Annotated in this window: 40 protein-coding genes (1 of these 40 cut by a window edge); 35 read left to right on the top strand and 5 right to left on the bottom strand. The window is 67.7% G+C overall.

Annotated features, from left to right (window positions below):
* Positions 1-617, bottom strand: a 617-nt coding sequence (locus tag ACZ7OI_RS16165; protein ID WP_470264974.1) for an Lsr2 dimerization domain-containing protein, incomplete at its 3' end; no start/stop codon positions are given.
* Positions 618-815: 198 nt separating this feature from the next.
* Between ACZ7OI_RS16165 and ACZ7OI_RS16160 the strand changes: the two genes are divergently transcribed.
* From ACZ7OI_RS16160 to ACZ7OI_RS16115, 10 genes are all read left to right on the top strand, one after another.
* Positions 816-2,660: a DHH family phosphoesterase gene (locus ACZ7OI_RS16160; protein ID WP_470264973.1), complete on the top strand. Its 1,845-nt coding sequence runs from the start codon at positions 816-818 to the stop codon at positions 2,658-2,660.
* An 18-nt stretch (positions 2,661-2,678) separates the two neighbouring features.
* Positions 2,679-3,554 carry a lysostaphin resistance A-like protein gene (locus ACZ7OI_RS16155; RefSeq protein ID WP_470264972.1) on the top strand — a complete coding sequence of 292 codons (876 nt, stop codon included), beginning with the start codon at positions 2,679-2,681 and terminating at the stop codon, positions 3,552-3,554.
* A gap of 46 nt (positions 3,555-3,600) precedes the next feature.
* Positions 3,601-4,008: a hypothetical protein gene (locus ACZ7OI_RS16150; protein WP_470264971.1), complete on the top strand. Its 408-nt coding sequence runs from the start codon at positions 3,601-3,603 to the stop codon at positions 4,006-4,008.
* Between the two features lie 1,226 nt (positions 4,009-5,234).
* A complete protein-coding gene (locus ACZ7OI_RS16145) occupies positions 5,235-7,079 on the top strand; it encodes a DNA primase family protein (RefSeq protein ID WP_470264970.1) in 1,845 nt (614 codons plus the stop codon).
* A 17-nt stretch (positions 7,080-7,096) separates the two neighbouring features.
* The gene (locus ACZ7OI_RS16140; RefSeq protein WP_470264969.1) at positions 7,097-7,738 is read left to right on the top strand and encodes a hypothetical protein; all 642 of its coding nucleotides are present in this window, start codon (positions 7,097-7,099) and stop codon (positions 7,736-7,738) included.
* Positions 7,735-10,950: a hypothetical protein gene (locus ACZ7OI_RS16135; protein WP_470264968.1), complete on the top strand. Its 3,216-nt coding sequence runs from the start codon at positions 7,735-7,737 to the stop codon at positions 10,948-10,950. The genes ACZ7OI_RS16140 and ACZ7OI_RS16135 overlap by 4 nt, the downstream gene beginning before the upstream one ends.
* 49 nt (positions 10,951-10,999) lie before the next feature.
* Complete coding sequence (locus ACZ7OI_RS16130; RefSeq protein ID WP_470264967.1) at positions 11,000-11,467, top strand: hypothetical protein; 468 nt, start codon at positions 11,000-11,002, stop codon at positions 11,465-11,467.
* A gap of 557 nt (positions 11,468-12,024) precedes the next feature.
* Positions 12,025-12,339, top strand: a complete 315-nt coding sequence (locus ACZ7OI_RS16125) for a VRR-NUC domain-containing protein (RefSeq protein WP_470264966.1) — start codon at positions 12,025-12,027, stop codon at positions 12,337-12,339.
* Between the two features lie 275 nt (positions 12,340-12,614).
* Positions 12,615-14,483: a helicase-related protein gene (locus tag ACZ7OI_RS16120; protein ID WP_470264965.1), complete on the top strand. Its 1,869-nt coding sequence runs from the start codon at positions 12,615-12,617 to the stop codon at positions 14,481-14,483.
* A gap of 55 nt (positions 14,484-14,538) precedes the next feature.
* A complete protein-coding gene (locus tag ACZ7OI_RS16115) occupies positions 14,539-14,820 on the top strand; it encodes a hypothetical protein (protein WP_470264964.1) in 282 nt (93 codons plus the stop codon).
* A gap of 670 nt (positions 14,821-15,490) precedes the next feature.
* On the opposite strand, the gene ACZ7OI_RS16110 is transcribed toward ACZ7OI_RS16115, so the two are convergent.
* A complete protein-coding gene (locus tag ACZ7OI_RS16110) occupies positions 15,491-15,790 on the bottom strand; it encodes a hypothetical protein (protein ID WP_470264963.1) in 300 nt (99 codons plus the stop codon).
* Between the two features lie 574 nt (positions 15,791-16,364).
* Between ACZ7OI_RS16110 and ACZ7OI_RS16105 the strand changes: the two genes are divergently transcribed.
* The 22 genes from ACZ7OI_RS16105 to ACZ7OI_RS16000 all read left to right on the top strand — a co-directional run bounded on the left by ACZ7OI_RS16105 (position 16,365) and on the right by ACZ7OI_RS16000 (position 40,337).
* The gene (locus ACZ7OI_RS16105; protein WP_470264962.1) at positions 16,365-17,045 is read left to right on the top strand and encodes a hypothetical protein; all 681 of its coding nucleotides are present in this window, start codon (positions 16,365-16,367) and stop codon (positions 17,043-17,045) included.
* A 591-nt stretch (positions 17,046-17,636) separates the two neighbouring features.
* A complete protein-coding gene (locus ACZ7OI_RS16100) occupies positions 17,637-18,344 on the top strand; it encodes an N-6 DNA methylase (protein WP_470264961.1) in 708 nt (235 codons plus the stop codon).
* A gap of 151 nt (positions 18,345-18,495) precedes the next feature.
* Positions 18,496-19,455, top strand: coding sequence for a hypothetical protein (locus ACZ7OI_RS16095; RefSeq protein ID WP_470264960.1), 960 nt, complete (start codon positions 18,496-18,498; stop codon positions 19,453-19,455).
* A 651-nt stretch (positions 19,456-20,106) separates the two neighbouring features.
* A complete protein-coding gene (locus tag ACZ7OI_RS16090) occupies positions 20,107-20,700 on the top strand; it encodes a hypothetical protein (RefSeq protein WP_470264959.1) in 594 nt (197 codons plus the stop codon).
* The gene (locus ACZ7OI_RS16085) at positions 20,693-20,923 is read left to right on the top strand and encodes a hypothetical protein (RefSeq protein ID WP_470264958.1); all 231 of its coding nucleotides are present in this window, start codon (positions 20,693-20,695) and stop codon (positions 20,921-20,923) included. Before ACZ7OI_RS16090 ends, ACZ7OI_RS16085 begins: the two co-directional genes overlap by 8 nt.
* Entirely contained in the window at positions 20,920-21,189 is a 270-nt protein-coding gene (locus ACZ7OI_RS16080) for a hypothetical protein (RefSeq protein WP_470264957.1), read from the top strand. Before ACZ7OI_RS16085 ends, ACZ7OI_RS16080 begins: the two co-directional genes overlap by 4 nt.
* Positions 21,190-21,235: 46 nt before the next feature.
* On the top strand, positions 21,236-22,087 hold the full coding sequence (locus tag ACZ7OI_RS16075; protein ID WP_470264956.1) for a hypothetical protein: 852 nt from the start codon (positions 21,236-21,238) through the stop codon (positions 22,085-22,087).
* A gap of 210 nt (positions 22,088-22,297) precedes the next feature.
* Positions 22,298-22,990, top strand: coding sequence for a hypothetical protein (locus tag ACZ7OI_RS16070; protein ID WP_470264955.1), 693 nt, complete (start codon positions 22,298-22,300; stop codon positions 22,988-22,990).
* A gap of 607 nt (positions 22,991-23,597) precedes the next feature.
* Entirely contained in the window at positions 23,598-23,852 is a 255-nt protein-coding gene (locus ACZ7OI_RS16065; protein WP_470264954.1) for a WhiB family transcriptional regulator, read from the top strand.
* A 71-nt stretch (positions 23,853-23,923) separates the two neighbouring features.
* Positions 23,924-24,214: a hypothetical protein gene (locus ACZ7OI_RS16060; protein ID WP_470264953.1), complete on the top strand. Its 291-nt coding sequence runs from the start codon at positions 23,924-23,926 to the stop codon at positions 24,212-24,214.
* 883 nt (positions 24,215-25,097) lie between these two features.
* Positions 25,098-25,640 carry a hypothetical protein gene (locus ACZ7OI_RS16055; protein WP_470264952.1) on the top strand — a complete coding sequence of 181 codons (543 nt, stop codon included), beginning with the start codon at positions 25,098-25,100 and terminating at the stop codon, positions 25,638-25,640.
* Between the two features lie 245 nt (positions 25,641-25,885).
* On the top strand, positions 25,886-26,314 hold the full coding sequence (locus tag ACZ7OI_RS16050; protein ID WP_470264951.1) for a hypothetical protein: 429 nt from the start codon (positions 25,886-25,888) through the stop codon (positions 26,312-26,314).
* Between the two features lie 156 nt (positions 26,315-26,470).
* Complete coding sequence (locus tag ACZ7OI_RS16045) at positions 26,471-27,355, top strand: hypothetical protein (RefSeq protein WP_470264950.1); 885 nt, start codon at positions 26,471-26,473, stop codon at positions 27,353-27,355.
* Positions 27,356-27,687: 332 nt separating this feature from the next.
* Positions 27,688-28,515, top strand: a complete 828-nt coding sequence (locus ACZ7OI_RS16040) for a hypothetical protein (RefSeq protein WP_470264949.1) — start codon at positions 27,688-27,690, stop codon at positions 28,513-28,515.
* 260 nt (positions 28,516-28,775) lie between these two features.
* A complete protein-coding gene (locus ACZ7OI_RS16035) occupies positions 28,776-30,023 on the top strand; it encodes an AAA family ATPase (RefSeq protein WP_470264948.1) in 1,248 nt (415 codons plus the stop codon).
* A gap of 109 nt (positions 30,024-30,132) precedes the next feature.
* Entirely contained in the window at positions 30,133-31,824 is a 1,692-nt protein-coding gene (locus ACZ7OI_RS16030) for a hypothetical protein (RefSeq protein ID WP_470264947.1), read from the top strand.
* A gap of 171 nt (positions 31,825-31,995) precedes the next feature.
* On the top strand, positions 31,996-33,921 hold the full coding sequence (locus tag ACZ7OI_RS16025) for an AAA family ATPase (protein ID WP_470264946.1): 1,926 nt from the start codon (positions 31,996-31,998) through the stop codon (positions 33,919-33,921).
* 606 nt (positions 33,922-34,527) lie between these two features.
* Positions 34,528-37,341 carry a UvrD-helicase domain-containing protein gene (locus ACZ7OI_RS16020; protein WP_470264945.1) on the top strand — a complete coding sequence of 938 codons (2,814 nt, stop codon included), beginning with the start codon at positions 34,528-34,530 and terminating at the stop codon, positions 37,339-37,341.
* 284 nt (positions 37,342-37,625) lie between these two features.
* The gene (locus tag ACZ7OI_RS16015; RefSeq protein ID WP_470264944.1) at positions 37,626-38,099 is read left to right on the top strand and encodes a hypothetical protein; all 474 of its coding nucleotides are present in this window, start codon (positions 37,626-37,628) and stop codon (positions 38,097-38,099) included.
* 229 nt (positions 38,100-38,328) lie between these two features.
* A complete protein-coding gene (locus ACZ7OI_RS16010; RefSeq protein ID WP_470264943.1) occupies positions 38,329-39,213 on the top strand; it encodes a DNA-processing protein DprA in 885 nt (294 codons plus the stop codon).
* 289 nt (positions 39,214-39,502) lie between these two features.
* Positions 39,503-40,030 carry a hypothetical protein gene (locus ACZ7OI_RS16005; protein ID WP_470264942.1) on the top strand — a complete coding sequence of 176 codons (528 nt, stop codon included), beginning with the start codon at positions 39,503-39,505 and terminating at the stop codon, positions 40,028-40,030.
* Between the two features lie 40 nt (positions 40,031-40,070).
* The gene (locus ACZ7OI_RS16000) at positions 40,071-40,337 is read left to right on the top strand and encodes a hypothetical protein (protein WP_470264941.1); all 267 of its coding nucleotides are present in this window, start codon (positions 40,071-40,073) and stop codon (positions 40,335-40,337) included.
* Positions 40,338-40,366: 29 nt separating this feature from the next.
* Here the strand turns inward: ACZ7OI_RS16000 and ACZ7OI_RS15995 are convergent, their stop codons facing one another.
* A complete protein-coding gene (locus tag ACZ7OI_RS15995) occupies positions 40,367-40,558 on the bottom strand; it encodes a hypothetical protein (protein WP_470264940.1) in 192 nt (63 codons plus the stop codon).
* On the opposite strand from ACZ7OI_RS15995, the gene ACZ7OI_RS15990 reads away from it, so the two are divergent.
* On the top strand, positions 40,557-41,843 hold the full coding sequence (locus ACZ7OI_RS15990) for a DUF4192 domain-containing protein (RefSeq protein WP_470264939.1): 1,287 nt from the start codon (positions 40,557-40,559) through the stop codon (positions 41,841-41,843). The genes ACZ7OI_RS15995 and ACZ7OI_RS15990 overlap by 2 nt on opposite strands.
* Here ACZ7OI_RS15990 and istB read toward each other — a convergent pair.
* Complete coding sequence (istB, locus tag ACZ7OI_RS15985) at positions 41,776-42,564, bottom strand: IS21-like element helper ATPase IstB (RefSeq protein WP_037347384.1); 789 nt, start codon at positions 42,562-42,564, stop codon at positions 41,776-41,778. The two genes, ACZ7OI_RS15990 and istB, sit on opposite strands and share 68 nt — an antisense overlap.
* A complete protein-coding gene (gene istA / locus ACZ7OI_RS15980; RefSeq protein WP_470264938.1) occupies positions 42,564-44,096 on the bottom strand; it encodes an IS21 family transposase in 1,533 nt (510 codons plus the stop codon). The genes istB and istA overlap by 1 nt, the downstream gene beginning before the upstream one ends.
* 104 nt (positions 44,097-44,200) lie before the next feature.
* On the opposite strand from istA, the gene ACZ7OI_RS15975 reads away from it, so the two are divergent.
* Complete coding sequence (locus ACZ7OI_RS15975; RefSeq protein ID WP_470264937.1) at positions 44,201-44,494, top strand: DUF4192 family protein; 294 nt, start codon at positions 44,201-44,203, stop codon at positions 44,492-44,494.
* Positions 44,495-44,730: 236 nt separating this feature from the next.
* Positions 44,731-45,456, top strand: the 5' portion of a protein-coding gene (locus ACZ7OI_RS15970; RefSeq protein ID WP_470264936.1) for a helix-turn-helix domain-containing protein. Its footprint extends 201 nt past the window's final position; the window shows 726 of its 927 coding nt (coding positions 1-726); it begins with the start codon at positions 44,731-44,733; its stop codon lies off the right edge, out of view.

The following is a 45,456-nucleotide window of genomic DNA, read 5'->3' as shown; positions in this document are numbered from 1 at the left end:
ACGTCGTAGTGATTGCGCCAGGCCCACTCGCGGATTTCGGCGCGTTCCTCGGGTGTCATGACGGGCACGATCCGGTTCTCCGCGGCTTTTTTTGCCGGGGTGTCAGCGTCCTCGAGGGCAACTCTGTCGACGTTGTGTGCCTCCTCGTAGGCTTCCACGACGTGGTTCGGGATCTGACCCTTGGGCGAGACGTCGTAGTGATTGCGCCAGGCCCACTCGCGGATTTCGGCGCGTTCCTCGGGTGTCATGACGGGCACGATCCGGTTCTCCGCGGCTTTTTTTGCCGCGGTGTCAGCGTCCACGATGTAGGCTCTGTCGATGCCGTGTGCCTGGTCATAGGCCATCAGGATCTCCCGGGGAACCCGGCCGAAACCCGCGACTTCGTAGCCGGCTTTCTCTGCCCACTCGCGGATTGCCACGCGTTCCTCGCGTGTCATGGTGGACTCGAGTTTGCGGCCGTTGTCGATATAGAGCTCGAGCTTCCGCTCGAGCTCTGCCTTCTCGTCGGAGCTCAAGTCTATCTCGTACCATGAGCCGTCCAAGCCGACCAAGGCAATCCCGGCATGAGGGGCACCGCTGAGGTCCGACTCCCTGTCAACGATTCTGCGCACCGCCATGTCGCGGAGGATAGCCCATTCTGCTCTTGTGGAGAAGCTTGTCGTTCGATGATGGAATAGTGACGAGACTAGCGGTATGACAAGCCGGTGCCGCTGCAGGGGATACGCACCGAGCGCCACTGCTAGAATTGCTGTTCCGCCAACGGTTCCGCTGTGGCTGCGGAGCCGCTCTGTCAGCGTGATCGAGAGGCCATTTCCATGACTGTGCCCCAGTCTGCCGTCGACCGTCCGCCCGTCGGCGGCGACGTCGACCTTTTCGACCTGGTGTGCCGGCGGCGCGGCTGGACCGGGGATTACCTCCAGTCCATCGAATCGGCCGAGCACGGCGAGCTGCTCGGCCTGGCCGAAATGGTCGAGGCGCTCGAGGACGCGCGATCCTTCGGGAAGAAGGTCGCCATCGCCCCGGACTACGACATGGACGGCATCTCCTCCGGCGTGCTGGGCTACGCCGGTCTCTCCGAGCTCGGGTTCGACGTCGTGCTGCACCTGCCCGACTACCGCCGCGGCCACGATCTCACGCCCGAGGACGTCGCCGAGATCGCTGTGAGCTGGCCCGACACCCGGGTCCTGCTGACGTGCGACGGGGGAGTGAACTCCCATCGGGGCATCGCCGCGGCGCGCGCCCGCGGCTGGACGACGCTGGTGACCGATCACCACGAGGAACTTCCGCCGGGATCCACGGCCGACATCACCGTCGACCCATGCCGGCTGGACGAGACCTACGCCCACACCGGGATCTGCGGCGCCCATGTGCTGTACCAGGTGATCGAGGCCTATACCCGCAAGTACCGCCCGGACAAACTCTGGGAAGTCCGTCTCCTGCGGTTGTTCGCCGGGCTCGGCACCGTCTCCGACGTGATGCCGGTGCTGTACGAGAACCGGCAGCTGGTGCGCGATTCGCTCTCGATCGCACGGTTGCTGTGGGTCGCGCCGCCGCGGCCGCACGGCCCGTTCAGCGACCCGGCGCCGGACCGGATCGACGTCGAAGCCTCGACGCTGATGCGGCTGCTGCGCATCGACGCCCACCACCCGCGGTTCCTGCGGGCCTTCCAAGGGTTCGCGCTCGTGCTCAAGGCCTTCGCCCAGACCGGCAAGATCCGCGACCGAGACGACCTCGACGAGGGCTTCTTCGCCTTCTATCTCGCTCCGGCGATGAACAGTCCCCGCCGCACCGAAGAGCCGCTCGAGCCGTGTTTCGCGGCGTTCACCGCGCCGGACCCCGACGCGATGCTCGCCCACGCCCACGCGGTCATCCGGACCAACGAACGCCGCAAACAGCTGACGATCGAGCACCGTGCGGCGCTGGCCGCGAGCGATCAGCCGCTCGCTCCCTGGGTCTATTTCTCCGATGCGCCCGCGGGCATGTACGGCCTGCTGGCCAACACCATGATGCAGGAGCACGGGCACCCGGTCGCCGTGGTCAACCGCCCGGCCGGTCCCGGGGACGCCGTGAGCGGATCAGGCCGCGCCCCCGGCTGGTTCGACATCATCGCCGGCCTGCGGCCGCAGGGGGGCATGTCGGGCGTCGGCCATCAGCAGGCGTGCGGCGTGCGGGTCGAGCGGGCCGAGCTCCTCGGATCCCTCGCCTCGGTGCTGGCCGACGCGACCCGCGCCGCGCTGCCGACCGCCGACCAGGATGCCGTCCAGGGCGACCTCGTGCTCGGCCCGGACGCCGACTGCGACGCGGGTCTCGACGATCCGCAACCGCTGTTCGAATTCGTGCGTCGGACGGAATCGCTGAAGCCTTTCGGTTACGGGTTCCCCGCCCCGGTCGTCCAGATCGCCGTCGAACCGCTCGGCTTGCGCGTGGAACGCATCGGGTCGGAAAAGCAGCACCTTCGGCTCGTGACCAGGACGGGCATGTCGTGCCTGTGGTGGAACGCCGCGGAGGACAAGCACGCGGAACTGGTCGACCTCGCGGACCGGGCTAGCCGCACCGACACCGGGACGGTGCGCTTCACGGCCGCGCTGCAGCTGAACACCTTCCGCGGCGAGACCCGTGTCCAGGCCGTCATCCACGAGCGGGTCTTCGCGCCCGCCTGACCCGCGAAGGAGGCGGCCGTGGCCATACGGCGCACCGCGCATCGCCTGCCCGGCATCGCGTGGTGCGCCGTCGTGGCGACCGGCCTCGCCGCCGCCTTCCTCGGCATCGGCGCGGCGGCCGCGTCCGCAACACGCGAGCCGGTCCTCGCCACCGTACTGCTCGATGCTGTCGTGATCCTGCTTGCCGGCACGGCACGTATCTCCCGTCCGCGATGGCTCGCCTACCTGCCGGGGGCGAGCGGCCGGCTCCGCGGCGTCGGGCGGCTCGCGGCGGTGTGCGCCGTCCTGGCGTTCTTGTCCGGGGAGGCGCTGGCGCAGTGGTTCTACGCGGTGCAGGGCTCCGCCGGATTCGACGGATCACTGCACGCCCGGCACGCCGCGGGCACATGGCTTACGCTCCTGCTCACATTGGCCGTCGCGCCGGCCGCCGAGGAACTGCTGTTCCGCGGAGTGCTGTATCCCCTGCTGCGCAGGCGAGCAGCCGTCGCTCCCTCGCTTCTCGTAACCGCCGGCGTCTTCGGCCTCGTGCACGGGAATGTCGTCCAGTTCGCCTTTGCATTCCCGCTGGCGATGGTGCTGGGCCTGGTGTACGAAGCCACACGGACGCTGTCGCACTGCGTGGCGCTGCACGCGGGATTCAACGCCTTGGCGACGCTCGTTCCCACACCGGCGCTCACGGGCCTCGCGAACCCGGTCTCGGCATTCCTGCTGACCGCGGCGTTCGCAGGCTGCCTTCCCGTGCTCGCCAAGGCAGTCGCCGACCGGCCCGCGCCCGGTGCGGGCGGCCCCGGAGACGCCGGGACAGGCCGGGCACCGGACGTGCGGCGGAGGCGGCGGAGTCCTCCAGGGCGCTCCCGAGGTGACCGGGTCATCCGGTCACCGGGGGATGGCTGAAAGAAGTCTTTCGGCCATACTCGGGAAGGGAGGAAGGGAATCCGCCATGTCCGTCGTCAGCACCTGCACCTACGACGCGCGGGGCCGGCTCGTCTGGCCCCGCCCGCTCGGCACCGGCCGAGCGACGCTCGATCTCGAACTCGGCACCGGTGGTTCCGCCACCTTCGACCGGGGCTGCGTCCACGTCCACTCCGTGACCGCCAGCGGTGTCGCGGCCGACCAGGCGCGTGAGCGGGCGAACCTGCGACTCGCGCGGTTCTTCGAAAGTGCCGAGTCGGTGGCCGGGTACCGCACGCTCGCGATCAGCGAGACCGAAGGCACCGTCCCGTGCAACGGCAATGTCACGATCACCTGCCGGATCGTCTATGCGATCGAAAGCCCGCGGTGGACTCGCGGACGCGCCTCCGCGTCGCCGGACCGGAGACGAGACCGGAGCGCGGCCGCTCGCGGGTGATTCCGCTGTCCGCCCTTCCGCGGCAGGCGACACGGCAGACAGAAAGGCCGGAGAGTTCCCTTCCCACAGGGGCACTCTCCGGCCTTTCTGTTCTCACGTTCCTGTGACTGTCTCGCCAGGGCGACGCAGTTTCAGCATGTACTCCATTCTCCACGGTACCGATGACAAACAGACCGTGCAACGGCATTCGGCTTCTTCGGGGCCCGAGCCGGACAGTTGCCGGCGGCAAGGCCGGACTGTCGCGCGCATCGCTCGCGGTCGTGCCGGGATTCCCTCCGGAGGGCTCGTCAGAGGCCTTGCCTGGAGAGACTATGCGCCACCACGCGCACCCCTGCCTGTCGGCGTCGGTGCCGAGCCGGCTCGCTCGGTCGCGAGGGCAGGCGGGGGACGACGACCTGCGAAGGCTGTACCGCATGTCGTGGTACAGCCCGAGATCGCGCCCGGACCGGCGAAAACATTCCCGCCGCGGTGCCTGCCCGGCACGAGGCGTACCGCGTCGCCGCACCCGAGTGGTACAGCGTTTCGCCTGGTGTGCCGCCATTTCCGCGCGGTGTACCGCGTGTACCGCGGTAATCCGGGCGTTTACATGTGCGCGAGAAGTGCCCAACCTCCGGCGGCCCGCTGAGGTCGTGCCGGCCGTTTCCTGCCTTGGATCTAGCGATGTTGTGGTGGTACATCCGGTACAGGGGGTATCGGAACAGGGCGTGAGCGGGTCTTTTCTGTGTACCACGAAGAACTTCGATCGTGGTACACGCTGTCGTCGAGCGCCCGGAAAAGACTGCCTGGCCTCAGGAAACCGCTGTACCACGAGACGTGGTACAGCGCCGGCATACCTGCTCCGGGTATGCCGGCGACACGGGGGCCGGGCGGAAGAACTCTCCCGACCTGGGCCGGGAACGGGCGGCTGACGCCGCCCGCGGGCGCGTGAACGCGCGTGCTAGAGCAGGGCTCTGCGCCCCCGGGACGCGAAGCGAGGTCCGTGCGCGCCGCCGGCGGGGCCCTCGCCCGCGCCGATGGCGCTGGACTGTTCCGGGCGCGCCCGCGGTCTCCGCGAGGCCCGCGCTATTGATGCTCTTGTCGATGCCTCAATAGACAAGCATTCGACTTGTTGCGAAAAGTTTGTTGGCAGGCCTAGAGTCGCCGGTACGTTCCTGTTCGATTATGAGTCGAGTCTGCCTCCCACATACCGCCGGCCGACGCTCGATGCGATCGAGAAAGACAGCAGCATGACTCCCGACGTCCCCGCGCCGGTGTCTGGCGACCGCCCGGACGCCGCGTCCCGCAACATCCTGGTCCACACCTACGACCGCGTCCTGTCCTGCTTCTCCGGGCGCCCCGACCTGGCTCCGCAGAACGAAATCGTCACCCTCGCTACCGCTACCTACCTCGACGCGATCGATCCCGCGGACCCGCCCGGCCCCCGGGCGCTCGAAAGCCAGTTGCTGGTGATCGTCAACAACGTGTGCAAGTCCGAGAACGCGAAAGCCGCAAAGCCGCCTGAACGGCTCCCGTTGCTGCGGTGCCTGACGTGCTGGCAGGTCGCGCAGGTCCTGTTGCGCCTGCACCACGTCATCCGCATCGCCCCCAACGCGAAGGACACCGACCGCGAGTACGACCTGCTGGCGATGTACCAGGCCGCCGGACGCTCCCGGGGGACGTACACGACCAGCGAAGACGACATCCGCACCGCGGCCCGTATGTACAACACCCAGTTGACCCTCAAGGAGTTCGCGGAGGTGCTGGCGGTGCTGCGCGAGGACTCTCCCCGCACCCACCAGTGCAGCCACCGGGATCTGATCGCGGTGAACAACGGTGTCTTCCACTACGGCAGCGCCGACGCCGACATCACCGTCGACGGCACGACCTTCCGGGTGAAGGCGAAGTCCGTCATCCCTTTCCACCCGGCCCTGGTGTTCCTGACCAAATGCCACATCGACTACGTGGACGCGGCTCCCAACCCGGTCATCACGCACCCGGGCGACGGAACAGTCTGGGACATCGAATCGTGGATGCGCGACCTGTCCGACGACGACGGGATTCCCGACCTGCTCTGGGAAATCGTGGGGGCGATCATTCGCCCGCACGTGTCGTGGGGGAAGACGGCCTGGTTCTACTCGGACCAGGGCAACAACGGCAAGGGCACGCTGTGCTCGCTGATGCGCAACCTGTGCGGACCGCGGGCCCACACCTCGATCCCGCTGAGCGAGTTCGGCAAGGACTTCGCACTCGAACCCCTGGTGCGCGCCAACGCCATCATCACCGACGAGAACGACGTCGGCATCTTCATCGACAAGGCCGCGAACCTGAAGGCGATCGTCACCAACGACGTCATCCAGATCAACCGCAAGTACCGGATGCCGATCGCGGCCCAGTTCTGGGGCTTCATGGTCCAGTGCCTCAACGAGTTCCCCCGGGTGAAGGACAAATCCGAGAGCTTCTACCGCCGGCAGTTGTTCGTCCCTTTCGCCAAGAGCTACACCGGCATCGAACGCAAATACATCAAGGAGGACTACCTCCAGCGCCGGGAAGTCCTGGAGTACGCATTGTGGTACGTGCTCCACCGCGCCGGAGCAGCGGACCCCGGAAACTACTACCAGCTCTCCGAACCGGTTGCGACCAAAGAGGTGCTGGCCGAGTACAAGTCGGCCAACGACCCCGTGCGCGGGTTCTGGGAGGAGTTCCGCGAACAGCTCGTCTGGGACCTGGTGCCGTTCACGTTCCTCTACGACCTGTACAAGGCATGGTTCGCCGACGTCTCGCCCTCGGGCTCGCCGGTGAGCAACCGGCAGTTCGTCGCCGACCTCGTCTCGATCGTCCGGGTCGACCCGCACTGGCACTGCCCCGACAAGAACCGCAAGATCCGCCCCGGCCGGATGATGCACGACCCCGAGCCGCTCATCGCCGAATACGAACTGAAGAAGTGGCTGAGCCCGAGTTACGGCGGCAAAGATCGGCTCCAGAGGTCCAAACCGGTCCTGCTGGCCAACTACCGGGGGATTCTCCGGCTCGCCGGTGCACCGCCCGCAGCGGCACCCGCCGCCCGCGCCAGCCAGGACGACGGCCCACCGTGACACGAGAGGAACAACCCATGGCAGCCACCGCCGCCGCGACGCTCGTGGTGCGTCGCATCGACCTCCCCGAGACCGAATGGATGGTGTGGGACCCGCTCGGGCAACCGCTCTCCCGCGTGAGGGCGACCTCGGCGTCCGACGCGCAGCGCTGTGCCGCGATCGATTCCGAGCCGGAAACACGGCTCCGGAAGCTCACCGTCGTCGACACCGGGTGCCTGCTGCGCGTCACGGTCGACGCATCCGCGTTCGCCCCCCTCGTCGGCACCGACACCTGGGAACTGCTGGAACAGCGGTTGGTCGAACTCCACGACCAGCGCGACTGGGCAGCCGGCACCTACCGGGCAGAGCTGACCCGGCCCGGAGGTGCGGCTGTCGCATCGCTCGAACGCGAGTTGCCCCTCCCGCCTGCCTACGCGGCCCTGACCTACAAAACGCCGCCTCGCTACCGCCCGGGCCCGATCCGAGCGGCGGTGGTCGAACTCTCCCGGTCTTATCCCGGAACCACCCTCGGCCAAGTCGCCGCCGGGTACGCCGCGTTCCGAGCGCATTTCGACGGAGGACTGTCGTCGCCCGCACTCGAGGAGGCCACCGGATACGCACCGCCCGGCGCGCCGCAGCCCGAGACGGCTGCCCCGACAGAGAAAGACCGGACACGATGACGGCGCGGCGCTTTCCCGCGACCACCGCCGAGGAGGCGCTGTTCACCTTCTACGACATCGAATCCCTGGAGAACGTCTTCACCTTCTGCGCCTACACGCCCGGCCCGGGCGGGGCCGGCACGCTCGAGGCGTACTACCTCGTCGACGACGACACCGACGGAACCAACCTCGCCGACACGATCGACCATCGGCTGCTCGGCGAGGCGATCTTCGACGGAAACCCGGGCCTGCCCGCGTTTCCACGTACCCAGGTGCGTTTTCTCGACCTCCGGAGCGAGGACAGCAACCTCCGGCTCGCCGAGCTGGTCGGGCTGTCGGATGCCGATCAGGTCAACGATCGCGCGGAGGTCTCGGGCTATCCGCGGGCGCTGCGCCCGGTCTGCGACACCGACCCGGGGTACGACCCGGCGCTCCATCCGTTCCTGGCCGGGTACAACTCGACGAACTACGACACCACGATGCTGGCGTTGTACCTGAACGAAGCGTTCCCGAATCCCGGCCGCGGCCCGCTGTTCCAGCCGACTACCGCGCGGACGATGCGCGAACACAACGACCGGCTGTTCACCGAGCACATCTCCTTCATGCCCGGCTACCTCGGCTGGGACGGCCCCGTCGCCAGGATCCGCCGCGCCATGCTGCAGTCGGGCCGTCACCTCGACGTCGCCCGGCTCAACGAGTTGCAGGTCAAAGTCAGCCTCAAGCGCCTGCTGGGGATGCTCGGCCGACAGATCAAGGAGTCCGCGAACCTCAGCCACGACACCCGGATCTCCGCGGCCGACGCCTTCTGCGAACTGCTCGCGTACAACGTCTCGGACTGCGTCGGCCTCTCCCAGCTGTTCCGCCATCCTGCCTATGCCAGCACGTTCGACCTCAAAGCCGGTCTTCTCGCGCAGTACTCGGAGACCGTATTCGCCCGGAACGGCGCGGTGCGTCGGGACCGCCTGACCGTCGATTCGTCCTCGGCGAGGTTCGTGGGCCGGATTCTCGCGCCCTACACCGCGCTCGACGACATCGAGACCGTCTCGTTCGCCTACCCGCATCCGAAGATCGCGCGCGAACGCGGCATCGAGACGGTCAACGTGCTCGACGAGTGCGTCCGGTTCTTCGAGAAGCGCGTCGCGCCGGACCCGGTACGGGCCCCCTCCGCGACACCGGCTCAGGCCGAGGCGCATCGGCAATTCATGCGAGTCGTCGAGTACTACCGCTCGATCGAAGGCCGGAACTTCAACGACTCCGAGGAGTACCGCGAGAAGTTCGGCCTGCCGGCGCTGTCCTTGCGCGACATCCCGAAAGCGCCGAACAACATTCCCTACTTCCACGAAGACGCGTCGCCCTCGTCCTGCTTCGCGACGTTCTCCACCGGCGGGATCCACGGAGCCGAGGCCGACCTGGCGGTGTACGAGGCGGAACTGGCCGCCTACGAGGCGCACGTCGTCATGCTTGCCGCGGCCCGGCGGCTGTACCCGGACTCCCGGGACTTCGTGGCCGCGGCGAAAGACCAGCACAATCGGCTGGCCTTGCCCGACGGCAGCGTCGTCGACAAGAGGCTCGTCCTGGTCGGGTCCGATCCGGGCAGAGTGAAGTACCGCAAGCCGAAAAAGGGCGATGCCGTTCAGAACGAACAGCTCGCGCGCGCCCGTGCCCTGACGCCGGACCCGGCCGACCTGCTGGCGGCCCAGCGCGGCGCCGACGAGGCCCTCGACGTCCTGGTCGCCGACAGCAGGAGCGCCGACGGCGCCTACCGGCTGCGCGGAAAGCTCGTGCTGGCCAACACGACCGCGGCGGGCGCCGCCTACCGGGACACACCCGCCAAGAGTGCACCGGCGCTGTTCAGCCGCAACGACGACGACTCCACGAAACTCCATCCGCATTTCGCCCGCACCAGCGCGGGCCGCGTGATCCACCAGGACTTCACCTCCTACTACCCGAACCTGCTGCGCAACATGCGGGCATTCTGGAACCCGGAGCTGGGGGAAGACCGCTACGCGCGGATCTTCGCCGACAAGGAACGGTACGGGCGTGCACTCAAGCGGCCCGGGCTCTCCGCCGAGGAGAGGGCGCGCCTGACGACGCTGCGCAACGGCACCAAGCTGATCCTGAACGCGGCCTCGGGCGCGGGCGACGCCCGGCACCGGACCCCGATCCGGATGAACAACCGCATCATCTCGATGCGCATCATCGGCCAGCTTTTCAGCTGGCGCATCGGACAGGACGAAACCCTGGCCGGTGCGCGGATCATCAGCACGAATACCGACGGCCTCTATTCCGTCGTCGGGGAAGCCGGATTCGACGAGACGGCGAACAACCGAGTGCTCGCCGAGCAACGGGCCGCCATCGGGGTCGACATCGAGCCGGAGCCGATGTTCCTCATCAGCAAGGACTCGAACAACCGACTCGAGCTGACCGCCCCGGAGGAAGGCGGGACGGTCGCCGAGAGCGACGTCATCTCCGCCTCCGGCGGAACGCTGGCCTGCTATGCGGGACCGACCCCGACGAAGTCGCTGGCCCACCCGGCCGTGATCGACGCCGCCCTGGCGCGCTACCTGCAGACCGTCGCCAGCAGGGGAGAGGCGGCACTGTCCGAACCGTTCGACGCCGTGCTGGGGCGGAAGCTGATCGACGAGGCGATCCGCCCCGCGAACCCCGTCGGGACGCTCCTGGCCTTTCAGAACGTCGTCGTGGCGTCGCGGGGGTCGATCACCTACCCGTTCGCCGCTGATCCGGTCGCGACCGCCGGCGAACGGCCGGACGACGGGACGGACGCGGCGGCTGCGCTGGTGAACCCGCGGCCGCTTCAGGCTGTCAACCGGATCTTCGTCGTCCGGGACGGGACGCCCGCCGCGGTCAGCCTGCACAACGCGGGCGCGTGGAAAGTGACGCCGGCCAGCCAGGCGACGCGCCGCGCGCGCGGCCTCGCCGGGGTGCGGCGCGATCCGGTCGCGCTGGACATCCTGCGTTTCCACGGCTGGGCGAGATCGCGCGCGGAAGCAGCCTCCTCCGAGCGGCTCACAGTATTGCCCGACGACCAGGACGTCGTGATCCGCCGGATCAACGGCATCGACCCCGCATGGTCCGCCCTCGTCGTCAACGACGACCTGCACGCCTTGCCGCCCGGACGGGCCGACCGTCTCGTCGCAGCGCTCGACCTCGCCGTCTACATCCGCATGCTCGGCGAGACCTTCACCAAGAACTGGATGAATGCGACGGCGTGACCATTCGGCCGTCGTCAACGCGACCTACCCGCTTACGAAAGGAATCGTAATGACCGACGACATTGCAGCGGAGCTCGCCGCCGCCGACGCGGCTGTCAAGGCAGCCTCAGCCAACCTCGCCAAGGTCAGAGCCCAGATCCAGCAGCGACCCGACGCCACTGTCGGAGAGGACTTCTTCACAACCCTCGACGCCGCGCTGGGGACGCCGGAGCAGGAGTCTCCGGAACTACGCGTGAACGCCGGATCTTCGTTCCTCCAGATCACAGCCTGCGCGGACTGCTATCTGATCGGGGGAACCCACCACGGCTTCGACTGGACGCGTCCGCTCTCGTCCGACGACACCGCAACCGTTGATGTGGGCGGGGACGAGGACGCAGTCGTCAGCGCCGACCAGATTGCGCACTTGCTGGGCAGCAGCACGTGCACGAGCTACCCCTACGACCGCGTCGAAGACGGCCGCGACGGCCACGAGTTACTGCACGACTACGTCGACAACTGGATCAACGCCCATAGGTAGCAGGGCGACGCGGGCCACCAGCATTCCCGACAGAATCCCGAGCCGGGGAGGACAGCGTGAGGCGCGAGTCCGATAGTGGCGCGCCAGGCGGACAGCAAGCCGGCCAGCGGCTTCCGGTTCTGGCCCGCGCGGAAAACGGAGGTCCGAGCGCGGTTCCGGCGGCCGCACGCCGCGATGCCCAGGACAGTTTGGCCCCTGGGCGAGGTCCGTGGCGTCGATACCAGGGACCGCGACGATACGGTTTACGAAGCGGGTAGCGCTGCAGCGAGCGATGTGCACAACGGAGGACCCAGCGCTCAAATCGGCTATCTCGTGCAGCAATTCGGTCCCGACGAGACCGAACGGAAGCTTCGTGACACTGCGCCGCAGCATCCGGTCGACCGGCTTTGACGGCTCCGTCGGGAAAGCGCCGCGACGTTCCGCCGACATTTGCCTCGCCGAGCGGCAAATGTCAGGCGAGCACGCACATCCGAGCCGGATCAGCCCAAGTCCTACTGCCGTCGACACGGCGGCGGAACCGATCCGGCAACCAGCAGAACGTGCGGGGAAGGCTGGCCATGACCGCATCGAGTCGTCGTGAGAACGCGATCGAGCGATACCTCCTGCGCAGGTGCCGCGAGCACGGCCTGTTGTGCCTCAAGTTCGTGTCGCCTGCCAGAGGAGGGGTGCCGGACCGGATCGTTGTCGCCCCTGCTGCCGGCGCCGTCTTCGTCGAAGTCAAGCGACCTGGCGGAGCCCTGGAGCGTCGGCAACGGCTCGTGCACGCCAAATTGCGTCGGTTCGGAGCCGAAGTCCACGTCGTGGACGACAAACCCGCGGTGGATGATCTCGTTGCCCGGCTGTGCCATGGCGCAGACGGGCAATCCGGCTGAGACGGTCCGTCACAAGCGCGCCCTCGGCCCTCGGCACTGCAAGGATGCGCGTCCGAGCATCGCACGCGATCTGCCCGTCGGCCGGCGGACAGGGTTTTACGTCTGCGTGTCCCGCATCGGTCGGATCCCGGGCGCACGAGCAAAGAGCGCCCCGGAGCCCCGGGGCCGGGGCGCCGGTGGGCGTGAACGCGGCACCCGGCCCCCTGGCAGGTGCACGCGATGTCTGCCTCCCCGATCGGCCGCCTGCCACCACCCTGGAGAGGAGGGCACACCCCATGACCGTCGATGCCGCAGCCCGGCCTCCCGCGCCGCGCAGCCAGCTCGTCCTGGAGCCGTATCAGCAGCAGATCCACGACTTTGTCGTCTCCCGCCCCTTCTCCGGTGCGTGGATGAACCTCGGCGGCGGCAAGACCTTGTCGACGCTCGCCGCCCTGCAGACGCTGCGGCCCATGGGGCACATCCTGGTCGTCGCACCGGTCGCGATCGCACGATCGACCTGGATCGACGAGATCGAGAAATGGGACTTCCCGATCAGGACACGGTCCCTGATCGTCGACGACAACGACCGCAAACTGTCCAAAGAGGATCGTCTCGCACGCTTCAAGGAGATCTTCACCGATCCGCCGACGATGTACTTCGTCAACCAGGACCTGCTCACCCAGCCGTCCCGCGGGCCACGGCTGATCACGCCGGCACGGCCACCGCGCACACCGGCAGCCCCGGTACTGACCCCCGAGGCAGCCGCGATCCTGGACCTCGTGCGGGCCCGCGGCCCGATCGCCCAGCCCGAACTGGTCCGCGAATACCGGGGCCTCGTCGCCGAGGGTCCCGACGCCGCGACACCCGCCGCGTCCGCGATCGGCACCTGGATTCAGGAGCTCGTCAAGGCGAAGGCGGTGGCACGGCAGGCTCACCCGTGCCCGGCCTGCTCCGGTACGGGCTGTACCGAATGCCGGTTCGGACTGATCGACCAGATGCCCGTTCATGACGACAACGGCAGCAAGACTGTGCGCTGGCCTTTTCCGACAGTGATCATCGACGAGTCGCAGGGGTTCAAGTCACCCTCCAGCGTGCGGTTCCAAGCCATGGCTCGGATGCGGCCCGCGATCACACGACTCATCGAACTCACCGGCACGCCCAGCCCGAACGGCTTGCACGACCTCTGGAGCCAGATCTACCTGCTCGACGAGGGAGAGTCGCTGGGCCGGACTGTCACCGAGTTTCGCGAACGCTGGTTCGTCCCGAAGATGGTGCCCGGCACGACGACGCCGGCGAGGTGGATCCCGGCCGGAAACGCGAAAGCGGAGATCTACGCGGCGATCTCGCATCTGGTGATGAGCGCCGAGAACACCTCGTTGGCACTGCCGGCCTTGAGCATCCGGGACGTCAACGTCACGCTCCCGCCGGACCTGCTCACGGCGTACAAGAAGTTCAAGCGCGACCTGGTCCTCGACCTCGTCACGGCGTACCGAGCCGAGGACGGCACGCTCACGCAGAGCGTGGAGTCGATCGTCGCCGACAACCAGGCCGTTCTCGCGAGCAAGCTCCTGCAGTTCGCATCGGGAACGATCTACACGGCTGACCCGGACGACCCCTCGACCAAGGGCCGGTACGAGGTCATCCACGAGAAGAAGCTCGAGATGGCCGAATACCTGGTGCGCAACAACGGCGGATCACCGACGCTCATCGCGTACCACTTCCGCTCCGACCTCGAACAGCTGCTGACGCGGTTCGCGAAGTCCAAGGTGGACGCTCGGGCTTTCGACGGCTCGCGCGACATGGTCCGGCGATGGAACGCCAAGCAGATACCCGTGATGCTGATCCATCCGGCCAGCGCCGGCCACGGCCTGAATCTGCAGTACGGCGGCTCGAGACTGATCTGGTACACGCTGCCGTACTCGCTCGAGCACTACCTGCAGGCCAACGCCAGGCTCCATCGGCCCGGCCAGACGCAGCCGGTCGACATCTGCCGCCTGATCGCCAAAGGCACCCAGGACGAGCGCATGCCCGGCGTACTCGCCGACAAGCAGCAGGCACAGGACGACCTGCTGAACGCGGTGTCCGGCGAAGCCGCGCTGCTGGCCGCCCTGCAAGACGAGATCGACGAGGACCTCCGCGCTCTCTGGGTTTCCGAACGCGTCTGAGCCCCGCCGGCACAGTTGTCGCGCCAGCACCCGACACCACGAAAGAAGACCGACGATGCAGGTCTACAGCACCGTGACAGACACGACGTACCCGTCCGAGGACGCTTTCTTCGAAGCCGAGACGAACGGCTTCGTCGTCGTCGGCATCATGCAGCGCATCCGCCCGAAGAGAGGGCGGACCGACGTTTTTGCTTGCACAGTAGGGCCGTTCCCCGACAAGCGAACAGCCAGGACCAGGGCGACGTCGCTCCGCCGCAAATGGAAACGGGCGGAGCGCGAGGACGGGGGGACAGATCTCCTGAAGGTGTGCGTCAAACCATTGTGGAAACAGGCCTGAGACCCGCGTTAACTCCGGCTGCTAAAACCCTGACCCGCCTCAGTCGATCGTGAGCGCGGTCATGCCGAAGGCATCGGGGTGCCCCGACTGCAGCATGACGCGGCGGGCCAACCGTTGCGACGGCCCGACAAGGTCGTTCCTCGCAGCAAGCAAGGCGCATCGAGCGCGGGTCCTGCGCCCGTCGACCGTGATCCGTTATGCCAACAGGCTCGAAAGGACACACACAATGTCACATCCGACCGAGGACGGCCGAAGTCGGCCGGATCTGCGTTCGGAGCTCGTGGTTTTCGCTTCCTCGACGGACTCCGTCTACGTCTACGACCGTGCGGGGGGCTCGTGGTCGAGGTGGACGGAGGCGGACGACGAGCACGACGGCATGGGCTATTCCACCGAGCAGTTGCCGGAAGACGCCGGGCCGTTGTTCGATCCGGAACTGTGGCCTCACCCAGAGACCGTCGGCGCCGAGACGGCGGAGTCGGAGCTGCGCGACGCCCGGGAGACGCTCGCCGCGATACGCGCGTTCGTCGCCGAGCGACCGAGGTTCGCAACGGCGCTCGGAAACTGTACGGCGGCGTGCACGGACTGCCACCGGTGGCAAGGCCACGCCGAATCCCTTCGCCAGCTCGGCGCCATCGTCGGGGGAGGCGCGGAACCCGCGCAGTCAGCAAGATCAGACGAACCAGCCGGGGCCATCCCCGAGCGGCACATCGAGCACATCGGCCGAACCTGGGAGGGCCATCAGCTGGAAGACGAGTGTCCATGTGGCCAAGCGGCGTGCGGGCTCGTCGCCACCGACCAGGTGTCGCCGGACTGTCCGCACCATCCGGTCAGCCGGGCGAAGACCCTCCGCCAGCGCCACTCGGCGGCAGAATGCCCAGCCGTTGCCGTCGAAGAATCCAGCGAAGAACCAGTCGGTGCGGGAAAACCGGAAGTCCGCGGTCGGATGCGGAGCGGCGAAGAGCCGGAGCACTGTCCGGACGGCGACTGCAACCAGCGAGTGTGTTCGGGCGCAGAACTGTGCGGAGGATGCTGCCGCTGCCTGGGCGGGTGCCTGGACGCAGAACCTGGTGTCCCAACTCAGCCTCCCCGTCCGCGGACCGGAACCACGCGTCGCGGGTCGCCCGGCAGGGGAGACACGGCGGTGCCGGACAGCGTCGGCTCGAGGGAAAATACGACACCTGCAGGACATCCCAGACTAACCGCCAACGATGTGGAGCAGGCGGCCGCCGTGTTCCCCAACGCTCAAGAAGGCGACTCCTCCGACGAGGAGAACCGGGCCGGCCGCGTTCCCGCGGACTACGCCGAGCACGCCGCCGCGTACATGCGCGGGAACCAGATCCCCCCCTGCCTTTCGCAACGACCGATGAACCCGACGACCGTTCGTCATGACCTCGCCATAGGTCAACCAGAAGGGACCTCCTAGTGAACTCCGCGATCGTGTTCGCACGCCGTGACCGACCAGACCTAGCCTGCCCGTTCCTCGTCAGGGCGAACGCCGGGACAACCGTGGGAGCCAGCCTGCCCTCGTCGACGGGATCGGTGCTATGACGAGGGACTGGCAAGCCAGGGAAGCGGAAGATCTGATCGCCGGATCGTATGTCATTCCGCCAGGCGACTCCCGATGGCACTTGATCAACGCAGCGCCGGATCACGACAGCCGTATCGTCCTGATCGATCCGACCGAGGCCGAACCCGTCGAACGTGTTGTCGCGGGCTGGCTCTTCCCTCTTCGGTGGCGTCCGGCGGAGGCGCCGCCAGCCGCATTCGCCCACAATGCGCTGCGCCGCCGGGGCGCACAGGCCGGTACACGCGGCCGCCATCTGGTCGACCGGGAAACGCGGCTGTTCGCCCTGGCCGACAAGATTGCCTGCGGGACAGCGGCGATCGGCACAGACTGCACGATCAGCCGGCAACTCGTGCTGGAGACACTGGGCAACACAGTCGTCGGCGGCGTGAGGAATCTGCTCGAGAATCACCAGCCCAGCTCAGGGTCACAGCGCGCCGGGTTCGGGGCGGAGATGCGCATTCATGAGATCACGCAGTTCGGAGCCTGCCTGATGCGGCTGGCAGCCCGCCGGGCCGACGGCACCTTGGCGACGCGGAAGGTCACGTTGATGGTCCACCGCTCCGAGATCGATCCGGTCGGCGAGCAGCGAGTCGTACTGTTCTTCCCCGGCTGGAAGCTGGTGGACGATGCCAAGGCCGCTGGCGATCGCACCAAGTGACCCGATAAGGGCGGGGGAACGCTGCCGCGCCAAAGGTTCCCACACCGACGGGGACGAGCCCCTCCGCAGCCTGACGCACCAGGCGCGACAGCGGAAAAGCAAGCTCCGCGCGTTTCACCCTCTCGCCCGCAGGCAGAACCCTATCCGCGTGTGGGCTGGAGCGGAATCCCTCCTCTCCTACGGGCACGGACCGTCGGGGCGTCGTCGACCTGTCGCGGAGACGAGCTCAACGGCCTGCGCACCCTCGCCCCTCTCCTCCACAGCGACCGAATCAGCCGTGCAGCATAGCCTCGGTCGCATTTCGCTTCGTCACCCCACGCCTTGCCGGCAATGGGCGCTCGCTGTGGGAAGCAGATAGCGACTTCGCCCAGCCGTACGAGCAGCGCGGAAATCCCTGACGACAGATCACCCCCCCGACCTGACCGTGCGACACGGCGAACAACCAGGCACAAGCATGCGTTCCACGACGGACTGTGCGACACCCGATGCCGGCATCGCGGGTTCAGGTGCGTGTGCCGTGAGCAACACAGCCAGTAATCGGGTGGTGCCGTCCAGGATCCGCGGCGAGTGCCCGGAGACAAGGCAGACCTCGTGAATCACTACCGGACAATCACCGACCTCCTCCGCGCGAACACCGGGTCCGCCCGGCTTGCAGTCGTCTTCGACGACTTCGTGGAAATGGCGGCTCTGGCTTTCAGGAACGCAGTGGACGGCATGGGCCGGGACGAACGGGAAGCCGGCTATCTGGCCACCGCCGGAAGATACTCGCGTGAACAGTTGGATCGCTTCGCGCATGCGCTGGCCATGGTCGTCGTAACGATGGAACAGGAGCCGGGCGACGTGCTCGGCCAGCTCTACATGGAACTCGAGATCGGCGAGCCCGACAGGGGCCAGTTCTACACGGCGAACGACGTTGCGCAACTCCTGGCCGAACTCGTTCTCGTGCCGACGACCGAGACACTGGCTCAGCAGATTCGAGACCGCGGATTCGCGGAGCTGTACGAATGCGCGTGCGGCTCCGGCTCGCTGACCATCGGGGCGGCACAGGCCCTGCGGCGGGCGGGATTGAACTATCAGACCCAGCTTCACGTGACAGCCGAGGACATCTCGGCACGTGCGGTGCGCATGACCTACGTACAGCTTGCGCTGCTGCACGTTCCTGCGGTGATATTCCACCGTAATACGATCACGCTGGAGACCTTCGACACCTGGCGCACCCCGGCACACGTCATGGGCGGATGGGGCCGGAAGCTCCGGCTCGCGCGCAGCAGCGAGAGCTGTGCGGCCGCACAGGCTTGACGGACCTGCCAGTCCCCGGCTGCCGACGGCGCACGAGTCGCCGATCGCAACGGGCTCCTTCGCCGGAGTCGCATGCGCGAGCGGCTACTCCGGCGGCGGTGCGGCCGCGCGCGACTAGCAACCCCGAAACCCGAAGGAGACCGGACGAAAAATGTCTGAAGGACCTGACTCCGTCGACAAGCGGCCCAGTGCAGCTCCAGGACCGGCGGTCCGGGACCGACTGACCGACGACCCGGAGACGCTCCGCAGGATCATCCATTTCTACGAAATCGACCTTGAAGAAGCCCAGCGCCGAGCCTCGTCGTGGTGGAAAGCGGCCAAGTACTTCGCTCGCACGAAACGAAGCCTCGGGATAGCAGCTGGGAACAACCGGATCACGGCGAACTACGAGCGTCGCCGCGCTGATGCGGTGGAGACGGAGCTACGGTCTGTCACCGCGCAACGAAACGACGCACAGCGAGCCGGGTTCCGGATCGTCGAGCAGCGTGGCACCGAACGGGCTGCCCTTGACAAGATCCGCGCCGTCCTCGACGCGTGGAGAGAGAAAGACCTCTGCTCGTTCGACAGCGATCTAGACCGGGAAACGTTGCGCGCCCTGAGCGCCGTCGTCGAGAGCACCGCCGTGGCGGCCTACCGTCACGGCGCAGGGACTTTGCCGACCGCCGTATCCGCGCGGGGAGCACCGGGCGCGAGTGACGACTTGGATGAGGTGATCCGCGCCGCGCTGCTCGCTCACGCGAAGTCCGGCGAGCCGTCCGCCGTCGAGATGCCGCCGCACCTGGCGGCAATGGCCAACGAGAACGGCGATGTGAGAATCGAATGCCCGCGTTGCGAGTGGTGGGCACAGATCCCCGCTGATGCGCGAGGCAGATTCCTGCACCAGCTCGCGGATGTTCGCCTCGGTCATGCGGCGATGGAGCACCCGGAGCCGTGGGAGAAGCTTCGAAGCGAAGAGTTGGCCGACACGGCGAAGCTCGGAGACGTTACAGCGCTGGAGAAGCGGCTCGACATGGTCCTCAACGCTGTTCGGCGGGCGCTGGATTGGGGACGAGTCTCCGAACGGGAAGCGCTCGAAGACATTCGCCGCTACGCCCGGGGAGAGACGCGATGAATGCGCGGACACCCGACGGCTTCTGGTATCGCCGGCCTCCGCAGGGATTCCGCGGCGACAGTACCTCGACGAACACTGGGTCGTGCTGTCCTTCCCCGGCTGGGAACTGGCAGGCGACGTCGAGGCTGCCGTCGGTCGCGGAAGCTGATCCTGCGGGTGCCGGTGCGTGCGGAGAGAGCTGCTGCGCCAGTCGATCTTGCGCTGGCAGTCACGAGTCGTTCCTTCGCCTCACGCGTCTGACTCCGGAGTCGGCGAATCGCGCTCCGCGGGTCTTGCGCCTGCGGTGAGAATCCCTGCGAGCCGACGGTCGCGACCGACGCTTGACCTGCGAGTCGCGGGGCAGGACATGCGAAACCGTGCGGTGCTCGCGCGAGTGGCGGCCACGCAGGGAGCGCGCCTGCTTCCGCTGAGAAATCTCTATCGCCAGCGCGCCACCGAGATTCCGTTCGTGACGTCGACCGGGACCGTCCTCAACGGTCGGTCCCGCAAACCGAGCCGGTCACAGCGCTCAGCTCGCCCGTGCATTACCACCTCAATCGCTTCTTGCACCCTGATCCCGCGCTGCGCCGTCTGCCTGCGGCAGCTGAGGCATGGACCTTCCAACGTCAACCAGGTCCCCGAGCGGCTCTGAAATCCCGGGAGGAGAACATATTGTCTGACGCGAATGGGCGACACCAGAGCAAGAGACACGACCTTGCGGCCCGACTCATCGACATCGCCAACAATGTCTGCGAAAACGACTCGCCGACGGGGCCTGATGCTTGCACCGGTCGTCGTCTCGCCGCCGTCGTAGGCGAACTCGCCGAAGGTCCGTTGATCCAGTCCGAGCGGGCTGCCGCGCAGTTCCGCGAACTGGCCGGCGAATTGGAGGCTTGCCGGGCGCTGCCGTGTCGGCAGGGCCCCACGGAGCCTGGCCGCGCACGCCCGATCGCTGGCACTAGGACAGATACTCTGCACCCCGTCGCCCGTGCGCTGATCGAGCAAGCAGGCGCGGTCACGGCTCTCGCTGCCTGCGCTGAAACCGCCAAAGCGGAGCTCGCAGCGGCCAAGGCCGAAACACTGGTTGCCGTCCGTGGCCGCGCCGCGCTGGCCACCGTCCTGGCCAAGACCCGGGCTGCTCTGACCGAACACGGTTTCGGCGACGACACGGACCGCGTACGCGAGGCCCGCGCCATCGTCGGGGACTCCGCCACGGGGACCAACGGTGACGTCGTCGATATGGCGGAGGGTGTCGGTGATGACTGACCTGCTGCCTGATCTTCCCGGCAAGATCCACGGCATCGTCCAGGTGGAACCGTTCGTCCGCGTCCAGTGCGACGGCTGCGGATACATCTACGACGGCGAGCCCGGAAAGCTCGGCCTCGGAGTTCTCCTCAGCGACATCACATTCAACCCCGAACACCCCGGTCGACGCCTGTGCCGTTCATGCCGGGCAACCGAGTGCCCGGAGTACCAGGAGCAATCATGAGCGACCAGACATCGCGCACCCTGCTCGGACGGACCGTGCCGAGCCGTCCGCCCACGGACGGCGCGTTCGGCCCTGACGGCCTTGCCGCTCCTGGCGTGTTCCGGCTCGACCCCGACGGCACGGTCCGCTACTTCAACAGTCATGAGGGGCGCGAGACACCGACGACGATGCCCGTCGCGAAACTGCTGGCCAAATGCGAAGAGATCGATTTGCAGACCGCGTTTTCGCGAGTCTCAAAGCATTTCGCCCGCGTTCGGATCACGTAATCCGCTTGGTCGTTCTGATGCGCCACCGGCAAGAAAGCAGGGTTTGATGACGAACAGCGCACCGCACTTCGGTCTCATGCTCACCCGACGGCAGATCCGCACAGTCCTCAACGCGCTTTTCGTGAAAGCCACCGAGGTCAAGCATTCGCTTTCGCGCTATCCGACGAACCCCGAACCCGGCCCGCTGGACCGCTGTTGCGATGGTCATCGTGCCCAGTTGGAGCGTCAGGCGTTCGAACGCGCCGAACTTGCCGGCCAACTCGAACACGTCCGTGTCCTGCTCAACCTCGTCCTCGGCGCGGAGGCATGCTCGCACGGCACCGGCCGACGAACGAAAACCGCCGTTGCCGCGGCAGACGTCACGCTGGTCTACCGCGACCGGAGCGGCGCGACCTACGAACAACCCCTGCCGGACATCACCTCGGCAGGGATCCTTCTCGATCCGGGGAACGGCGAGGACCTGGAACTCGTCTCGACTGTCGTCGCCGCTCCCGTCGAGGACGAGCAAGCCCGGCCGCCGCGGACCGGCTCGACGTCAGGCAACGCACGCGACATCGACGATCGCGGGAGCGCCGACCGCGTTGGCCGCATGGCCTCAGGTTCGCGGCGGCGTATGTACGTCTGCGACCCGGACAGCGGCATGTACACCGCGTTCGACCAGGTCGTCGGGGACGAGATCAACCCGGAGGACCTCCCCGACGACGCGACGCTCCTGCACCCCAGCGCCGCGATGTGCAACACCGTCAGCGAACACACCCGACAGGACTGCGGAGCGGCCGACCGGTCGCCCGGCGCAGCCGGGCAGCAAGACTCCGGCACGCCGCAGGGCGCTCGGCCCCGGTTTTCCAGCGTTGATGCCCACCCCGCAGTCGAAGACGCATGCGAAGAACACGGGTAACCGGCCCGGTCCTGCAGCTATTGCATCACGTATCCGGTGCAGTGCGGCGATATCGACGAGTCGGAGGGTCCGGAAACCGGCGACGGCAAGGGAACGCCCATCTCACTCCGCGCCCGCTCGTGAACTCCGGATTCGGCAAGCCGCACTCGCGCGCAGCGCACGCCGTTGCCCGGCTTCTGCTGCACAACCCGAACCTGAAAGGTGAATGAGATGTCCGCCATCGAAGTCGGCATCAACTCAACGAACCCGAGCGGTGTCACTGTGGCCGCCCGGGCCGTGAAAAACGCCAAGGGTAAGGCCGGGAAGACCGGGCCGAGCCCGCTCATCAGCCTGCTGGAGGACCTGGTCTTGACCACGACCGCAGCCGACAAGGCCCCGATGCAGTTCCACACGGTGCGCCTGCACACGAAGGGGAACCGCCTGCACGGCTGGTCGTGCGATCGCATGGTCGTGGCCCATGCGGCGACGGACGCATCCGGCGAACTCGACGAGCCGGTCAGCATCGCCGCGTCCGACGTCGCCGAACTGGTCAAGGCGTTCCGCAAGGAACCCTCTCTCACCCTGCGCACAGACGGAGAGGCAGTGCGCGTGACCGGTGCCGGCCTCACGATGGCAGTGCCCTTAGCGGATCTCGGCGGCCAGGACCTCGGTCGCCCGGACCTCCTGCCGCAGGTCGGAGTCGACCGATTGCCCAAAGACGGCGGCAAATCTCTCACGCTTGGCCCCCGTTATCTTGAGCTCCTCGGCAAAATCGGCAAACGTCGATCCGAGTACGTGGTTCTGGTGAACGACACGGCGAACAAACCGGTGCACGTACGCATTGGCCCGGACTACCGTGCCTGGGTTTGCCCGGGCCGCGACCAGCAGTTCGGCCACGACGATTGGCTGTCCGCCAGCTTCTGACGCGACGGTCGCGCGGCCTGCCTCCTCTCCCGCGGGGGCCGACGGCCCGCCCCGCTGGGACCCGTTGCGACCTAGGGGACAACACGTGTCCGATCATGCGGAGCTCGCCGGTGACCCGTTGTACGAGACCGTCCTGGCTGAGCTCGACCGCCGGATGGCCCCGTGCTCTGCAGCACGCCGAGACCCGCCACGAGGCGATCAGCGCCGCGATCGAGGCCATCTGCGCGGCGGCCCCGCACATGGAGCGAGGCCGGTGACGCCGCGCAGTTCGCGGACATCGGACACGATTCGCGAAGCGTGCCTCGAAAATGATCAGGCTCGGGTTTCCTGGGCGGGTTCTCCGCTGTGGAGCACAGGTCCGGGAAAGGCGCGGCACTGGATGAGGCCGGGGCGTGTCCGTTCTTCGCGGCGTCGCGTGCCTCCGGCCGGTGCCCCCGGAACAGGGAAGCCCTGACCGAAGCCGGCGGAGCCGGCCCGAGTGCGTGCCAAAAGGGAGACAAGCACGGCAGGGACACGGGCCGACAGCCTCGGTGTGTACGGGCCCCGCTCGTCGGGCAGGAGAGACCCCGGCCGTCGGTGTCTCCCGGCACTCGCGAGGAGGACCACCATGGCCGCAGGCGGCCCCGGAGGGAAGACGACAGTAGACCAGTTGGAACGCGACCTCGGCGAGGGATGGCGCGACGACGCCGCTTGCGCGCGCGTCGATCCGAGAATGTTCGACGGCAACGGCCGCGAAAAAGAGGCCAAACGCGTCTGCCGGCGATGCCCGGTGCGGAACCAGTGCCTCGCCTACGCCCTGCGCACCTGCGCGGGAGCCGGGGTCTGGGGCGGCTTGTCCGGCCGAGAACGCGCAGGAGCGTGATGCCGGAGATCCGTCCCGTGACCCTGGCCCGCGAGCAGGAACCCGTTGCCGAAAACGAAAGGAGGCCCGGCATGTCCGTCGAGCAACGGTGGGAGAACTTCCTCCGCGAACAGATCCGCGAACTCGCCTCTCCCTGGCGGCCGTGGGTCTGCATGGCAGCCCTGCGCCCGCGCCTTTATCTGCGGGGCTTGAGCGAAGCAGCCCAGAACAAGCACATCACCCGGCTGGCCCGGATCGGAAAGCTCCGCCTGACGGCGGAGCACGACCGGGTGCCGTTGCGCGACATCGATCATGCCGCGGCCGTCCTCGTCGACGGGATCTGCTGCCACCACGTCCGGTGGCTCGACGACACGACCGACTGAGACCCGTGCGAGGACAGAGGTGCCCGCCGTGCGACACCGCGGAGGCGACCGTCCACGACGGCGACGAGCGGTGCGTTCGCTGCCCGTGGGCGATGAGCGCAGGCACGCCTGCGATCGGATGGCGTCGTCGTCCCGGCGACACAGAGCGGAGGCCCATGCCGACGGAGACACCGACACGGCGGACCGCACGGACTCCTGTCTGAGCGTCGTCGCCGGCATGTCGTGTCCAGGGAAGCGACAGCGGCTCCGGCCCGCCGCGGTACGGGCATCCGTCAGAGAACAGGAGAGCGACCGTGAAGGATCTCACCGCAGGCGGGACCGGGCAACACGGACGCAGGACGTCGCGGGCATCATCCCGTGCCGACGTTCCCCCGAGAACACGGAGACGGCGATCCGGTTGCCAGCTCACTTGCTGCCGCGACCTCGGGCGTGCTTTCCCGATTGGGGCCCCGGAGCATCAGCTTCGCGGATTCGCCTGAGATCTCCGATGCCCGGGCTCAGGTCCGAGGCGAGGAGCAACGCTTTCTGCACATCAGCGACGGCACGACGCACGGCTGCCTCTGCGGCTATGTGTGCCGCAGCCGCAGAGTCGCTCCCTCCGGTGCGCCGGAGTGCCCTGTCTGTGTTCTTCTCGGCGGTTGAACGGACTGATGGGCACCGGGCTGTGCTCGAGTGTGTCTGTGCAGGGAGGTGCAACAGAGGATCCGTGCTTTCGCCGCACGCGTAGTGAACGTGCCACTCGGCTGGTCTGGTCGTGCTGCTGTGTTTTGAGCTGCGCGCGCGGTGTTCGGGTTGCTACGTTGTAAGGAGAAGCAGCCGGGCACCAGTGCCTCACCCGCGGCGTCATCGGCTTGACCGATTAACCCTGCGAAGGAGCGCACCGATGACACACCCTCGCCCGGCGGACCCCGGCCAGGACGAATTCCGCGGGTTCGACGAAGCCCGGACGATCATGCGGAACTACGAGGATCGCGAGCGCATTCACGCGCGCATCGACCACGAGACGTCCTTTCTTGCCGACGACACTGTGGCGGCAGTCCACGTCGACAATGTCTCGCGGGCCGGCGAAGCCGCCCTCACCGCTTTCGATCGCGCCGGCCGAGCGATCGGCGCCGACACTCTTTGCGTGGACGAGCCCGCTCAGCACCTTGGCGTCGCGCCGGAGTTCGACCACGACTTCACCAGGATGCCCGTTCCCGAGAACTCCGAGCTGCAGCACGTCGTCGGCCAGGAGGGCGGGTGGGTCGTCGACATGCAAGCCCTCCGAGAGCGCGATCCCCTCGCGGACCGCAGGGCCACCCAGCGCGCGGTGTTCCTCGCCCACCTGGCCGACATGATGGCGAACGACCAGGCTCGGGGGTTCCTGCTCGACCGGATCCCCGACACGGACGAACCCGGCCAGCCCCCCGGCGCACAGGCCGCGTGAAGCAAAGCCCTGTCCGCCTCGTGGGCGGAGGTCGGGCGTGGGCGCAGTGCCGCTGGGCGGCGCAGCGGCGGGCCGAGGCCGGGGGACCGGCTCACGCCGGTCCCGGGAGCGGCTTCGCAGCGAGCGCGATTCGCCATGGGCACTCGGCCGGCCGCGTCGTCGCGGACCTGAGGGCCGCTCGGAGTGCCGTCGAGAACGGGCCCAGGTTCTTCGGCGGCAGCATCAGCACCGGGGACGTCGGCCGAATGTGCGGCATCTCGCTCCCGGAATTCCTCCGGCAGACCAGAAAACGCCTGACGCAGGCCGACGAGAGCCTGATCGACACCGCCGACAACTCCGTGCCCGCACATTCCCGGCCGCGACGACACGGTCGGCTCGTCTTCCAGGAGCAGCAGTCCATGACGCTTGTCGCATCGCGCATTCCCGTCAGGTATCAGCGCACGAGAACCACCCAGCGAACGGGACTGACCATCTGGCTGCCGCCAGGCTTGGGTCTCCACCGCGTCCGCGAGACCAATACGTGCGAGTTCACCGTCGAGATCCTCGTGCCGACCGGCTGGACCACAGTCCTCGCACTGGAGCGCGACGAGGCGACAACCCCCGTCGAAGCCCTGCAGATCTGGCTCGATGTTCAGGACCCCGTCGACGACACAGGCGAGAAGAGCGTCGCCTGAGCGGGCTGCGGTTCCGCCGGGGGCGAAGGGCTTCGTCGATCGGTCAGCCGCCCGTGACAGCACCGAGGAAGCACCGTCAACGGCCAACCGGCCGGGCAGACCGCCGACCGACACTGAGTCGCCGACATCACCGCCGACAGAAGGATCAGCATCACCATGTCCAACAACTCCGTCTCCGCCTCCCAGCTCACCGAAGGCACCACCGTCCTCATCCGCGGCAAACTCCACTACTCACGCCTCACGAGGCTGATCGAGGGTGAGGAACTCCAAGCCAGCGATCAGCGCCGCCGAGAGCACGGGATGATCGCGGTAGGAAAGCCGCATACCTCCGCCACCATCACCGAAGCGGAAGTCCTGTACGCCGACCCGTCGAATCACACCCTCGAGGAACGGTTCGTCGCCGAGCGCTGCTACCGCTCGTCGAAGGACCCGGGCGGGGGCTTGCACTGGGCGATCGAGTCCAAGGGTTCGACTTTGCCGATCATCGGCATCCCCGCCACGGACGGCAGCGGCACGTTCAATCAGGACTTCTCCGGCCAGGAACTCGCCCGCGGGCTCGACGTGACCCTCGTGATGCGCGTCTACAAGCCGAAGGGCTATGACCAGCGCGGGCTCGCGATCGAGCAGGTGCTCGTCAACGAGACCCCGCGCTACTACAGCCCCGGCGTTCCGGCCAGCGAACTGGCCGCACGCGGGATCGTGTTCAACGACCAGCCCCGTGCCGTCCAGGCGGCCAGGCCTGCCGCCAGCGCCGTCGGCGGCGCCGCAAACGCGGCGGCCCCGGGAGCCGCCGAAGCATTGCCCCTCCCGGCGCCGCAGCCCGCCGCACCGGCCGTTCAGTCGCCGGTCGCGGCGGCTCCGGCAGCCGCTGCGGTCCCCGTCCAGCGGGAGCAGGACGAGACCCCGGAGGAGAAGCTCGCCCGCCTCGAACGGGAGAACGCGGAGCTAAGGAACGCGGGGTCGCCCGTTGGCGCACCGGTTGTCGGCTCGGCGGGTCCTGGCGACAGCCAGGGGGCAGGAGTCGTCTACCAGCCGAGCTGATCCGCCGATTTGCGGCAAGGGCCTGTGCTCGCTTCTGCGCGGCGAGGGCTCTTGCCGGTCTCGGTTTCCGCCCGACCCGAGCGAACGAAAGCGCGCGTCCCGCCATGATTCCGGCCGATGTTCGACGGCGATTCCCTCAGTTCTACGACAATCCAGCGATTCTCTCTCTCGCCGGTGCGTCGCGATGGACGGTCTCCGGCCGTCTCGGCGACAGCGCCGATGCGACGGCGAAAGCGCCGATCGACGTGCGCCACATGCTCGACGGGTGCACGTCGGCATGCCGGCACAGCGGGCCTCTGCGTGGGGCCTTCGCCTTCGACGCAACGTGCCTCATGGACCTCGACGAACTGACACGGGCCCTTCCGAACGCGGCGAACTGCGCCTTCTACCTCCAGGCCGTCGTCGACGGCCTGGTCGTTGTCGACATCGAACCGGGCTGCCCGCGCGACGTCGCCGAGGAGTTGCTGCACCTGCCCGGCATCGTGTATTCGGAACTGTCGATGTCCGGGCGGGGCTTCCACCTCCTCACGCCCGTTCCGGCCAACTTGCACGATTTCCCGGCAGCAGCGGGGAAGCGCGTGCTGCGCGAGGAACACGGCTGGTTCGAGATCCTCCTCGACCACTGGGTGACCTTTACCAGATCGCCGGTGCCAGTCGCCGCCGCAGCCGGTCCGGCAGCGACACGGAGGCAGCCGCGACTGGCGTCGGCCGAAGCGCTCTTTGCCCGGCTGGCCGCGACGGCGCGCGCCAGCGCGCTCGCCTCGGCAGCATCCGTCGACACCGACCACGCGGCAGCCGACATTCCGCACGCCGCGCAGATCGTCGAACAGACCCTCGCGAGTGTGCGGGGCCGGCTGCGCGATCTGCGCGACTTCGACCACGACACGTCACGCTGGGAGTTCTCCGTCCTCGGCATCCTCTACCACCGGATGCAGACGCCGCTGAGCGCATACAGCTCCTTCGGAGCCAGCTACTCGCCGGGCGACCGGGCCTGGTTGCTCTACCGCGCGGCGCAGGAGATCCTCCCGTCCCGCCCGAAGCACGAGCAGGTGCGCAACGGGCGTCCGTATCTTCTCGACCGGGCCGCAACGATCGTCGCCGACCGCAACACAGCCGGAGCTCCCGCATCGCAAAACGTCCGATCCTCCTGCGACTCGTAAACCGGCCGTGAGCAGCGGAGCTGCCCTGCCCGATCCGCGGGGGAATCGCGCGCAGCGCGATCGGGCGGCGTCAAAGGACACCGCAACCGGGTGCGTACGGCCGCTGCGCCCCGCCCGGCCCGGACGCCCCGTCCCGGGGCGGCGGAGAGGCCAGCCGTCGCGACCAGACCGAGGCGTTTTCGCGCTGCGCTGGGATGCGCCCCGCAGCGTCCGGTGTGCCCCCGCTCTCTCAGCCCTCCCACGACCAGAAAGACACCCTCATGAAGTTCAACGAGACGTTGTCCACTGTGATCACGCAGACTCTCGATGTCGGCGCCACGCCCGCTCTGATGGGCGAGCCCGGTATCGGCAAGTCGTCCTTCGTCGAGGCGCTGGCCTATTCCATGTGCACCAAGGCGTTCGTGCTGCCGTGCAACCAGTTGGCGGACAAGGCCGACCTGACCGGCGCCCGGTTGGTGCCCTACGCCAAGGACGACGGTACGCAGGGACACAAGCAGGTGTTCTACCCGCACCAGGTGATCCAGGAGTGCATCGACTACGCGCTGGAGAATCCGCGCGAGAAACCGTTGCTGTTCTTGGACGAGATCAACCGGACTACCTCGGACGTGACGTCCGGCGTGCTCACCTTGGTCACCCTGCGGCGCATGGGACACGTTCGCCTGCCCGACAACGTGCGCATCATCGTCGCTGGCAACGACCGGGGCAACGTCGTCGCCCTGGACGAAGCGAGCCTGTCCCGGTTCGTGCTCTTCCACGTCGAGCCCGACGCCGCGACCCTCATGTCGGTTCTGGACGACTTGAACCCCTGGGTGCAGAAGGTGCTCACCAAGCACCCCAGCCTGGTCTTCCAGAAGGCGCTGCCCAAGGTGATCGTCGCTGACGGACAGAATGCCGGCGACGACGACAAGGACGACACCGTCACGGTGGCGGAATTGTTCGACAGCGGTGAGGAGATGAACCAGCTCACCACGCCGCGCACCATCGACTACGCGTCGAAATGGCTCAACACAGCGGACCGGCAGGAGCTGGCGCGGTACCTGGCGACCCCGGTCCAGATCGACGGCCGCGACACGACCATGCTCAATCAATTCCTCGAGGCATTCACCGGAGAGACGATCTTCACCAACCAGCTGGTCGGCATGATCGCCGAGGACATCGCCTCGAACGCGGGCGGGCAGCCACAGAGCCGCGTGAACGTGCCCAAGCCGGACTGCTATGCGAAGCTGCAGGCCGCCGGGACCGAAACCGCTCTCGCCGCGGAGATCGCGCAGTTGAACGACAGGCAGGTGTCCGGTTCGCTGCTGTACGCGTTGCAGGAGAAAAAGGACAACGGGCGGCTGATCGAGCACTTGGCCCAGGCCGCGAACCAGCTGGAAGCAGAGCACACCCGCACGCTGTTCGACATGGTGACCGGCCACCAGGTGGATCACCAGAACCTGCAGGCTTTCCTCGAACTGGACGCACCGATCGCCGTCACGCTGAAGCCCGTTCTGTCGGCCTTCGTCTGACGGTCCGGAGCCACCGGCGGCGGGCTCTCCCTTGCGTTCTGCCGCCAGGCGCGCGGCCCGCGCCGGTGGTTCACGCCTGCCGCTCCCGACCCCGGAAGGAGACCTCGACATGACCATCAGCGTCTCGAATCAGAAACCGGCTGTGCTCGACCCGGTGCACACCATCTCGTGCGGCGGCGATTTCGATCCCATGCCGGCCGTCCAGCGGACCGTCGTGGCGCCTCTGCTGGAGCCGCTCAGTCCCCATGCTCCGGCAGTTGTCACCGATGCCTCAGGCGCCGACCTGACTGCCGATGTTCCGAAACTCATCATGAGCTGCCTCAGCGACACCGTGAACACCGGCGCCGAGAAAACCGTCAAGGAACTGCTCGGCCAGACCATGGTCAACTACGACCAGGCCACGCCGCTCCCCGTAGGCGAGCTTTTCGCGGTCCAGGCCGGGCAGGCGAACAAAATGCCGCCGCCGTCGGCCCGCGTGCTCTACACCGCGCAGAGCGACGTCATTCCGGCGGCAAAAGCCTTGCTCGCCGGCTCTGCCGACGACGGCGCGTTCTTCGCGTCGGTCGCCTACGCGTTTCATCCGGACACGCTGGGATTCTGGTTCCAGACTTCGGCGGCCTTCGACACCTTCAAGGTGTGGCTGAGCCAGCAGACGCAGACCGTGGCCGGCGCAGGTGTCGTGCCCGGGAACACCGTCAGGCTGCTGACCGATTTCGCACAGTCCTCGCTGGCGGGTCTGACCGAGTCGTTCCTGCTGCGCAAGCACGACGCAGACGGCAATGACGAGTTCTCCTTCGCTCGCATGGTCATCCACCTGCTCATGACCTACGTCGAGCAGCAGCACAGGCAAGCCCGGGCCGGCGGCACGGCCGCTGATGTCGGCGTCATGCCCTTCACTCTCGGCGAACTGTTCTGTCCCCGCTCCCTGGTTCTGGTCAACGTCGAGGCCCATGCTCGTGCCACGGCGCCGAAGGTGGCGGGGGAGTGGAACCTCATCAACCAATCTCTGGCCTCGCCGGTGAAAGTGGTGTCGCACGCGTCCCTGTCGAAACTGACGAGCCTGCCGCGTGCGGCGGCCAGGGCTGCCGCCCTGAGCATGAAACAGCAGCCCGGAATGCCGGGCATGCGCTCTGCCCAGGTGAAGTTCCGCAAACAGCCCCCGAGCAAGATCGATCTGTTCAAGGACATCACCCGGGTTTTGCGGAGCCTCGGCAAGGTGCACAGTTCGCAGAACGTCCTGCGCACGCAGAAGCCGACGTTTCTCAAGGCCAGCCGCCGCGATCCGGACGATTTCAACAAGCCGGGTCGGATCGCCTCGGTGAAGTACATGCCGGACCTGCACGTGTACATCGACACCTCCGGCTCGATCTCCGAGGAGAACTACCAGGAGGCCGTGCTGATGCTCATCGAAATCGCCAAGAGGCTCAACGTCAACCTGTACTTCAACTCGTTCAGCCACATCCTGTCCCAGGAGACGTTGTTGAAGGTGGAGAACAAGTCGACGATCCAGATCTGGCGGGAATTCCGGCGGGTTCCCAAGGTCACGGGTGGCACCGCGTTCAAACAGGTCTGGGATCACATCAACGAATCCCAAGCACGCAAGCGGCGGCTCTCGTTGATGATCACGGATTTCGAGTGGGCTCCGCCCTCGGCCCGCGTGGACCACCCGCCCCGTCTCTATTACGCGCCGTGCTCAGGGATGGACTGGTCGGCGATGGTCTACCACGCCACGAAATATGCCGACGGGATGCGCCACATCGACCCCAGCATCCGGCAGAAGTTGCTGGGCCTGGTCGTCTGACCAGGTCCTTGCACGGGGACCGCGGCACAGAGCTGCCGGCCAGCTCCTCCCGACGGCAGCTCCGTGCCGCGGTGGCTCCTTTCCCTGTCTCTCCCACCTGCATTGCCCGTGCCGGGCCGCTCTCGCCCGCAGTGCCGCCCCGGCGACCCACACCGAACGGAGGACGCCGCAATGGGCCTCAACAACTTCACGTCCGGATCCGACGACGACCAGAACAACGGGGGCCTCCCGCCGACGGGGCCTTCGACGGGGCCGAGCCAGCCGGCCAGCGGGTCCGACAAGGACGACGCGACCGCGATGCTCGTCGACCTCAACGAGAAATGCGCGAACGACGAGCCCACCATGTTCCGCGAGGCGCTGATCGAACAGCTCCTGTCCGTTCTGATCAGCAAGAACAAGCCGAACGTGCTGCTCACCGGACCGGCTGGCGTCGGCAAAACCAAGATCGTCGAGGACATCGCCCGACGCATCCGCCTCGACGACCCGCTTATTCCCGATCTGCTGAAGAACCACACGGTCTACGAGCTGCCGATCTCGGGCCTTGTCGCCGGATCGAGCTTGGTCGGAGCGATCGAGCAGCGTGTCAACGCCATCGTCGATTTTGCCTCGGACCCGAAGAACAAGGCGATCCTGTTCATCGACGAAGTCCACCAGATCGTCGGAGGCTCCGCCAGCCACAGCGACGTGACCGGCCGGAAGATCTCGCAGATCCTCAAACCGGCGCTCGCCCGCGGCGACATGTCCGTCATCGGAGCCACGACCTCGGCCGAGTCCAGGGCTTTCGACGAGGACCCGGCCTTCGCGCGGCGCTTCACCCCGCTCACCGTCGAGGAGCTCACGCTCGAACAGACGAGGTCCGTCCTTGCCTCCGCGCGCTCCGGCCTGGTGAGCCACTACCGCCATCAGATCGGGGTCTCCGACGACGTCCTCGCCGATACCGTCGCTATCGCCGAAGCGAACTCCCGAGCCGCACAACACCGCCCGGACAGCGCCATCACCCTGCTCGACCGGGCGATGGCCGACCGCGTCCTGGAACAGAAGCGGCTCGTCGCCGAGGCGGAACACGCGGGCAACACAGCGCTTGTCCAGGCGCTGCGCTCGATCCCGCAAGTGCCGCTGACCAAGACCCGTGTGCTCGACGTGGCGAAACGGCTGATGACCGGCAATGCTCGACGCCCCGACTTCGACGTGACGACGCTGCGCACGACGCTCACCAGCCGCTTGCTCGGCCAGGACGACGTACTCGCCACGCTCACCGACCGTCTTGCCCGCGCGGAACTCGACCTGTTCCCGACGAAGACGCCGACAGCCTGGATGTTCGCCGGAGCCTCGGGAGTCGGCAAGACGGAGACCGCGAAGATCATCGCCGAACAGACGACCGGAGTCCCGCCGATCATCCTCAACATGTCCGAGTACCACACCCAGTCGTCCACGGCGAAGATCGTCGGTGCGCCTCCCGGCTACATCGGATCCGACTCCAACCAGGAACTCCCGTTCGACACGCTCGAAGCGGATCCCTACCGGGTGATCTTGCTCGACGAGTTCGAGAAGGCCGACAGGGCTGTGCAACGGCTGTTCCTGTCCGCATTCGACGAGGGCTACATCCGTAGCTCTCGCGGCAAGCTGCTCGACTTCTCGAAAGCGCTGGTCATCTGCACGACCAACGCGGCGCGCGAGACTCTGGGCACAGGCGGCATCGGTTTCGCACCCGTCAGGACGACGGTGTCGCGCCAAAGCCTCACCCGGGCGTTGACCGGTTTCTTCGAACCGGAGCTGCTCGGCCGGTTCACATTGGTCGTGGGGTTCGACCCGATCGACGAAGCAGCCTACCGGCGCATCGTGGAAGCGGGGTACGAGCGCGAGCGGGAGCGCCTCGTCGGCGTCCAGCCGCGTCTGGACGCGATCCTGCCCCCGTCGATGCCCCGCTCGGAGCTCAGTGGCCTCGCCGCAGCCACTTACGTGGACTCCCAGGGCGCACGCCCGGCCGCAAAAGCCGTGCGAACGTGGATCGAGGACCGGGTTCTGGCGGCAAACGCCGCCGTCGCGGCCCCGGTGACAACGCCGGCAGAGGAGGACAGCGCGTCAGTCGCCGTCTGAGAACCCCGTCCACGAGCACGGAAGCGCGCGCCCGCGCGCGAAGAAGAGTGCCGCGTCCGCGCCCCGGGACCAATGGTGCGCATTCCTTGCAGATGCCAGCCGTACCGTGTGCCGCGCCGGTTCCAGCACCGAAATCCGGCGACCGCGATAACTCGCTTTCGATCCAGGCAAACGACAAGGTGCGGTCGCAGTGTCTGCCGTTCAGGACGAATCTCGACGCCCGTTGCCACAATGCTGCGGCGGTCGCGGACAAGGCCCCGTGCTCGGCCTGTTCGGCGCCGACCAGGGCGGCGCTCCTGTCGATGCCGGCCCTCGGAACTTTGCGCTCGGCGATCTCCCGTGCCGTTCGCCCGGGCGATGACCCGGCGCGCTCCGACCACCGCGTGCTTGGGCAGCGCGCGGTGTCCGGGCCCGTGGCGATGCCCTGGGCCTGGAGCCGGGGCCTCACGGCCCCGACGGGTGGGTTGAGAGGCGCGCGGGAGGGCCCGTTACGCGACAAGCCCTCCCGCGCCGCCCATGCGTCCGTCTGCTCGGCAGCGGCGTTTCAGCGGCGAGTTCGCGTCGCTCTCGACCAATCCATCTGCCCGATCGAGGAAAGACGACGCCATGCCCATTCAGCTCGATGACATCGACTTCTCGGCAGCCGCAGCGGTCCAGAAAACTGTCGACCCGAAGTTCTTCTCGGCCAAATTGACGGGGTCCGGACATAAAAGGGGCTTGCTCAACGAGAATCTGCTGCCGAAGAACACCGTCACCAACACCGCGTACGCCAAGGTTCTCGACATCGAGGTCAAGCAGACTTCGACGCAGCACGACGTCACCACGTCCTGCGTGCCGCTCGCTCCGATTACGCGCAGGGCGCTGCTGTCGGTGCTCCCCAACGGCTCGTTCGCGATGCCGATCGCGCACCGCGACGACAGGTTCGCCGTCGACGCCGCGTCGATCGGTCCGAACGACTGGAACGTGGCCTTCGACATGACCCCGCAAGCGCTCGTGCTCTACGAGAACAAGTCGGGGGACAGAGTCTCGCGGGATCTGGTGATCCAGTACCGGATGGACCTGTTCTTCTGCAGCAAAAACGTTTCCGAACCCGAATTCGCGACGGCGGTTTCGCGCTCGGTCCATCCTGGATTCCTCGACGCCTTCGTCATCCAGGACTGGAGCACGAGCCCGATGGAAGACGCGGTGCACTTCATGAAGAACATGCTGCTCGCCGCCGGCCTGACCGCGTACAACCTCCACGACGAACTCGACGAGTGGATGCGCGGATACCCGATCTACGAGCGCATCAGCCGCCTGGCGCAAATGTGGAATTCCGAGGACATCGCCGACGAGATCTGCCGCTACGTCGTCGGCATGCCCGCCAGCCCCAGCGACGCCGAACTCAACGCGCTGGCCACGCAACTGCGCTCCCTGGAGAACTACCCTGTCCCGCTGGAGGCCTACCGCCGGATCCACCGGCAGATCTACCGGACCTTCCCGGCGGACTCCGCGACGAAGCTGTCGAAGCAGAACCTCAGCCTGCTGATGAACCACACGCTCGACCATCTCGAGCAGATGAAGCCGCAGCTGGTCGCGCCCGTGCAACCGGCCGCTCCGCCGGCGCTGCCAGGCCAGCTGTCCCCCCAGCAGCACAGCGCGGTGACCACGCACGAACCCCTGGTGATGACCCAGGCGGGCGCGGGCACCGGCAAGTCGACGGTGATCCTCGCGCGCATCGACTATCTCATCGGCTGCGGGGTGTCGCCCGGCGACATCACCGTCCTGTCGTTCACCAACGCCGCCGCCGACAACATCAGCGCGAAGAACCCGCACGTCGGTTCCATGACCATCGCGAAGATGCTCATCGACATCTACGCGCTCAATCACCCGACGCACAAGGTGTCGGCGATCGACACGATCATCAACTCGATCGACATCTTCTATCCCAACAGCCAGTTCGCCGCCGATTTCCGCTCACGGCTGCTCGCGGTGGACCACAACAAGCAGCCCTCGGCGTTCACCGCCCTGAACGCCTTCGTCGAGAAGAACTTCGACCAGGTCATCGCGCTGCTCGACCGGATCGAGCAGACCTCGCTCGAACTGCAGATCATCATCTGCTATCAGCGCATCGACACGATGGCCGAACCCGCCCACGTCCAGTCCAAGTACCTCATCATCGACGAGGTGCAGGACAACTCGGTGTTCGAGTTCATCTACGTGCTGAAGTACGTCACCAAGCACGCTCAGAGCCTGTTCATCGTCGGCGACGCGTCGCAGACGCTCTACGAGTTCCGCTCCGCGAACCCGCGGGCCCTCAACACCCTGGAAAGCTCGGGCGTCTTCGCGACGTTCAAGCTCACGACCAACTACCGGAGCAACCAGGAGATCCTGGACTTCGCGAACGTCGTGCTCGGAGGTCTGGAGACCAACCAGTTCGCCAACATCCGGCTGCGCGCCGACTCGCTGGCCGTGCCGACGGAGAAATCCTTCCGCGAGAAGGTGACCCTGAACCACTACGCGGTCGACAAGGTCACCGGCTTCGTCTCGCAGGACCTCGAGCCGATCATGCGCAACACCGTGATTCCGGGCTACGTCCAGGCCTGCCTCGACCGCGGCGAGCAAGTGGCTTTCCTCGCCTACGCCCGCCGGGAGGTCGCGCTGATGCAGCAGGCGCTGGAAAAGGCTTATCCCGGCAAGCGCGTCGCCACGCTGGTCAGCGACCGTGTCTACGCCACGGACATCTTCTCCAAATACATCAAGCTGTACTGGAACGACGTTCTGCAGGTGCCGCCGCGCAACGCTTCGTTCGTGGTGTCGGAGGGCATCAAGAACAACCTGGACAAGCTCACGAAGAACTCGGGCAAAACCCAGGTCGCCGATGCGGTGATGCGCACCGTCGGGGAGTGGTGGAGCGAGAACAACGCCGCCGTCACCGGCTGGGTCGCACTGTGCGACCAGGGAACCCTGGCGCACGCCGAGTTCTTCGACCGGCTCCGGGACAGCCTCCTGCTCTTCGAGATCCGTCGGAACCAGCAGAAACTGAATGTGAACAAGCAGAAGAACCAGGAGCGCAAACGGCAGAACCTCGAGTCCAAGGCCGACCTCGTCGTCACGACGATCCACGGAGCCAAGGGCCTCGAGTTCGACAACGCCGTGGTGCTGTACAAAGACGAGCCCCAGATGAGCCAGGACTTCCGGAGGATGTTCTATGTGGCCTTCACCAGGGCCATGAACAGCCAGTACGTTCTGTCCTACGGCACAGCCAGGAACCCGCCGATGCAGAGCGCCTACGAGCAGATCGCCGACGTTCTCGCCAAGCGCGACAAGCGCGCCGCACTGCGCGCCCAGGGCATCGACCCGGATCTCCTGGCAGAGGACGACGGCGAAACGGAAGACGGGACCTCCGGCGACACCGGACGAGTTCCCCGAGTCGCTTGACCGGCCCGCCGCACCGGCTCCGACGCCCGGCAGGGCAGGAAAGCCAGCTGAGCCGGTGCGGGACGCTGCTGGCCCCACCGGACCAGCGCCACAGGCGACCGGCATACGGCTGCCGCTCATGCATCGTGGCTCGGTCCACGGCCGCCGCCGGGCGGCATCACCGATCCTGACCAGTTCCCCGACGTCCGCGGGACGCGACGCGCTGCGCCCCGCGCCGAGACATCGCGCGCGGGGCATCGGGCCGTGGCGCTGGCCCATCCCGAGGACTAGGAAAGGGGACCGCCATGACCGCCTTCGTCGCTCCGACTGCCGGAAACCCGGCCGAAGAGTGGCGGGCCGTTCCGTCGGCGCCGGCGCTGGAGGTCTCCGACCTCGGCCGGGCCCGCGCGGTCGCGACAGGAACGATCATTACGCCCAACGTCGTGACGAACGTGCAGCGGACACGCCCGCGGCTGGTGATCCGTTACCACCGGCGCCCGATCACGCTGACCCGGCGATTGGCGAGACTGGTGTGCGAGGCATTCCACGGAGAACCGCCGACGCCGGTCCACGTCGCCATGATCGTGGACGGCGACAGCTTGAATTGCCAGGCCGACAATGTGCGGTGGGCGACGCGCGCGGAGGTCGCGCAGGCGACGGTCGCCCGGGGACGCCACGTCAGCGGCCAGCATGTTGTGGCCGTACGCCGCCGCCAGGCGGCGGTATCCGCGCCTGAGCGGCAGTCAGGCCGGGCACAGGACGGCGGGCCACTGTCGTAACCGCATCATGCGGATCGGACCGCGCTTGCCGCCGCAGCCACGCCCGCCACCGGAGGCTCGCACTCCGGTGGCGGGCGTCGCAGCCCTCGCGTCGCAGCCCTCGCGTCGCTGCCGTGCGCCGATGGCCCACACCCGCAACTTGCCGATCGTGCCCGATTGCCGGGCTCGCTCCGGCCGAGGCTGACGAACTTTCAGCCCGAACACGCCCCGATCTTCGAGGAGGCGCACCATGCCCTCGCACGACGAACTGCACGCCCTTCTGTTCCTCCAGCGTGCCGCCGAGCCGCCCGCACCCGCCGTTCACGAGTTCGTCGCCCTTCACGGACTCGTCGACGCGGCCGCGCTGATCCGGCGCGGCGCGGCCCCTCCTGCCGTGCTCGGCGAAATCACGGAACCCGATGCTCGCATCGACGACGACCTGCGAGCCCTGGACAGCGGCACGGCGCGCCTGGTCACACCCGAAGACCCACACTGGCCGCTCGACCGCCTCTCCGATCTGGCCGCTCTCGGCGTCCCGCTCGCGCTCTGGGTGCGAGGCAGCGGTCCGCTGGCGCAACTCGCCGGGCCCGCTGTGACCGTCACCGGATCGCGCGCATCGACGGCATACGGCGACACCGTCGCCACAGACCTCGCCTGCCAGCTCGCCCGGGACGGAGCGACGGTCCTCACCGGCGGCGGCTTCGGCGTGGACGAGGCAGCACACCGCGGCGCCCTGCTCGGCGACGGCCCGACGGTCGCCGTGCTCGCCACCGGAGTCGACGTGGCCTACCCGCACCAGCACTCCCCGCTTTTCCGAACCGTGATCGAAGAGGGCGGCCTGCTGGTCAGCGAGTACCCGACCGGCACAGTGCCAGCCCTCACCCGGTTCCACGCACGGTGCCGACTGCTGGCCGCTCTCGCCTCGGCGACCGTGCTCGTCGAAGCCTCGCACCGCAGCGGAGCCCTCGCCGTCGCGCGAACCGCCCGCGGACTCGGCCGCCGGGTCTACGGCGTGCCGGGGTCGATCCACTCCTCGGCGTCGGCGGGCGTCCACGAACTGCTGCGCACCGGCGTCGCCACGATCGCCAGCTCCGCCGAGCACATCGACTATCGGGACGAGCGCGGTGACTTCTGAGGACAGTCCGCTGACGCGTGCTCCGGTCACCGAGGCCACCGCATGATTTCCGGCACAGACATGCCCGCCGGGATTCCGCCCGGCTCATCCCGCCTGTGGTGTTGCCGCAGCCCGCGCATCACACGCCACGCCTAGGCAGCAGTTCTGTCCGCAAAGGCGCTGATATCCGGTCGTGCGCAACCGGATGCTCGACCGCCGGTCCGAGATCTCCACGCGAGACCGCTGCATTCGTCCGCGTTCCGAGTCGCGTCCGTGAGCCGACATCCCCGTTCAGACAGGAGACAAGACCATGGCCGGTACGCTCGTTCCCCCGATTCCGCTGTCGCTCCAACACCTCCCGACCGTAGGCGGTCTGGTCGTGCCCCGGATCACTCCCCGCACGGCCGACGGCCGGTATTTGCTCGGATCCGTCGACCGTGCACTGGCAGCGCGCGCCGTGCGAGGCCGACTGTGCGGCGTATGCGACGAGCCCCTGGAAGACCGGTGCGTGCTGATGATGCGGCTGTCCGACCTCCCCTACCAGCGCACGAACGAACCGGCGCTGCACCCCTGGTGCGCCGCCTACACCATCACGTCGTGTCCCATGATCGGCGGACGCCTGAATCACTACCGTTCGACCTTGCCTCGCATCGACGCGGACATGAGGCACGCACCCGACGCCGCGGCGCGTTCCGGCGGGCCTGCCGAGGCGTGGTTCGCCGTCTGGGTCGCCGACTATCACGTCGTGGTTGACCACGGCAACGAGGTGGCGTCCTACGCCGGGACGAAACCGCTGCGGATCCGGCCCATCACCTGGCGTCTTCCCGGAATTTTCTGACCCCAGCGATCGACAGGGGAACGAACCGCCGACAACAACCTTGCCGCGGCAAGCTCAGGCTCCGGGCAAGGAACGCCGCATCGGCTGGTCGCTGGCCCGGCTGGAACACCGCGCGGAGATCGCCGCTGTTGTCGTGCGCCCACTGGAGCGACGCGGCGTAGAAGGAGGGGCCTGGCCGGAACCCGTCGTGGCGGCGGAGAACTCGCATTCTACGGAGCCGCTGACGACGTCGACCCCAACCGGCTCGTGCCCGGAGTACGAGCCCGCCGCTACACCGAGGCTGCCCCGGGAGATCGCCTCGACGTGATCGCGCCCTGTTGCGGGCGGATCGCTCGGCTACGCGGCGACTGGTGCCGCGTCGACCATCTCGTCGTGTGCACCGCCTGCGCGCTGACCTATGACGTCACCATCATCGACGAGAACGACGGAGGCTTCGGCGCGCTGTTCGTCGTCCGCGATCAACAGCCGGTCCTCCTGCGCCGTCGCAGCACCGGCTGGCTCGCCCGCCAGCACCCCGGTGAGCTCCATGCGTTCGCGTCCGAGAGCGACCGGACTGACAGACGGCGTGGAGACAGAGGACCTCACACCAGCGAGGTCCTCTGAGCCATCGCCGGCTCAGCCGTGTCCGAAGCCCGGACGGGTGCGATCGGCTGTCACGCCCCTGCCGTGCCCGGTGACTGATTCCGCGCCCGTGCCCACACCGCGGGTGCCCCAACCCCGCGGCCCGACCCACCCGGAGGCCCACGTGAACTACGACAATGAACAGCCTGGCCCCGCGACGTGCTCTGGAGGATCCCGCGGCGGGCCGAGCAGTTCGGACCCGTCGCGAGACGAACTCCCTTCGGCTCCGGCAGCAACTCAGAAGGTCCGCCTGCACGCCCCGGGAGACCTGCTTGCCGCGTTGCCCTTCCTGGTCGGATTCCGGCCCGACAATTCCCTGGTGCTGATCGGACATCAGCCGCCAGGCACCAGGATCGGACTCCTGCTGCGGACCGATCTGCCCGCTCCCGGGGTCAGCGCGCTCTCGGTCGACACGCTCGTGCGGCGTTTCGCGGACCACCCCCACACCGGTGTCACGGTCGCAGTCATCGGCGGCCCACCCCGCCATGGGCGGCCGCCGCACTGTGAGTTGGTCCGCCGCCTGGAACGCGCACTGTCCAATCAGGACCTGCGCATGATGCACGCATTGTGGACGCCGGAGATCACCGCTGGCGCGCGCTGGGCGTGCTACCAAAGCCATGGATGCGAGGGGACTCTGCCGGACCCGCGCAACACCGTCCTCGCTGCCGTGACCGCGAGGACCGGAAACGTCGCCTTCGGCAGCAGGTCCGAGATGCAACAGCTGCTCGAACCGGCGTCCCCGACCGTCCTCGCGCGCCGTGCCGCGGAACTGGCAACGTCCTCGATCTCACCCCAGGACCCGGCTGATGCGATCGCGGCCTGCGGTTCTCAGATCCGCGCGGCACTGCGGCAATACAGGACGACGGGCAGTCTCGCCGACGACCAGATCGTCGGGTGCGCCCGAGTGCTCGCAGACCCCCGCGTTCGTGACGCGTGCATGGCCCTCGCAATACCCGCGGACACAGCACTGGCCCGTGACACCGAGCAGTTGTGGCTCATGCTCGTTCGCGGATGTCAATGGCCAGTTCGTTCTCCCCGTAGGCGGCCAGATGTTGTCCCCGCTGGCGGCCAGTTGGATTTCCCCAACGACGGCCAGATAAGTCCCCGCCTGGTGGATCGGATGGTCAGTGCAGCGGTCTCACCCCCTGTCCGGAAGTGGCCTGGGCGAGCCGGAAGCTGTCACCTTGTGTGACAACAACGTGCGCGTGGTGCAGGAGCCGGTCGACCGTGGCGGTGGCGAGGGTTTTCGGCATGATCTCGTCGAATCCGGAGGGGTGCAGGTTTGAGCTCACGGCCAGCGCGCGGCGTTCGTAGGCGGCGTCGACCAGCCGGTAGAACCCTTCCGCTGCGTCGGGGCTGACCGGCAGCAGGCCGATGTCGTCGATGATGATCAGGTCTGTGCGGATCAGCCGGGCCAGGGCGCGGGTGATGGAGTCGTCGACCCGGTGCCGTCGGACCAGGGCGCCGAGGTCCTCGATGGTGAACCAGGCGACGGTCAGCCCGGCTTCGATCGCGGCTTGCCCGAGGGCTTCGCAGAAGTGTGATTTGCCGGTCCCGGACGGGCCGCAGATGCAGAGGTTCTCCTTGTTCCGCACCCATTCCAGTGTCTTCAGCGAGTCCTGCGTCGGCCGCGCGATGGACGAGGCCTGCTCGTCCCAGTCGCCGAAGGTCTTGCCCGCGGGAAACGCGGCGCGTTTGCGGCGGGTCCGCAGGTTCGCCGCGTCCCGGCCGGCGGCCTCTTCCGCGAGCAGCACCCGCACGACCTCGGCCGGGTCCCAGCGTTGCGCCTTCGCGGTCGGGATCAGGTCCGTCAACGCGCGGCGCAGGTGCGGCAGCTTCAGCCGTTTCGTCAGCGCGACGGCTTCGGCGAGAGGGTCGCCGGCGGAGCCGGCGATGCGGAGTCCAGAGGTCATCAGTGATCGCTTTCAGGGTCGTTCTCGCTGGTCGCGAGGCCGCGGACGGGGAGGCCGAAGTTGGACCAGGCGGAGGTGCCTGGCTGCAGGCTGTGGTCCTCGCTGGCCCGTGAGGGTTCGGCGGTGTCGCGGCCGGTGTGATGGGTCAGGATGCGGATCAGGTCGTTCTCGGCGAACCGGCCGGCGATCGCCGCGATCCCGAGCGCCTGGTCGACCTCGGCGGCCGGGTGCAGCTTGGCCAGGGTGACCGCTTCGGCCATCTTCGGGCGGATCCGGCGGACGCCGGTGGCCGCGGCCTCGGTCAACCAGGCTGCGGCGCCGCTGCCCAGCGCGAGGAACGCTGCTTCCTCCGGTGAGGCGGCCCGCGGCGCGCGGTCGCCGTGGTGATCGGGCCGCGGCGGGTAGTGCTCTTCCTGGATCGATGGGTTTCCCGGTGTCGAGCGGGCATGCCGGGCGACCTCGGACGGGCCGTTCTCGTCGATCGCCGTCACGATCAGGTCGTCGCCGTGGAAGCGGACCCAGACCCGGGTGTCGACCAGCGGGTGAGGCACCGAATACCGAACCCCATCGACCGAGACGGTGCCGTCCCAGTTGACCCGCCGGGTGGTGCCGAACGCGACGGTGAAAGGCTTGCGGGTCAAGGGATGCAGCCGGGTTTGTTCCTCCGCGAGTGCCTCGACCGGACGTCGGTGGGTCTCGCGATGCGGCCGGTCGTTGACCTGCTCGCAGAACTCGCGGCAGGCCGTCTCCAAGTCCCCGAAACTGCGGCAGGCATCCAGCAGATTGGTGTCGGTGGGCACCAAATCCGCTTTCGCGATCCGCACCGTCGCCTCCGATCCGCCCTTGGACTGCGGGTCCGCCGGAACACAGGTCCGGATCGTCATCCCGTAGTGCCGGCCGACCTCGACGATGTCGGGGTTGCGGACCGCGATCGACGCGACATGATCCACGGACACTGTCTTTTCGTTGTCTGTCAACGCATACGTCGGAACGCCACCGATCCGCCGCAGCGTGGTGTCCAAACAGGCCACGATCGTCGGGAGTGTCTTGTCCATCACCGGGATCACCACCCGGAACCGGGACCATGCCAGCCACGCGCACCACAGCTGCGTCTGCCGACCAGCGATTTTCGGGCCGTGGCCCCAATCCCACTGCAACCACAGGCCCGGTTCCACGACCCACGGACGGAACACCCGCCGCTGCCCAGCCCGCAGCCGCTGCTTCACCTGCGCCACGACACGGCGAGTGGTGCGTTCACCACCGGTGAAACCCATCGCCGTGATCCGCCGATGCACCACATCCGCGCGGACCTTCCCGTTCGACCGCACCACCAGCTCCTCGATCTTGGGCAGGTACTCGTCGATCGGGCGAACCCGGTGCTCCCGCGCGACCGGCGGCTCGCCGGCCGCCCGCAGGGCCACATACCGCGCGACCGTGTGGTGGTCACACCCGACCAGTTCGGCCGCCGCGCGGTAACTCCCCGTGAGGTCATACGCCTCGAGGATCTCCATAATCTCCCTGCTGCTCTTCACATCGCGCAGCCTCACCGCACGACATCCCGGACTGTCTACCGGGGAGATATCTGGCCATCCACGGGGAACCCGGTGGCCATCAGCGGGGCCTTATCTGGCCGCCTATGGGGAGTATTCACTGGCCGCTGACACGCGGATTGCCCGAGCCGCAACGGGCCGACGCAGCCTGCCTGCTGGGATTCGCGGCCTACATGCGCGGCGACGGACCGTTCGCCGGCATAGCGCTGGACAATGCGCTCGAGGCGAATCCACGCCACGTCCTGTCCCGGCTCATCGAACGCGCTGTCCGACAGGGTCTCCCGCCCGAAGCGCTCGCTCGGCTCGTGCATCGCGACGCTGCCGCCGATCTCCGCCTCGGAGAAGAACGGGTCGGCGGTGCTCTCACCGCCGAGCCCTGACCTCGAGTCGGCGGTGCCGTCCGCGTCGGACACGACAACACCGCCAGCATGCCGGACCACCACCGGGCCAGACGCCCTTCGCGATCCGCCGCATTGCAGAGGGGGGCAGAACGAAGTGCGCCCCGTTCGTTCGACGCCGGCCAACCTCGTTCTGTTCAGCCAATCCGCCCCGGAACACGTTCAAGCCAGTGTTTTTCTCAGAAGAAGGTCGGCGGACGCCGCGAAGGGTTTCGACTATGGGACACACGTCATTCGCGGGAGCGCCGCGGGTCCTTTTGCTCGGCGACGCGCTGCGCCGAGCCCGGCTCGCCAGGGCCGTCGGACTGCGCGAGCTGGCCCGCCTGATCCACGTCCACCCGGCATTCCTGCAGAACTGGGAAGCCGGAGCGCGGGTGCCGCATCCCGAGGATGTAGGAATGATCTTGGGCGGTCTCGGCGTCGGCCGCATCGAGCGCGACCGCATCATGGCCTTGGCGCTCAGCGCCGGCGCACGTGACTGGGTCATCGCCGAACCCGCGCACAGCCGCCAGGTCTCGGACGCCGTCGCTGCTCACGACCGCGCCGCCCGCTCCTGGTCGGCCTGGGACCCGGAGCTGATCCCCGACATCCTGCAGATTCCCGACTATGTCCGAGCCACGCTGACGAACCCGCCGCCGAGCCCCGCCGAACTGACCGAGCACTCTGCGGAGCTGGCGGCACGTCGTGAACGCCTGCAGGCCGCCGCGGACGCCGATCCGGCAACACACGTCACGGTGTTCGTCGGGCAGGCCGCGCTGGAGCGCCCTTTCCACGACAACGACATGATGTTTCGCCAGCTGCGGTTTCTGCACGACGCACGACCGCCGTACCTGCCGGCTGTCGTCCGCGTGGTCCCGCGCGACGACGCGCCGGGCACAGACGTCGGCGGGGCTTTCACGCGCTTCGCCATGCCGAACGGCGATGCCATCGTCCACTGTGCACAT

The sequence above is a fragment of the Amycolatopsis sp. NPDC114503 genome (assembly GCF_055633655.1).
The sequence above is the reverse complement of the archived record's forward strand: the minus strand, read 5'-3'. Positions and strand labels throughout refer to the sequence as shown.

Coding starts and splice junctions, on each gene's coding strand:
- ACZ7OI_RS16160 (WP_470264973.1), top strand. CDS start 816: ATGACTGTGCCCCAGTCTGCCGTCGACCGTCCGCCCGTCGGCGGCGAC.
- ACZ7OI_RS16150 (WP_470264971.1), top strand. CDS start 3,601: ATGTCCGTCGTCAGCACCTGCACCTACGACGCGCGGGGCCGGCTCGTC.
- ACZ7OI_RS16145 (WP_470264970.1), top strand. CDS start 5,235: ATGACTCCCGACGTCCCCGCGCCGGTGTCTGGCGACCGCCCGGACGCC.
- ACZ7OI_RS16140 (WP_470264969.1), top strand. CDS start 7,097: ATGGCAGCCACCGCCGCCGCGACGCTCGTGGTGCGTCGCATCGACCTC.
- ACZ7OI_RS16135 (WP_470264968.1), top strand. CDS start 7,735: ATGACGGCGCGGCGCTTTCCCGCGACCACCGCCGAGGAGGCGCTGTTC.
- ACZ7OI_RS16130 (WP_470264967.1), top strand. CDS start 11,000: ATGACCGACGACATTGCAGCGGAGCTCGCCGCCGCCGACGCGGCTGTC.
- ACZ7OI_RS16125 (WP_470264966.1), top strand. CDS start 12,025: ATGACCGCATCGAGTCGTCGTGAGAACGCGATCGAGCGATACCTCCTG.
- ACZ7OI_RS16120 (WP_470264965.1), top strand. CDS start 12,615: ATGACCGTCGATGCCGCAGCCCGGCCTCCCGCGCCGCGCAGCCAGCTC.
- ACZ7OI_RS16115 (WP_470264964.1), top strand. CDS start 14,539: ATGCAGGTCTACAGCACCGTGACAGACACGACGTACCCGTCCGAGGAC.
- ACZ7OI_RS16105 (WP_470264962.1), top strand. CDS start 16,365: ATGACGAGGGACTGGCAAGCCAGGGAAGCGGAAGATCTGATCGCCGGA.
- ACZ7OI_RS16095 (WP_470264960.1), top strand. CDS start 18,496: ATGTCTGAAGGACCTGACTCCGTCGACAAGCGGCCCAGTGCAGCTCCA.
- ACZ7OI_RS16085 (WP_470264958.1), top strand. CDS start 20,693: ATGACTGACCTGCTGCCTGATCTTCCCGGCAAGATCCACGGCATCGTC.
- ACZ7OI_RS16080 (WP_470264957.1), top strand. CDS start 20,920: ATGAGCGACCAGACATCGCGCACCCTGCTCGGACGGACCGTGCCGAGC.
- ACZ7OI_RS16075 (WP_470264956.1), top strand. CDS start 21,236: ATGACGAACAGCGCACCGCACTTCGGTCTCATGCTCACCCGACGGCAG.
- ACZ7OI_RS16070 (WP_470264955.1), top strand. CDS start 22,298: ATGTCCGCCATCGAAGTCGGCATCAACTCAACGAACCCGAGCGGTGTC.
- ACZ7OI_RS16065 (WP_470264954.1), top strand. CDS start 23,598: ATGGCCGCAGGCGGCCCCGGAGGGAAGACGACAGTAGACCAGTTGGAA.
- ACZ7OI_RS16060 (WP_470264953.1), top strand. CDS start 23,924: ATGTCCGTCGAGCAACGGTGGGAGAACTTCCTCCGCGAACAGATCCGC.
- ACZ7OI_RS16055 (WP_470264952.1), top strand. CDS start 25,098: ATGACACACCCTCGCCCGGCGGACCCCGGCCAGGACGAATTCCGCGGG.
- ACZ7OI_RS16050 (WP_470264951.1), top strand. CDS start 25,886: ATGTGCGGCATCTCGCTCCCGGAATTCCTCCGGCAGACCAGAAAACGC.
- ACZ7OI_RS16045 (WP_470264950.1), top strand. CDS start 26,471: ATGTCCAACAACTCCGTCTCCGCCTCCCAGCTCACCGAAGGCACCACC.
- ACZ7OI_RS16040 (WP_470264949.1), top strand. CDS start 27,688: ATGGACCTCGACGAACTGACACGGGCCCTTCCGAACGCGGCGAACTGC.
- ACZ7OI_RS16035 (WP_470264948.1), top strand. CDS start 28,776: ATGAAGTTCAACGAGACGTTGTCCACTGTGATCACGCAGACTCTCGAT.
- ACZ7OI_RS16030 (WP_470264947.1), top strand. CDS start 30,133: ATGACCATCAGCGTCTCGAATCAGAAACCGGCTGTGCTCGACCCGGTG.
- ACZ7OI_RS16025 (WP_470264946.1), top strand. CDS start 31,996: ATGGGCCTCAACAACTTCACGTCCGGATCCGACGACGACCAGAACAAC.
- ACZ7OI_RS16020 (WP_470264945.1), top strand. CDS start 34,528: ATGCCCATTCAGCTCGATGACATCGACTTCTCGGCAGCCGCAGCGGTC.
- ACZ7OI_RS16015 (WP_470264944.1), top strand. CDS start 37,626: ATGACCGCCTTCGTCGCTCCGACTGCCGGAAACCCGGCCGAAGAGTGG.
- ACZ7OI_RS16010 (WP_470264943.1), top strand. CDS start 38,329: ATGCCCTCGCACGACGAACTGCACGCCCTTCTGTTCCTCCAGCGTGCC.
- ACZ7OI_RS16005 (WP_470264942.1), top strand. CDS start 39,503: ATGGCCGGTACGCTCGTTCCCCCGATTCCGCTGTCGCTCCAACACCTC.
- ACZ7OI_RS15990 (WP_470264939.1), top strand. CDS start 40,557: ATGCGTTCGCGTCCGAGAGCGACCGGACTGACAGACGGCGTGGAGACA.
- ACZ7OI_RS15995 (WP_470264940.1), bottom strand. CDS start 40,558: ATGGAGCTCACCGGGGTGCTGGCGGGCGAGCCAGCCGGTGCTGCGACG.
- istB (WP_037347384.1), bottom strand. CDS start 42,564: ATGACCTCTGGACTCCGCATCGCCGGCTCCGCCGGCGACCCTCTCGCC.
- ACZ7OI_RS15975 (WP_470264937.1), top strand. CDS start 44,201: ATGGGGAGTATTCACTGGCCGCTGACACGCGGATTGCCCGAGCCGCAA.